The sequence below is a fragment of the Paenibacillus sp. FSL H8-0261 genome (assembly GCF_045040645.1).
GTDB lineage: Bacteria > Bacillota > Bacilli > Paenibacillales > Paenibacillaceae > Paenibacillus_AQ.
In genome coordinates this window covers 2249183-2306853 of the sequence record NZ_CP150297.1, presented here as the reverse complement: position 1 = coordinate 2306853, position 57671 = coordinate 2249183, and the positions used below count along the sequence as shown (strand labels likewise).

49 protein-coding genes, 2 tRNA genes and 1 pseudogene (2 of these 52 running past the window's edge) are annotated in these 57671 nt (G+C 44.2%); 7 read left to right on the top strand and 45 right to left on the bottom strand.

Annotation, left to right across the window (positions count from 1 at the left end; translation table 11 throughout):
• The 4 genes from MHI27_RS09835 to MHI27_RS09820 all read right to left on the bottom strand — a co-directional run.
• Nucleotides 1-2215: the 5' portion of a PAS domain S-box protein gene (locus MHI27_RS09835; RefSeq protein WP_405176154.1), read on the bottom strand. The gene continues 875 nt to the left of window position 1, outside the view; the window shows 2215 of its 3090 coding nt (coding positions 1-2215); it begins with the start codon at nt 2213-2215; its stop codon lies beyond the left edge, outside the window.
• A 221-nt stretch (nt 2216-2436) separates the two neighbouring features.
• Nucleotides 2437-2994: a DUF2812 domain-containing protein gene (locus MHI27_RS09830; RefSeq protein ID WP_339802355.1), complete on the bottom strand. Its 558-nt coding sequence runs from the start codon at nt 2992-2994 to the stop codon at nt 2437-2439.
• Entirely contained in the window at nt 2991-3320 is a 330-nt protein-coding gene (locus MHI27_RS09825; protein WP_094874645.1) for a PadR family transcriptional regulator, read from the bottom strand. Before MHI27_RS09825 ends, MHI27_RS09830 begins: the two co-directional genes overlap by 4 nt.
• Before the next feature lie 338 nt (nt 3321-3658).
• Nucleotides 3659-3742, bottom strand: a tRNA-Leu gene (locus MHI27_RS09820).
• Nucleotides 3743-4013: 271 nt separating this feature from the next.
• Between MHI27_RS09820 and MHI27_RS09815 the strand changes: the two genes are divergently transcribed.
• Entirely contained in the window at nt 4014-4775 is a 762-nt protein-coding gene (locus MHI27_RS09815; protein ID WP_405176153.1) for a class I SAM-dependent methyltransferase, read from the top strand.
• 86 nt (nt 4776-4861) lie between these two features.
• Here MHI27_RS09815 and MHI27_RS09810 read toward each other — a convergent pair whose 3' ends face one another.
• A complete protein-coding gene (locus MHI27_RS09810; RefSeq protein ID WP_405176711.1) occupies nt 4862-6085 on the bottom strand; it encodes a CynX/NimT family MFS transporter in 1224 nt (407 codons plus the stop codon).
• A gap of 268 nt (nt 6086-6353) precedes the next feature.
• On the opposite strand from MHI27_RS09810, the gene MHI27_RS09805 reads away from it, so the two are divergent.
• A complete protein-coding gene (locus MHI27_RS09805; protein ID WP_076298557.1) occupies nt 6354-8069 on the top strand; it encodes an ABC transporter ATP-binding protein in 1716 nt (571 codons plus the stop codon).
• A gap of 698 nt (nt 8070-8767) precedes the next feature.
• On the opposite strand, the gene MHI27_RS09800 is transcribed toward MHI27_RS09805, so the two are convergent.
• The 5 genes and pseudogenes from MHI27_RS09800 to MHI27_RS09780 all read right to left on the bottom strand — a co-directional run.
• Nucleotides 8768-9202, bottom strand: coding sequence for a MarR family winged helix-turn-helix transcriptional regulator (locus MHI27_RS09800; protein ID WP_405176152.1), 435 nt, complete (start codon nt 9200-9202; stop codon nt 8768-8770).
• Nucleotides 9203-9208: 6 nt separating this feature from the next.
• Nucleotides 9209-10165, bottom strand: coding sequence for a zinc-binding alcohol dehydrogenase family protein (locus tag MHI27_RS09795; RefSeq protein ID WP_339802343.1), 957 nt, complete (start codon nt 10163-10165; stop codon nt 9209-9211).
• 292 nt (nt 10166-10457) lie between these two features.
• Nucleotides 10458-10580, bottom strand: coding sequence for a hypothetical protein (locus MHI27_RS09790; protein WP_340968652.1), 123 nt, complete (start codon nt 10578-10580; stop codon nt 10458-10460).
• Between the two features lie 250 nt (nt 10581-10830).
• The gene (locus MHI27_RS09785) at nt 10831-11235 is read right to left on the bottom strand and encodes a VOC family protein (protein WP_076283207.1); all 405 of its coding nucleotides are present in this window, start codon (nt 11233-11235) and stop codon (nt 10831-10833) included.
• Between the two features lie 73 nt (nt 11236-11308).
• Nucleotides 11309-11596 (bottom strand): annotated as a pseudogene (locus MHI27_RS09780) (WYL domain-containing protein); the annotation flags it as partial.
• Nucleotides 11597-11801: 205 nt separating this feature from the next.
• On the opposite strand from MHI27_RS09780, the gene MHI27_RS09775 reads away from it, so the two are divergent.
• Nucleotides 11802-12218 (top strand): hypothetical protein, encoded by a 417-nt coding sequence (locus MHI27_RS09775; RefSeq protein ID WP_340968650.1) that lies wholly within the window; start codon nt 11802-11804, stop codon nt 12216-12218.
• Nucleotides 12219-12369: 151 nt separating this feature from the next.
• Here the strand turns inward: MHI27_RS09775 and MHI27_RS09770 are convergent, their stop codons facing one another.
• The 4 genes from MHI27_RS09770 to MHI27_RS09755 form a co-directional block, all read right to left on the bottom strand.
• Entirely contained in the window at nt 12370-13707 is a 1338-nt protein-coding gene (locus MHI27_RS09770; RefSeq protein WP_405176151.1) for a stalk domain-containing protein, read from the bottom strand.
• Nucleotide 13708: 1 nt separating this feature from the next.
• Nucleotides 13709-13876 carry a hypothetical protein gene (locus tag MHI27_RS09765; protein ID WP_179086649.1) on the bottom strand — a complete coding sequence of 56 codons (168 nt, stop codon included), beginning with the start codon at nt 13874-13876 and terminating at the stop codon, nt 13709-13711.
• A gap of 272 nt (nt 13877-14148) precedes the next feature.
• Nucleotides 14149-14409, bottom strand: a complete 261-nt coding sequence (locus MHI27_RS09760; RefSeq protein ID WP_076283210.1) for a hypothetical protein — start codon at nt 14407-14409, stop codon at nt 14149-14151.
• 114 nt (nt 14410-14523) lie between these two features.
• Entirely contained in the window at nt 14524-14847 is a 324-nt protein-coding gene (locus tag MHI27_RS09755) for a DUF2834 domain-containing protein (protein WP_056036185.1), read from the bottom strand.
• A 461-nt stretch (nt 14848-15308) separates the two neighbouring features.
• Here MHI27_RS09755 and MHI27_RS09750 point away from each other — a divergent pair.
• Both MHI27_RS09750 and MHI27_RS09745 read left to right on the top strand, forming a co-directional pair.
• A tRNA-OTHER gene (locus MHI27_RS09750) sits at nt 15309-15395 on the top strand.
• A 387-nt stretch (nt 15396-15782) separates the two neighbouring features.
• Entirely contained in the window at nt 15783-21728 is a 5946-nt protein-coding gene (locus tag MHI27_RS09745; RefSeq protein WP_405176150.1) for an endo-beta-N-acetylglucosaminidase, read from the top strand.
• 262 nt (nt 21729-21990) lie between these two features.
• Here the strand turns inward: MHI27_RS09745 and MHI27_RS09740 are convergent, their stop codons facing one another.
• The 7 genes from MHI27_RS09740 to MHI27_RS09710 all read right to left on the bottom strand — a co-directional run bounded on the left by MHI27_RS09740 (nt 21991) and on the right by MHI27_RS09710 (nt 28276).
• Nucleotides 21991-22431, bottom strand: a complete 441-nt coding sequence (locus MHI27_RS09740) for a GNAT family N-acetyltransferase (protein WP_076298564.1) — start codon at nt 22429-22431, stop codon at nt 21991-21993.
• 1503 nt (nt 22432-23934) lie between these two features.
• Complete coding sequence (locus MHI27_RS09735; RefSeq protein WP_076283214.1) at nt 23935-24375, bottom strand: hypothetical protein; 441 nt, start codon at nt 24373-24375, stop codon at nt 23935-23937.
• Nucleotides 24375-24662 (bottom strand): hypothetical protein, encoded by a 288-nt coding sequence (locus MHI27_RS09730; RefSeq protein ID WP_405176149.1) that lies wholly within the window; start codon nt 24660-24662, stop codon nt 24375-24377. Before MHI27_RS09730 ends, MHI27_RS09735 begins: the two co-directional genes overlap by 1 nt.
• Before the next feature lie 5 nt (nt 24663-24667).
• Nucleotides 24668-25093, bottom strand: coding sequence for a glucosaminidase domain-containing protein (locus MHI27_RS09725; protein WP_256721575.1), 426 nt, complete (start codon nt 25091-25093; stop codon nt 24668-24670).
• Nucleotides 25094-25476: 383 nt separating this feature from the next.
• Nucleotides 25477-25914 carry a hypothetical protein gene (locus tag MHI27_RS09720; RefSeq protein ID WP_405176148.1) on the bottom strand — a complete coding sequence of 146 codons (438 nt, stop codon included), beginning with the start codon at nt 25912-25914 and terminating at the stop codon, nt 25477-25479.
• Between the two features lie 177 nt (nt 25915-26091).
• Nucleotides 26092-27537 (bottom strand): DEAD/DEAH box helicase, encoded by a 1446-nt coding sequence (locus MHI27_RS09715; protein ID WP_405176147.1) that lies wholly within the window; start codon nt 27535-27537, stop codon nt 26092-26094.
• Between the two features lie 85 nt (nt 27538-27622).
• Nucleotides 27623-28276, bottom strand: coding sequence for an HD domain-containing protein (locus tag MHI27_RS09710; RefSeq protein WP_405176146.1), 654 nt, complete (start codon nt 28274-28276; stop codon nt 27623-27625).
• A 353-nt stretch (nt 28277-28629) separates the two neighbouring features.
• On the opposite strand from MHI27_RS09710, the gene MHI27_RS09705 reads away from it, so the two are divergent.
• The gene (locus MHI27_RS09705) at nt 28630-29910 is read left to right on the top strand and encodes a histidine--tRNA ligase (RefSeq protein ID WP_405176145.1); all 1281 of its coding nucleotides are present in this window, start codon (nt 28630-28632) and stop codon (nt 29908-29910) included.
• 150 nt (nt 29911-30060) lie between these two features.
• Here the strand turns inward: MHI27_RS09705 and MHI27_RS09700 are convergent, their stop codons facing one another.
• From MHI27_RS09700 to MHI27_RS09685, 4 genes are all read right to left on the bottom strand, one after another.
• Nucleotides 30061-32094, bottom strand: a complete 2034-nt coding sequence (locus MHI27_RS09700; protein WP_341061707.1) for a methyl-accepting chemotaxis protein — start codon at nt 32092-32094, stop codon at nt 30061-30063.
• Between the two features lie 215 nt (nt 32095-32309).
• A complete protein-coding gene (locus MHI27_RS09695) occupies nt 32310-33335 on the bottom strand; it encodes a bile acid:sodium symporter family protein (protein WP_076298572.1) in 1026 nt (341 codons plus the stop codon).
• Nucleotides 33336-33510: 175 nt separating this feature from the next.
• A complete protein-coding gene (locus tag MHI27_RS09690) occupies nt 33511-34458 on the bottom strand; it encodes a radical SAM protein (protein ID WP_341061706.1) in 948 nt (315 codons plus the stop codon).
• 270 nt (nt 34459-34728) lie between these two features.
• Complete coding sequence (locus MHI27_RS09685) at nt 34729-35148, bottom strand: hypothetical protein (RefSeq protein WP_405176144.1); 420 nt, start codon at nt 35146-35148, stop codon at nt 34729-34731.
• A gap of 129 nt (nt 35149-35277) precedes the next feature.
• Here MHI27_RS09685 and MHI27_RS09680 point away from each other — a divergent pair, with 129 nt between their 5' ends.
• On the top strand, nt 35278-35826 hold the full coding sequence (locus MHI27_RS09680) for a hypothetical protein (RefSeq protein WP_405176143.1): 549 nt from the start codon (nt 35278-35280) through the stop codon (nt 35824-35826).
• Between the two features lie 496 nt (nt 35827-36322).
• On the opposite strand, the gene MHI27_RS09675 is transcribed toward MHI27_RS09680, so the two are convergent.
• From MHI27_RS09675 to MHI27_RS09580, 20 genes are all read right to left on the bottom strand, one after another.
• Nucleotides 36323-37576, bottom strand: coding sequence for a stalk domain-containing protein (locus tag MHI27_RS09675; protein ID WP_081382750.1), 1254 nt, complete (start codon nt 37574-37576; stop codon nt 36323-36325).
• Nucleotides 37577-37737: 161 nt separating this feature from the next.
• The gene (locus MHI27_RS09670) at nt 37738-38688 is read right to left on the bottom strand and encodes a nucleoside hydrolase (RefSeq protein WP_076283227.1); all 951 of its coding nucleotides are present in this window, start codon (nt 38686-38688) and stop codon (nt 37738-37740) included.
• Between the two features lie 42 nt (nt 38689-38730).
• Nucleotides 38731-39039, bottom strand: a complete 309-nt coding sequence (locus tag MHI27_RS09665) for a hypothetical protein (protein ID WP_076283228.1) — start codon at nt 39037-39039, stop codon at nt 38731-38733.
• Between the two features lie 117 nt (nt 39040-39156).
• Nucleotides 39157-40338 (bottom strand): MalY/PatB family protein, encoded by a 1182-nt coding sequence (locus tag MHI27_RS09660; RefSeq protein WP_076298577.1) that lies wholly within the window; start codon nt 40336-40338, stop codon nt 39157-39159.
• A 126-nt stretch (nt 40339-40464) separates the two neighbouring features.
• A complete protein-coding gene (locus tag MHI27_RS09655; protein WP_405176142.1) occupies nt 40465-41535 on the bottom strand; it encodes a dihydrodipicolinate synthase family protein in 1071 nt (356 codons plus the stop codon).
• A complete protein-coding gene (locus MHI27_RS09650; RefSeq protein ID WP_042186732.1) occupies nt 41535-42551 on the bottom strand; it encodes an NAD(P)-dependent oxidoreductase in 1017 nt (338 codons plus the stop codon). Before MHI27_RS09650 ends, MHI27_RS09655 begins: the two co-directional genes overlap by 1 nt.
• Nucleotides 42552-43555: 1004 nt before the next feature.
• A complete protein-coding gene (locus MHI27_RS09645) occupies nt 43556-45325 on the bottom strand; it encodes an IlvD/Edd family dehydratase (protein WP_405176141.1) in 1770 nt (589 codons plus the stop codon).
• A 49-nt stretch (nt 45326-45374) separates the two neighbouring features.
• Nucleotides 45375-46214 (bottom strand): amidohydrolase family protein, encoded by an 840-nt coding sequence (locus tag MHI27_RS09640; RefSeq protein ID WP_405176140.1) that lies wholly within the window; start codon nt 46212-46214, stop codon nt 45375-45377.
• A 12-nt stretch (nt 46215-46226) separates the two neighbouring features.
• Nucleotides 46227-47126 (bottom strand): fumarylacetoacetate hydrolase family protein, encoded by a 900-nt coding sequence (locus MHI27_RS09635; RefSeq protein ID WP_341061700.1) that lies wholly within the window; start codon nt 47124-47126, stop codon nt 46227-46229.
• 20 nt (nt 47127-47146) lie between these two features.
• Nucleotides 47147-47917 (bottom strand): SDR family NAD(P)-dependent oxidoreductase, encoded by a 771-nt coding sequence (locus MHI27_RS09630; RefSeq protein WP_076283235.1) that lies wholly within the window; start codon nt 47915-47917, stop codon nt 47147-47149.
• Nucleotides 47918-47934: 17 nt separating this feature from the next.
• A complete protein-coding gene (locus MHI27_RS09625) occupies nt 47935-48828 on the bottom strand; it encodes an SMP-30/gluconolactonase/LRE family protein (protein ID WP_405176139.1) in 894 nt (297 codons plus the stop codon).
• Between the two features lie 21 nt (nt 48829-48849).
• A complete protein-coding gene (locus MHI27_RS09620) occupies nt 48850-49611 on the bottom strand; it encodes an SDR family NAD(P)-dependent oxidoreductase (protein ID WP_405176138.1) in 762 nt (253 codons plus the stop codon).
• A gap of 24 nt (nt 49612-49635) precedes the next feature.
• On the bottom strand, nt 49636-50292 hold the full coding sequence (locus MHI27_RS09615) for an RraA family protein (RefSeq protein WP_405176137.1): 657 nt from the start codon (nt 50290-50292) through the stop codon (nt 49636-49638).
• A 42-nt stretch (nt 50293-50334) separates the two neighbouring features.
• Entirely contained in the window at nt 50335-51339 is a 1005-nt protein-coding gene (locus MHI27_RS09610; protein WP_405176136.1) for a Gfo/Idh/MocA family protein, read from the bottom strand.
• Nucleotides 51339-52337 carry a Gfo/Idh/MocA family protein gene (locus tag MHI27_RS09605; protein ID WP_405176135.1) on the bottom strand — a complete coding sequence of 333 codons (999 nt, stop codon included), beginning with the start codon at nt 52335-52337 and terminating at the stop codon, nt 51339-51341. The genes MHI27_RS09610 and MHI27_RS09605 overlap by 1 nt, the downstream gene beginning before the upstream one ends.
• Before the next feature lie 32 nt (nt 52338-52369).
• The gene (locus MHI27_RS09600) at nt 52370-53275 is read right to left on the bottom strand and encodes a Gfo/Idh/MocA family protein (RefSeq protein ID WP_405176134.1); all 906 of its coding nucleotides are present in this window, start codon (nt 53273-53275) and stop codon (nt 52370-52372) included.
• A 47-nt stretch (nt 53276-53322) separates the two neighbouring features.
• The gene (locus MHI27_RS09595; RefSeq protein ID WP_405176133.1) at nt 53323-54390 is read right to left on the bottom strand and encodes a glycosyltransferase family 4 protein; all 1068 of its coding nucleotides are present in this window, start codon (nt 54388-54390) and stop codon (nt 53323-53325) included.
• A gap of 31 nt (nt 54391-54421) precedes the next feature.
• Nucleotides 54422-56290, bottom strand: a complete 1869-nt coding sequence (locus MHI27_RS09590; protein WP_405176132.1) for a WD40 repeat domain-containing protein — start codon at nt 56288-56290, stop codon at nt 54422-54424.
• Nucleotides 56287-57351 (bottom strand): zinc-binding alcohol dehydrogenase, encoded by a 1065-nt coding sequence (locus MHI27_RS09585; RefSeq protein WP_076283241.1) that lies wholly within the window; start codon nt 57349-57351, stop codon nt 56287-56289. The genes MHI27_RS09590 and MHI27_RS09585 overlap by 4 nt, the downstream gene beginning before the upstream one ends.
• A gap of 64 nt (nt 57352-57415) precedes the next feature.
• Nucleotides 57416-57671: the 3' end of a carbohydrate ABC transporter permease gene (locus MHI27_RS09580; protein WP_405176131.1), read on the bottom strand. It continues 623 nt past the right edge of the window; 256 of the gene's 879 nt are visible here — the last part of the coding sequence; the start codon falls outside the window, past its right edge; its stop codon occupies nt 57416-57418.

Genomic DNA, 57671 nt, shown 5'->3' with positions numbered 1-57671 from the left:
CTTTTTCTTTGACCTTCGGATAGAATAGCTCACTAACGTTCTGTATCACTTCACGCAAATCCACCATTTGCAGTTCAAGTGTCATCATGCCTGCTTCAATTTTGCTGAAATCCAGCACTTCATTCAAAATATGAAGCAATGCTTCTCCGCTACTTGTAATGATTTGTGTGTAGTAGCTCTGCTCTTCATTTAACTCTGTCCCTGAGAGCAAGTCTGCCATTCCTATAATACCGTTCATAGGCGTACGCAGCTCATGGCTCATGATCGCTAGAAACTCCGATTTCGCCCGATCCGCTTCCTCTGCAGACTCCTTCGCTCGCACAATCTCCTTCTCTTCTGTGATATCTCGGAAAACCACTACAGCCCCGATCCGCTCTTCTCCATCAAAAAGAGGAGTCATGTGATATCTGACCAAAAAGCTGGAACCATCTTGCCTCCAAAACACACCCTCTTTCTCATCAAAAGAGCGATTATTGAAGTGCGAGGGAATCAGCGTCTTCTGAATGCCCAAGAATGGCTCATTATCCAGCCAAGTCTGATGAATCGTATGGAATTTGCTGTTCAACCATTCCGTTGGATCGTATCCTAGCATAGTAATCGCCGCTGGATTGATGAACATCGTATCCCCTTCAAGATTCATACCAAATATGCCTTCAGATACCGAATTCAATATTAGAGCATGCTCGTTACTTAACTTCTCTATTTCTTCAAAATGCCGCGCCCGTTCCGCAATGTCCCGGGTTACACACACAAGCTCCCGTCCTCCAAAGGTCTCCGAGTAAATATAGCGAAGTGTTGTTTCCGTCCAAATGTACGTTCCATCTTTGCATAGAAACCGAAAGGTCACAGGCTCGAGCTTCTTCCCTTCCATACAGTTGCTAAGATAGGACACCACTTTCTCCTTGTCTTCAGGATGTATGTAATCTATACCTCTCGTTTCGTACATTTCTTCCGGTGTATAGCCGAACATCGTCTGGCAAATGGGTGATGCATACAGATAGATGAGGTCTCCGTCCGCTGTATTACGTGAAATGAAATCCATTGAATTTTCCGACAGGAGTCGGTAATTCTGCTCACTATCACGCATCTGTTCCTCCATACGATGACGTTCAGTCACATCCTGGGCAATCCCACTGATCTGTAGCACTCTTCCTTCCTCATCTTTAGTCACTTCCCAGTGTGCATCCAGAAACTTCAATTTTCCATCCGCACTTTTAATTCGAACCATAACTTCGCCATTCGTCCCATTCGCTAAAGACTGGTGAACCAGCTTTTGAAGTCTAGTAAAATCATCTGGATCAATACAGGAAAGCACTCGTTTGTAATCAAAATAGGAATGATTGCTGTCGTCCAATGAAAAGCCAAAAATGTTACGCATCTCTCTAGAAACCGTCAACCGCGTTTTCGTCGCATCCCATTCCCACGATCCCATTTTCGCAAGATATTGGGCTTGCGCCAGCATATCCTCATATTTCTTACGCTGCGTAATATCGCGGCCGATCGTTAATATCTGCTTGATTTCCCCCTGCTCATCACGTACCACCTGTGAGCTGCTCTCAATCCACAAATAATGTCCGTCCTTATGCCGGGCCCTGCGTGTATACACATCCGTATCAGAATAGAGCTTTCCGTGTTTTGTCATTTCAAGGGCATCTTCTGCGTGATAATACTCAGGTCTTTTCGTACCGATCATTTCATCTGGAGGATATCCTAGCAACAACTCCACTGAAGGAGAAACGTAGTGCAGTGTACCGTCTGGTCCGCCAAAAGAAATCATATCCGGCGTATTTTGTGTGATCAAATTATATAAATGCTGATCTTCCTGAATCTTATCTTCCGCAAGCTTTCGGTCTGTGATATCCGTAAGTTCTGAGATCAAGACAAGGGGTTCACTAGAGTTCTCCTGAAGAATCAGAAATATATGTTGAGCTACCCAGATTATCTCGCCACCCTTACATAAGAACCGTCTTTCTAACTCTATTGCGGTCCCAGGATCTGCTAAGAGATTGTTCAGGATAACGTAATGATCATCATCAGCTACATCGTCTGGATAAATAAGATCTAGATAGTGCATATTTAAAAGCTCTTCTTCAGAATAACCAAGCATACGGCAAAGTGCTGGATTAGATTGAATCAAGGTCCCTTCCTTGGGAGAGACTACAGCAACCCCTATAGAAGACCGTAAGTATAGTTGCTTAAAAAGAAATTCAGACACCTGTGCAGCCTCCTCTTTTGGTATGGGGACAAACTTTATTACAATTTCGTAATCTATTCCAGTATACCTTTTTTTCGGTAATTAAGCTTGATAGTTGAGTCCTAAATGATAGGCCGGTGAAAAGCAATGAGATTGCGCGTTATCGTCATAGACAAAAAAATAAACAACAAGTCCCGAGTAATCAGGAAAACTGCTGTTTATACATATCACAAGAATAAGGACTATTCTCTTATTAAATTCTCTTGCTGAAGCTTTTTAATTTTCTTACGGATAGGTGCGCCAGCTCTAAAAAAAACAAGTCCTAAAAGAATTAAAAGCCCGCCTAGAATAACATTTACCAAACTAATGCTGTTGGATGAAGTGAAATAATTCGTTAGCCCAATGAGAATGTTGGCTAAACCAACAATGAACTCTAACCACATGACAGAATTCCATAGTGTGTTGATTCGCTTAAAGTGTTTTATTTTGGATTCCAGATCTGTGTAAATATCAAACGCACCTTCGGATGACTTCTTTCTAAGATAAATCCAGCGAACATAGCTGCTAACACACTCTACTCCATTTTCTTCTAGAAACTTGAGGTATGCCATGCTTTCCGGATGAGTAGGCACATTATCTAAAAGCTCAATTCTATACGTATACTCATTCTTAGGCGAGTCAGTAAACACATATTTACACCAGGAGTAGCTTGAAAGGGCTAACCCTTTGGCAGACATTTCATTAAGCCACTGTTCTTCCTTCTCAAAATCCCAAAACAGCTTGCGAACCACATGTTTCATTTGGACTCACCTCCAGCTATTCTCTTCCCATTGGCAATCAGTTCTTCCAACCGGATAAGCTCCCCCTGAATCACTGTCTTCCCTAATTCAGTAATTTCGTATTCCTTTCTTCGGGAGCCTTCTTCCCCTTCTATAGCTCTTATCCAGTTTTTCTCAAGCAAGGTGTTGATAGCTCCATATAAAGTGCCCGCTCCAAGATCCACTCGACCATGACTTAAATCCTTCACATTCTGCATAATCGCGTAACCGTGCATTGCGGTGTATAAAGACAATAAAATGTAAAATACAGCTTCTGTTAAGGCTCCTCTTTCTGAGCTTTCAGGCATGATTCCATCTCCATTCTATTACTGTTAGCGATATATCGGTTACCGTAATAATATTATTACGGAAGCCGATATAATTGTCAATACAAAAATACCTATTTTTAGTAAACCTAACCGATCATAACCACGAAAAAAAGCCTACAGTACATGCCTACAGACGGTTCATGATCGCAATCCCCTCAACTTGGATCTACCCCATCTAATTAAATCTATTCCTTCCACTACGCATGGGGTGTATCGGACTTAGAAGCCACTAGAATTGGACCACCATCACTTTCTTCAGACATAAAAAATAGGCTTATACAACTGCCCAAGAGCAATTGTATAAGCCTATTTGATGATGCGGTCGAGAGGACTCGAACCTCCACGATATTGCTACCACACGGACCTGAACCGTGCGCGTCTGCCAATTCCGCCACGACCGCACATTATGTACACCAATGAAATAATCACTGTACATAAGAATATACTCTTTTTTCGGATAAATAGCAACATATTTTTGAATCGATGTACAGATAAATCTAACAACAGCGATATAAGCGATATAACATATTCAAATACCCATAGGCATAACCAATCACAGTTATTCAGTTTATATATTTCACTTATAAGAGGCTGGTATGATACAACATAATTAAAAGAATGTGCTGCATCAGAAGTATCACTGTAATTCCAAACCAGAAAGGACGAATACGTATGAACCAGCAGTGGAATACCGGAACCTATGATACTGATATGGCCTTTGTGTCTCAGTTTGGAGAGTCTTTGATTGAGCTTCTTCGCCCCCAGCCTGGCGAACAAATTGTTGATTGGGGCTGCGGAACTGGTGATTTGGCAGCAGCCATCGCTGCTAGTGGTGCCACTGTAACAGGTATTGATGCTTCAGCCGAAATGATTCAGACTGCCCATGACAAACATCCCCAGCTAAACTTCATCTTAGCAGATGGGCAAAACTATGTCGCGGAACAGCCAGTCGATGCCGTGTTCAGCAACGCTGCTCTACACTGGTTGACCGACGCGAACGGAGCAGCTGCTTCTATCACAGCTAGCCTACGAACAGGCGGACGTTTTGTTGCCGAGTTCGGTGGGCAGGGCAATATCGCTTCTATCGTTACTGAGCTTCCAAATGCTTTTACCGCTATAGGGTGTAGTGATAAGCTTCAATTACCTTGGTACTTCCCTAGCATCGGACAATATACAACACTACTAGAACAACATGGACTGACTGTTGACCTCGCCCTTTGTTTCGACCGTCCAACCCCACTAGAGGCTGGAGAGCAAGGGTTCCAGTTCTGGCTGAACACTTTTGCTAATGGAATCTTAAGTGTCCTAACACCATCTGAACGAGAAGAAGTCCTCTCTTATATGGAACAGAAACTTAGACCGACATTATTTCAGGATGGCCGCTGGGTGATGGATTATCGAAGAATCCGGGTCGTCGCTTACAAACGCGTCTAACAATGAAGGGCGTGACTTCTTCCTATGCAACAAAAAAAAGAGTGTACTGGCGCGTGTCCGCACCAATACACTCTTTTTATGACCATCTATCTTCTATCTCCCACATATCGATCGCTACCAGCACCAAGTCCGACAACCAGCAGCAATACGCTTGCACCCAGCAATAAAACAAGCGGCATCGTCCAGCTATTCGTTACATCATGAAGCCATCCGAATAATGCCGGGCCCATTGCTGCAAGCACGTAACCTACGGATTGGGCCATTCCCGACAGTTCCGCTGCTTCTTGAGTGCTTCTGGTCCGTAGACTGAAGAACATCATCACAAGTCCGAAGGCAAATCCTCCGGCAATCCCAAAACAGATCGCCCAGACAGCCATTAAAGCACTGCTTCCCAACCAAATGCCACCGATTCCGATGAAATACAAAATAGCCGTGATGATTACTAGAATACGTTGGTTCTTCATCCGACCTGCCCACAACGGCACGAAGAAAGTAAACGGCAGCTGGGCCATTTGCATTAGTGATAGTAACCAACCTGCATGGCTTGATGACATCCCTCGCTCACCAAGGAGAACAGAGAACCAAGCTATGAAGACATAATAGAGCAACGACTGTAAGCCCATAAAAATCGTTACCTTCCAAGCAAGCGAAGAACGCCACATATTTCCACTAGAGATCGACCCCTTGGCCCCAGTCCCTTGATCGAGCTTGCGCATTTGCGGAATCCAGAACAGGGTTGCTAGCGCAGCGATCATAAACCAAATCGCCAAAGTCCCTCTCCAGCCAAATCCAGCATGACTAGCTAGCGGTACACTAATACCTGAAGCGACGGCTGCACATAAATTCATTGAGACGGTGTAGACACCTGTCATTAACCCAATTTTGTGAGGAAACTTCCCTTTAATCAGACCCGGAAGCAATACATTACATACTGCAATAGAAAGCCCGAGTATCGCCGTACCTGTGAACAACAGTCCCGTTCCAGATCCCGACCGGATTAGAATCCCCATAGCAAGCATAACCATTGCAATTAATAACACATAAGCCAAGCCGAAACGGCGAGCTAGCTTTGGAGCAAACGGGGACAAAATGGCAAAAGCCAACAATGGTAGAGTAGTAATAGCTCCTGCTAAAGTGTTCGATAAGCCTAGATCATCCTGAATCATTTGTACCAGTGGACCGACGGATGTGAAAGGCGCTCTAAGTGCCGCTGCGATAAACACAATCCCCAACACTAGCAGCCAGCGATCATATTTGGTATCCGTTAAACCTCTATTCTGAATGTTTCCTTCTCGTTGCGATGCTTTCATCATGTATCCTCCTAAATTGCAACAAGCATAAACGCCTTTGACATTCCTGTAAGGACGGTGAGCGATTACGCCAGAAATATAAAAATGTTTATTACATGGCATTAAGACATATCATCCACTATTATTATAAAAGTTACAAGCCTTAAGTAATTTTATAACCCTATTATTGACAAAATCGAATGACATCTTTAGTATCCATATAATCAAGACAATTGAGAATCAATTTCATTCGATCTCCTACATATTCCTATAGAAAAGAGTGAACAGAATGCTTCGAAGGTTTTTTTCCTACTATCGTCCGTATAAAAAACTATTTATATTGGACTTCTCCTGCGCTGTTTTTGCAGGTCTTCTAGAACTAGCTTTTCCGGTAGCTGTCAATAAATTTATTGATGATTTGCTCCCGGGTCAAGATTGGCCGCTAATTCTTATTGCGTGTGTCGCGCTCCTAGCTATTTACGCCTTGAATACAGTTATGCAGTATATCGTTACATATTGGGGGCATATGCTTGGCATTAATATCGAGACCGATATGCGTAAAAAAATGTTCGATCATATCCAGAAACTGTCCTTCCGCTTTTTTGATAATAATAAAACAGGTCACCTCATCGGGCGAATCACCAACGATTTAAATGATATCGGCGAGGTGGCGCATCACGGTCCTGAGGATATATTTATCGCCATCATGACACTTGTCGGTGCTTTCCTCCTTATGGCTGATATTAATCTGAAGCTGGCCATTATTACTTTTATTATCGTTCCAATTATGGCTTGGGTGATCATCTACTTCGGACGCAACATGACTTCCACCTATCGCCAGCTTTTTGGAAATGTAGGTAGTTTCAATGCCCGTATCGAAGATAATGTCGGTGGTATCCGGGTTGTTCAATCTTTTGCCAATGAGCAGCATGAACAAGAGCTATTCGCAGTAGATAACCAAATGTTCCGTAAAACTAAGCTTCTCGCTTATAAAATCATGGCCAAAAGCTTATCCGTCAGCTATATGATGACCCGCCTCATTACGATCCTTGTGATGATCAGCGGCGCTTGGTTCTTCATCAATGGCGAGTTGCAAATCGGTGAGTTTGTGGCATTTATTCTGTTGTCCAATATCTTTTTCCGTCCGATCGAGAAGATCAATGCCGTTATCGAGAGTTATCCAAAAGGAATTGCCGGCTTTAAACGTTATCTAGAAATTATTGATACGGAGCCAGATATCAGCGATAAGCCGGATGCCGTAGAGGTAAATACTTTACACGGTGATATTACCTTCCAGAATGTCTTTTTCGGATACGACGAAGACCGTCCGGTTCTACAAAATATCAGCCTAAAAGTTAAGGCTGGCGAAACGATTGCCTTTGTTGGACCTTCTGGTGCAGGCAAAACAACTATTTGCAGCCTGCTCCCTCGTTTCTATGATGTCACAGGCGGGGCTATCACCATAGATGGCATTGATATCCGTGACATGAAGCTGGAGTCGTTACGTAAGCAGATCGGGATCGTACAGCAGGATGTGTTCCTGTTCTCGGGTACGATTCGTGAAAACATCGCCTACGGAAAGCTGGATGCGAAGCTGCCCGAAATCTGGGAAGCTGCTCGGCGTGCCCATCTGGAAGATCTCATTCAGAATCTTCCAGATGGCATGGATACGGTGATCGGCGAGCGCGGTGTGAAGCTGTCCGGTGGACAGAAGCAGCGCCTAGCGATCGCCCGCATGTTCCTGAAGAATCCACCGATCCTGATTCTGGATGAAGCTACTTCAGCACTGGATACAGAAACGGAAGCAGCGATTCAGCAATCGCTTGCGGATCTGTCCGTGGGTAGAACCACACTCGTCATCGCCCACCGATTGACGACGATAAAGAATGCCGACCGGATCATGGTCGTGAACGAAGAAGGCATCGCCGAGCAAGGCCGCCATGAAGAGTTAGTCCATGCCGGTGGCATATACAGCCGGCTGCATCAGGCACAATATAACGCTTAGGGACGTTATCTGGAGCTTCTGTAGAATAATTGATTCAGCTACTGAGATTTTCAAGAATAACAAGCCTAGTCTCCACGTTATTGGCGACTAGGCTTGTTTTTTCGTGCTTCTCATCTATTTCCAGCATGAGAGGCTGCACACGACATGAGTCGGGTCCTGTGACCTAGGTACCTACTATCATTTTTAACATCGCTGCTTCTACATTGACGTTCTTTCATGACCACGACCAAAATGTACATGCTCTAATGAGTGAAGTATCTGTGTCCCAATAATTATTATACACTCTATAAAAAAGTTCACCCGGATGTAGAATGAGCTTTTTTTAGTTTCAGGAGAGCTGAATATACGAATCTTCAAAACCCAACAAGACTTCATTACGCTGCCCCCAGCTAGCCTCTTCCCTTCCCAACTCCGAGACGTAACCGTACAGGCAATCGTCTCTTTGTACTAGACAGATACGGCCACTAGGCTTGCTGTAAACACAGGCTCCTGTGAGTTTTTCTTCAAAAAACTTGCCTCTACTTGTGATACGGTTCACCGTAACAGGGCTAACGGCGAAAAATGCGAAAGGAGCTGCCGTGGCAGCTCCTTTCTTGGTCGTAGAGAAACGTCTATTGAACTTATGAGTTTGGATGATTAAACAACACAACACAAGAGTCGCATTCGAACATGGAGAGAAAAAGTTGCAACAACAGTACTCAGTCGAACTTTTGCAACGATTCGAATAAACGCTTTAAATTATTTAATAATGCGTTTTTTTCATCCCAAGACCAATCAGCTAAAGCTTCATGCATATTGCGCTCACGGGCGAGGTTAATCATTGTATTGATTTCCTCCCCGTATTTTGTCAATTCAGACACACGAATTCGAGAGTCTGAACTTGATGGATAAGTATAAACCAACCCGGCGGCCTCTACCTTATCGATTTGCCGACTAACACTCGAATAGTTTTTCCCCATCATAGCAGCCAAATCACCAACACTAGTCGGTTGGAGATGCTCGATACCAACAAAGACGCGAAAGGCTGCTGCCTCCAAATTTACACCAGCATCAGCAATCATTTTCTTATCACGGTCTGGCCGATTGATAATGGAAACTAAATCAATTAGCGCTTTAAAAATTTCATTCTCCATTTCTTTTTATCGCACCTTTACTACTGGACGTGGTGTAAGCGGAGCATTCCAAGCCTCTTCGATATTTTCTAGAGCAAACTCTGTTGTGTCAATCTTTATCTTCCCCTCGGCGGCCATCTCAAAAACACCTTGAACAGCGGATAACATATCAGCTTTAGAAACACTCTTATCTCCACTACCTACCAGTTCAATTGTTGATGAGCGTAAAATAGATGAAGGTAAATTTATGTTTTCTTGTCCAGATGAAGTTCCAATGCTTACAAAGCGGGTTACACGATCCGTATTATTCTTAGAAAGAGCTGCCATGATGGCAAATGCGCTATCACCCCAAAGGTAATCCAATATAACATCAACACCTTCAGCAATAACTGGCATTAGGCCGTTTTCAAACATTTTTTGTCCGTAGTCAGCTGTCATATTAAATGCAATGGCCTCATCGGCTCCAAGTGAATGTAGCTTCGATTCATTGCGTCCCGTTACAATGATTTTCTTGGCCCCAAGGCCCTTAGCAATCTGAACTGCTAAGCTACCGGATGCCCCAGTGGCGCCGTTAATCAAAACCGTTTGGCCGGATTTGAAGCCAGCCCGAAATACCAATGCAGCCCATGACGACATAGCTGGGTTGGCAATAGCGGCAGCAGTGAGATCATCAATACCATCTGGTAAACGGACAACTAGCTTCTCGTTGACAACGGTTTGCTCAGCCAAACTACCATACGGTGCCGTTGGCAGTGCAAAGTAAACTCGAGACCCATCTTCCAAAGTTCCAACACCGTCAATACCAGCTACAATTGGAAAATTAACTTCTGATGAGTAGTGCTTACCCATTGAACGGAACTTGCTAACTCGACTCAAGGCTGTTGCCGAAACGTTAATTATAACTTGCCCACCTGTCGCAACAGGGGAATCAAAATGACCCATTACGGGAATGGTCCCCTTCTTCTTCACTATTGCTGCCTTCATAATTATTACACCCAGCTCTCATTCGAAATTATGTGCATCGCACAAATTATGTGCACAATGCACATTTTATTTCGAACCATTCCTTGATGAATATACTGAGGTCAAAGGGTTAGCTAAATTCGTGCTTCACCGTCGCCAATTGGACACGGTCTTTCAGCTGGACTATCCATATGCAAGGCAGGTCGGTCTTTCTGCATCCAGACTAATTAAGCAATAACTTGCCGTTACTTATGATACTGTTCACCGCGCTGTCTGTAACGGCAAATTTTAAGGCCATTCTTATGGTATGACCTTAAAAGGCGTTTACGATAAGCTCAACCATTAGCTCATCGCCGTAACGCTGCTGGCCTTCTTCGCATCTCTTTCCTCGTGTCCAAGACCGCGCTTGAAAATCGGCAAAGATCTGAAGCTGCACACCGCGGCCGTCCAGTCGTTCCCTGTTGAACTGATTATGGAGGCAAAATCATGGAAGACAATCTCGTACACAACAGGTTGACCGTCAATGGCTGGAGCAGGTGCTGCGGCAGCAGAGCAAGTCTGTCTCCGATGTGTTCTATGCCGTGAGAGGTACGCAAAATTAGTTATATTTTGACTACTATCAGGACCACATGACAAACCTATTAATTAGCTACGACCTCGACATGACCCTCATGAAGATCAGTTAATCAATGCCTGCCACTAAACCGTTTAATCGCTTCCTCGGTCACCGGCTCGAAGAGGTTTACAAGGTTGCCGTCGGGATCACGGAACAGCATAGAACGGTTTCCCCACGGCATCGTGGTCGGTTCTTTTACCCAATCATAGACAATTGGCTTCAAGCGTGCATATTCGGCTTCGACATCGTCGACGCGGAACTCGATGATGACAGTGTGATTGCTCGCTGCCACTACGGAACCAGCGCCGAATAGCTGCGCCGTTTGGGAGTGGCCGATTGCCAGGGTACATGCTGGCATAACGAGTTCGGCAAAAACAGGCGCGGGGTGCACCGCCGAAACACCCAGAACTTTTTCATAGAACTCGACGAGACGATTCACATCGTCGGTAATGATGCGTACAGAAGCAAAATTCACAAAATACCATCCTTTCTATACTCCTTTATGTTTACATACCCGATAATAAAACAACGATACTGACAGCGTTATGTCAGTAGCGTTCTGAAATTTTTCGGGCTTCCTCACGAATCTTATTCCGGAATGATTCAGGCTCCAATACGATTACACCCGCTCCCCAGCCGAGCACCCATTGCAGTAATTCATCCAGTTGGCGTACGCGTAAAACCACATCTAATCCAGCTTGATGCTCTTTCATTTCTTCAATGTAATGATAGTTGGATTCCTTCACCTTATCTGCGAGATCATGATTACATCGAAGATGAACTCGCAAGTGGCGATCATCCGGAGGGGTATACTCTCTTAAGTCAAAATGCACAGGAAGCTCGAATCGCGATTACGCCTGTTTCTTCATTTGAAACAAACGAGGGATAACGAAGCTGATTGACAAGCGGAAGGGGCTTTTCCTTTGTCAGAGAAAGCCCCGAAATTGAATCACAGGCTTACCTTCGTCATTTGATGTAATAAGCTACCCATATATTTCCGATACAATTTATATCTGAATATGAAAGGTTGGGTTGTTTTATATGACGAACGGATCAAATGAAATAAAAACACTTGATATTACACAAGTTCTTGACCTAGCTAGTAATAAACATATTATCGACGCATTTGTAACTGATGAGAACAATGAGCAAGAAGTGGTTGTAGCAATAGTTGCTAGGATACGGATTGCTGATATTAAAAACAAGCAAGGTTGGAATGCAACTGTTGTAGATGCAAAAAGAAGTCGCTTTTATGACAGTGTAGAAATTAATACAGAACCTACAAACCGCGTGGCATCAAACGCTGTAAATCTACACACATCTTCAGGAATTTTCTATGGTTCCTATAAAGGATATAATGTTAGAAAGCAACGAGACTATGTCAAGAAGAATGGTAAGAAATTGTTGGAACGATATCAACAGTTCTACTCTGAACCAGTCACCCCTAAAGATCAATAATTTGTTGTAGACAGTTGCTTAACTATCCTCGTTAAAGAGTCCTATTCAAAAATAGAGCCAGACATTCTCCCAAAGAGAATGGCCCGACTCTATATCTGTTAAGATGTGTTTCTATTACCAAAGGTTCAACTTCACCTCATGCAACCTTGTATTAGGATAGCCGATGAATCGACCATACTATATCCGTACTGAAACCAAGGGTTAGACCGTCAGCTTCGTAATATAATCCAACTTCCTCACCTGCTTGCAGCTCTACATCACCGGATAGCGTCACCGTCGCACTACTTAGTACGGTCCTTATAGTTAAAATTAACGCTATATTAACGTCCAAGATAGGCATATAACCTTTTATTAAATCAGTGCTGCCATTCTTCTTTACGGTAAAAAATGGATCAATGCCACTTCCTAAGCTTATACTAACTGGAACGTTAGTCTTATAATTAACAGTTGCATGTATAGCATACTTGCCAGTGGCCGGTGCCGTAAATATCCCTGTAGCAGGATTAAATGCAGGGCTTGCGTAATAAGGGGACGCCTCACTCCAATTCGTAAATAGCGTGCTACTAGCGATTGAGTATGTCGTACCCGTAACAGAAAATCCTTCCGAGGTAAAAGAAGTCCCCGCTGGCCCTGGATCTCCTTGTGGTCCCGCCGGTCCTGCTGGGCCTTGTGCTCCCGCTGGCCCTGGATCTCCTTGTGGTCCCGCCGGTCCTGCTGGGCCTTGTGCTCCCGCTGGCCCTGGATCTCCTTGTGATCCCGCCGGTCCTGATGGGCCTTGTGCTCCCGCTGGCCCCGGATCTCCTTGTGATCCCGCCGGTCCTGCTGGGCCTTGTGCTCCCGCTGACCCTGGACCTCCTTGTGATCCCGCCGGTCCTGCTGGGCCTTGTGCTCCCGCTGACCCTGGATCTCCTTGTGATCCCGCCGGTCCTGCTGGGCCTTGTGCTCCCGCTGGCCCAGTCGCTCCGGTATCGCCTTTATCACCCTTGACTCCATTGCCTTTAGAATTCTGCGATTCTTGGTCAACCGATGGCTGAGTACTGATGGTGATGGTTTTCATGGTGGAATTCCATACTACTTTTGCACCGAATAATTCGGCAATAAAACGTACCGGTACCATAACCCGGTTCTGAATGATCATAGCAGGTTGATCGAGCGTGACCTTCTCCTCTACATCACCGACTTTAATGCTGGCGGTCGGGTCGCCTATAATCAGCGTACCCGATGCATCTCCTTTAAAAACTGCTATTGTTTGTGTAGAACTGTTCCAGTTAAGAGACACGCCGAGCGAGTCTTCAAGGACCCTCAAAGGCATAAGCGCGGTTCCTTTATGGACAACGGGTTCGACGTCACTCGGGATTACGCTATCATTAACGATAATAGAAATCTCGGCCACTTGGCCGACCGGAGCCGCCTGAGCAACAGGGACCACAAACAACGTCATTACAAGCACAAGTACAATAGATAATTGCAGTCTTTTTATTTTTATCACTTTACTTTCCCCCATATTTAGTCAATTCGAAGTAGATACCAGCACCTAAATAATTACGAACAGCATTCAATTGTTCGGCGGTTGCAATCTGATAGGGATCACCTTCAAGTCCCGTTCCTCCAGCAAAGCTCACTGCCGCATATGCCTTACCTTCATCTGTCGCGAACAATCCGGGTATACCACTTAGCACCACTAGCTAGATCTATTATAATGGAACTAATTGTATTTAATAGTGACCGCTGTCATCAGTATTGTCACATGACAAATTAATTTAGTAGTCATTTACCGAAGCCGACAACGGAGATTGTGCGAAGATTCATACTCAAAAGCATAATAATTCGCCCTACTTATGATAAGGTTCTCCGCTCAGTCTGTACCGGCAAGCTTTCATACTAAAACAGATTATAGTGGACAACCCTTCAATTCATTTGCAGGAAGCCTTTAGCCTGGTACCGCTGGTACGTCAACTTCAACATCAGGCCCATCGTTTACGATGTACACTACTAAAGAACCATTAAGTTCTATTGTCGGACGTTTCGTTTCCCAATCTTCTAAACGCAGCTTTAATTCTGTTGATGACTCTGAAAAAAGAGTAAGGGGAGATGCCTCAATCTGAGCAAGCAAACGCCCCACGCTATCTGTTTCAATAATGAATTGAAAGGTGATCATGTGTTGGAGAACGTTTTGAAGTCTACGATCCATGCCTCTGCATCCGAGATTACATTCTTTGCTGCGTCGATGGAAGTATGACGTTCAAGAAATGCCGAACATTTTAAACTGATTCGTTTAACCATGTTTCCGTTCCCATCTTTGATGCTATTTTAGAATGTTTTTCTCCAAGTGTAATTGTCGAAGAAACAAAAACAAGGGAAGACCCAGTGAAGGACCTACCAGTAGCGTACCTGCAATCGGCAGCCATAAATATTTCATTTTCTTTCTGGTGCCTTCTAATAGAATAAATCCCATAAGCACGATCGCGGTAACTAAAACATCCATCCATGCAAAAGCTCCGATACGCGTACTGGTTATGGCTTCAAATAGGAGAGACAAATCGAGGCCGTTGCGCACGACCCAAGGGATGAATTGCGAATAGGGCAAGACGAGTCCCAAAAAAGATAATACTCCGTAAAAGTACTTCATTTATAACCCTCCATTATTTTGTAATTTGCAACTCCAAAAAGCTCGCAAAAGTCCGTTTGCTCCATCTTCGCTGCTGCGCGTGACCGCTCTTCAACCCATGTCCTTCAAGGCTCCGTTCCAAGCCCTCAGCGCGATTTTTCAAAAAAAACTTGCCCCTACTTATGGTACGGTTCACCGTGCTGTCTGTAACGGCAAGTTTTAGGGCCATTACTCTGGCAACCAGCGCAACTGACTTAGAGACGTATAAGCGAAAGAACTATTGAAAACTTTGGTCAACCCTATAGTTTTTTGACTACTTTCTATTGTTTGTACAGTAGTCTTAAAATCCACGTATTTGCTAGAATGTAACTAATGAATTTTTGAAACCGCTTTCATTTGGCGTGATGGGCAAGATGTATGTGCAATGGTTTAGTGCCTTCAGTTGCTCTCGCGAGTTCAAATCTTGTTTTGTCCTCCATTATGGGTGAAGTGGCAGAGTGGTTGATTGCAGAGGGGAATCCCTTGTGGTACGGCAGTATCACCGAGAGTTCGAATCTCTCCTTTACCCAACTTAATAAGGTAAGGTGACAGAGTGGTCTAGAGTACTTGCTTGGAACGCATCTGTGGCTGTGAAGAGCCGCTTGAGGATTCGAACCTCTCGCCCTTCACCATAGCTTACTAGTTTGGTTCAGAGACCGAATGATTTGCTTATGTACAGATATTCTAAGGTTTATTGCACTCGAAGCCCACTAGATAATATCTCATAAAGGGGTTGATACAAACACTCAGAAGGCGGTACTAGGTAAGATGTTGGGATATGAATACGTCCCACGAAGTCTAGTCATTTGCTTTGATTAGCGTATAGGATGAAGAATTAAATAGTGTCTCTCAACTCCTAATAGGAGTAAATAGCAGCACGAAATCTTCAAAAAATACACAAAGTAGGAGATAATCAGATGAAAAAACCTCTTATTAAGAAAGCGTTGAGCTGTGTTCTTGTTGGCTCCACTCTTTCTACTGTTTTGATTACAGGGCAACCAGTACAAGCTGCCTTGGGGTATTGGCCTGAACCATTGCCGATATCAAATGAGTACTATTTGCATAATGAAACATTGCAGCCTTATGGGGCAGCATTCCAAATCGACGAATTGAAAAATTGGACTCCTGATAATGACCCCGATGCCCGATATAATCGGAGTGCTGTTCCTCTGGCAAAAAGGTGGATGGGACCATCCGTCAATCCTAATGCATCACGCGATGCAAGAATAATCCCTCTTAGTGGTACAAGTGCACGTGCAAGCCAATCACCGTCACAGGGTGGCGATGGCGCTTACACATATGCAATGACAAATTTCCAATACGTTGATATCAACAATTATTGGGGAGGCTCGTCAGCTGAGGGGCCAATTGCTATACCGACACCAGAGCATATAGACTCTGCACATAGAAACGGTGTAAAGGCAACTGGAACTATTTTCATCCCTTGGGGTGACAGTGCATATGGTGGTAAGTTTATTGATCAGTTGGTGGAACAGGACGCTAAAGGTAATTTTGTTGCTGCCGATAAATTAGTTGAAATTGCTCAGTATTATGGATTTGATGGTTTTACCATTAATCAAGAATCAAGTTCAAGTCCAGAGAGCATGGCAAAACTTAAAGAGATGCTCGCATATATTCAGGAGAAGAAGCCAGATAACTTTACTATGGCTTGGTATAACGGGAAAGGTCAATTAGGTGAATCTGACGTTAAAAATTGGATGCAAGATGGGGATACACGCTTAAATAACGACTGGTGGCTTGACATGAGCTGGAGAAATATTAATGCTTCAATTAAGTCAGTCGTAGACGCTGGTAGAAGCCCTTTTGATATCCATGCGACATGGGAGAACTTCCCTTATACCGACAAAGGTGCTGATGTTACTAATCTAATTGGTCCCGATGGGAAATTAAAAACATCTCTCGGTATTCTAGGGCCTAACGCAACACTCATTAGCTCTAAGAGTATCGATGATTTTATGAACCATGAAGACCTACGTTTGTGGACAGGTCCAGCATTCGATCCTAGAGATAAAACACGTACTCTCGGTGTTTTTCCTGGATTTTCAAATCTTGTTGCAGACCAAACACCAATTATAGGAAATGAATTTGCAACAAATTTCACAGTTGGTAACGGTAAGAAATTCTATGAAGACGGTATTGTTACTGGTAAGGAAAAGGGTTGGTATAACCGTTCACTAACGGATATAACACCAACTTGGCGTTGGATTGTTGATAGTAAAGGTTCTAAGCTAGCTCCTAATTTTGATTATGAAGATGCTTGGTGGGGAGGATCATCGTTAAAGTTATCAGGTAATCTAGACGCAAATCAAGCAAATCACATAAAGCTATACAGCTCACAGTTAGAGATCACTGATAATAGTAAGATAAGCATCACATATAAAACACCTGCTTCAGATGTCGATGTGTATGTTGGTTTATGCTTTGGCGATACTTATGACGATAGTAATTTCGAATTCTACCCTGTTCCAGCTGGTACAGAGAAGAATGGTTGGACAACCTCTACTATCGACCTATCAAAACACGATAAAAAAGCAATTGCGATATCATTGAAAATAAATGCAAATGAGGATGTTAAGGACTATTCTATAAATATCGGAAGACTTGCATTTACAACAAATGAAGCTGCTCCTGCAGCAACATCTGCAATTACACTTGATGATTCAATATATGTAAATGATACAACAGCAGAAGCAAGAATATATTGGGATAAATCTGCCAATGCGTCACTATACACCATCCATCGCGTATACGCTGATGGGACAAAAGAATTCATTGGCGCAACACCAAGTGATGCTTTTTATTTAGGTAGATTTGTAAGAGACAATGAAGAAGCACAGACTACTTTCGAAATTACATCATACAGCGCTAATGGAACAGTTGGCGGGGTAAAAACATTCAATTTCAACTGGCCAGCTGTTACGGGTGGTTTCGAAGTAGCGCAAGTAGAAGGTACTAATATTGCGTTGAACGTCCCGGTCGTTGATGATGGCTCTTTTGACCCTGGGGGCAAGGTTGACAAAATTAACGATGGTGTTATTCCAAACAGTAAATGGGCTTCAGGTAAAACAATTGCATCTGCTTACTTCGACTTGGGCAAAGATATGGATATTAGCCGTTGGGTTGTTAAGCATGCTAACGTTGCCGGTGCAGGTGAGGGCGTAGATTTTAATACCGACACGTTTGATTTACAGTATGCGAAAGATGATAGACAACCTATTTTAGATCCTAATGACCCTACTAGTAAGCAGAGAGTTATAAAATTAAATTACACAAAAGTCGATGAGGTAATCGGAAACCGTCAAGACGTTACCGACCGTGTACTTGATACTCCTATTACAGCACGTTATATTAGGCTTCACGTTACAAAAAGTGATAACTGTCCTTGGCATGCAATTCGTATCTATGAATTTGAATTGTATGAGAATCCTTATGTCCCTCATTCCACAGCCTTGCTAGACCGCAATGTAACAGTGAAAAATAATGTTGGAGCAACTGATTCTGTAGTTTTAGACAATGTTGCAATGCCTATCGGATCAGGGGGAACGGTTGCAGATGATACAGGTATCGTGAAAATCTATGACAGCCTGAAGTCTGACCAACCAATTGCAGAGGTAAAAGCTACACAACCAAACAATAAATACAAGCAGCTTAATCGTGGAGTGGCTTCTTTTGAGAATTTAACATTAATTCCTGAAGGCGGCAGATTGTATTACACAACTAATGTAAATGGAGTGGTGAGCTTACGTTCTAGTATTGAATATGCGCCTGAAGTTGGAACGGAAATTAAGCTACCAACATCAATTAAGCTGGAGCATTCTTTAATGGGTAACCAAACACGTAGTAAGTACGGTGTGTTTACCTTAGAAGGATTAGATGTTGGGACTTCTATGAAGATTTATGAAGCTGCTGATTCACAATCACCTATTTTACATTCACAGCAAGTAGAAGAAGGCCAAGATTTCATTAGGCAGGCAAGAGTTCCGTTGTCCAAAGATGGTGGCACGCTGTATTATGAACTGAAACAATATGGGAAACCTAACTCAGGACGACTAGAATATACTTATGATCCTACTAATGAGCTTTATGTTGACCAAGCTTCTTTGAAGGATTTAGTCAATCGTTATAGTAATTTGCATGAAGCCAATTATGTTCCCGCTACATGGGGGCCATTCTCAATAGCTTTAAACGCTATTAAAGCAGCACTATCAACAGCAGTTACAGCGAGTGACGCAGAAGGATATAGAGCTGCATTAGAAGAATCGGCCTTAGCACTTCGTAGTATTGGAAATATTCAAAGACTTAAAGAAGTCTGTAACGAATATGAAAAAACATACACTGAAGATCAATATACAGCTGATAGCTTTAAACTCTTTAGTGATGTTTTAGAAAAAACTAAAGGTATTATCAGTGGAGTAGAATCTTCTACAATAGCTGTAACAAAGACTGAACTTGAAAAGTTAAGGTTTGATCTTGATAATGTGGTAAGTCGTTTGGTAGAGGGTGGAGACCACGTAGTTGATTCTGTAACCATAACCCCTAACGATGTGGATGGAAAGATCGGAACTACACTAACATTTAAAGCTAAAGTCGCAGGTAATGCTGGTGATACCGTTATTTGGGATGTGTACGGTAACTCAAGTCAATATACTACCATCAGTGACGGGGTACTCCGTGTTGCTGCTGACGAAGAAATTGGTGGTGTACTGACAGTTAAAGCAACTTCAACGTTTGATACAACAAAATCAGGAATAGCACAAGTGTTAGTAGTAAATGAACTACTTCCAAAAGTAATCAGTGTTACAATCCCTGACCAAGTTGACTTCGTTGAGGCTGGTAAGATTCAGCAATTCACTGCTAATGTGGCAGTAAAAAATGACGCATCAACATCCGTTACATGGGCTGTTTATGGTGCTGAAAATGTCGATACTAAAATTTTCAACGGATTGCTGATGGTTAACGAAAATGAAACAGCAGATCAGCTTACAATTAGAGCAACATCTGAAGTTGATTCGACGAAGTTTGCTGATAAAACGATTAGAGTAGTAAAAGATACAGATGAACCTTACACGATTACAGTTGGTGTTATGACTAATGGTTCAGTAACATCAGATCTATCGACAGCAAAACCAAGTCAAACTGTAAAATTGACAGTAACACCTGATGCTGGATATCAACTAAAAACAGGTTCTCTGAAAGTAAATGGCAATGTGATACTCGAAGATACATTTACAATGCCAGCTCAAGATGTAATAATTACTGCTGAATTTGAGAAGATTCCTGGAATAGAGCTTGTAAGCATTCAAGCACCGACAGCGATAACCGGATTGCCTAACGGAACTCTAAAGACAATCGCTGATCTTAAGCTACCTGCTACCGTTGTATTAGTAACTAATAACGGAAAAATGAATGCAGTTGTAGCTTGGGATGTGAATTCTGCTGATTACGATCCTTCAGTCAAGACAGAACAAACGTTTACAGTAAATGGCGAAGTAATATTGCCTTCTGACTTGGTAAATACCAATAGTATTTCATTGAAAGTAAGTATCGGAGTTACCGTATTAAAGAAACAAGTGGTTTCACCTCCAGTTGTCCAACCTCCATCAGGTGGTGGTGAAGTTACAACAAAGCCCGTTCCCGTTTATGAGACAACTGTTTCTCAAGGCAAGGTAACAACTGTAACTTCTGTGAAAACTACAGATGAAAATGGAATAGCAGTTACTACAGTACCTGGCAAACTGATTGATGATGCTATCACAACAGCTGTATCAAAAGCTGCTGATCAAGGTGTAAATACTGAAGTAGCAATTAAACTGGATGTGGACGCTCCATCAAATGCTAAAGCAGTCAAAGTTACATTATCAAATGAATCCTTGATGAAATTCACATCTAATACGGCGGTTACCTTAACAATATCTACGCCAATCGGAACAATGACATTTGGTCGAAATGCGATATCAAGCATCTCCGATCAAGCAACAGGAACTGTTACCATTACTGCTACGAAGATGGAACCATCAACATTAGATGCTGATTATCAGCACAAAGTTGGAGATAGACCCGTTGTGAATTTCGATATTACTAGCGGTGACAAGACGATATCGGAGTTTAGTGGAAACATAACAGTAACAATACCTTATGCACTTAAGTCCGATGAGAAGCCAATTGCAGTTGTAGCTTACCATATCAATACTGCTGGCCAACTTAATGTGGTGAAAAATGGTGTGTATGATGTGACAACCCAAACACTAACATTCAGTGTACCTCATTTCTCGCAATATGCTGTAGGGTACAACAATATTGAATTTACCGATGTTGCAGCCAACGCTTGGTACAATGATGCCGTAAGCTATTTAGCAGCAAGAGACATAACCAATGGATTAGGTAATGGGAACTTTGGTCCTGAAACAAAAGTTTCCCGCGCACAATCTCTGGTAATGATAATGAAAGCTTTTGGTATCAATCCAGATCAAAACTCTGAAAACAACTTCGGTGACGCTGGAAACACGTACTATACTGGGTATCTAGCAGCGGCAAAGCGGTTGGGTATAACAGATGGTGCGGGCAATAACATGTTTGCACCTGAAAAAGAAGTTACACGACAGGAAATGTTTGTATTGACATATAATACGCTTAAGAGCATTAATGCATTGCCGACCGGAACTACTCCAAATGAACTGAAAGACTTTAAAGATAGTGATACAGTATCTGCTTATGCAACTGCTGCCATGACATACTTTGTGAATAATGGAGTTATATCTGGATTAAACGGTAACCTCTTACCAGTAGATAAAGCAACCAGAGCGGAATTTGCTCAGACACTCTACAATATTATGACAAAGTAAATTGCAATGACTAACAGAATAGACTAATACAAGCTATGACAAGCACACCTAATCTTAATTGTGAAGGTGTGCTTGTTTTCGTTTGCTAGTACTTGACGCTAACGTATATACGGGGTCTCTCTCTAAAACCTTATGTAATCTCTTAATTACTAGCTTTTTCATAAATTTCGACATTACTTGTGATACGGTTCTCCGCGCTAGCTGAAACTGCAAGTTTTAGGGCCATCCCTTGCGGAATGGCCCTTTGCTAGATAGCAGCACGTTACGCCAAGTGCATAAAAATAGTCTCCATTGCCCCCCAAGGTGCCTCTTTCTCATCTACCTTCTTAAAACCATATTTTTCGTACAAATTAACATGATCACTGACAAGGTATACTTTATCGAATTCAAGTTCCTTAGCGTATGCCAAGGCAGATAAAATCAACTTTTCACTTAATCGATCGCCTCTGTACTGCTCTCCCACAAACACAAACCCGATATAAGGTGTATAGGAAACATCAGGTATGCAGTCTGTTTTTGCTAAAGTGCAATAGCCAGCAATACGATCACCATCTAATGCTGCAAAAACTCTTTCCCAGTCTGAAAAATGGAATTCTTTCATTTGTTTAGCTAAAGTAGTTCCTGCTTTCCATGAACAATTCAGCGCATACTCAGCAACGACTTGCCATAACTTATCGCTAGAATTAAGCGATTCTATTTGCATAAATACTCCCTTTCTTATAGGCAACTAGTCGCTAAATTACCTTTTTTCTTTTATTTTACTAGTCGCTCTCCGTTATCCAAACAAGCGTTCCGTTCTTATTCATAACTGTACAGTATAACACTTGATATGAACTAACATGGTAAAATATGATTATATTTAAACACAACTTCCTGTAAGCCTAAAACTGATTCAAGCAAACTTTAATACATATAGGGAGCCAGATGACTCATCCTTCTGTGAACCAAAAAAGCTCTCAACAGCCTGTTGTTTCCGACTTGCCTAATACGTAGCCAATCCCAAACCCATACCCTGCAAAGCGCCCTACCAAGCCTACTTCCAGATTTCCCGATAAAACTTGCAGTCACTTATGGTACGGTTCACCCTGATTTATCTTCACCGCGGTACATCTGTTCCAAGCTCTAAGTGAATGAACCATAACATAATTCACATCAGTTGTATGGTTGTTATTAAGCAGATTGCGGGGACCATTTATACAGCACGTTCTCTCATACACTTTCGTCCTGCATAATAACCATAAATAAATATCATACAAAGACGAGGATGCCTCTGAACCATGCGTCAGTAAAAACCATCAATGATGGCATCCCAAGTGCAAATATTAACAATAAAATCCAGTTTATATAGGAGCGTTGGAATCGTCTTTTAAGAAAACCTTCAGAAATAATATTATATAGAACCATAAGGTAGGACAATGAAGCGAAAATCAAGGAAATCAAGAAAATTTGTTCCGTTACTGTCGCGGCGCTATCAATTAAAGCGATGAGCAGTATAAGTAATAACAAAAATACAAAATTAAAGTAGGTATAAATAAAAGGAATTCCAAAAGGTGCAATCTTCGTTTTTATGTAGTATTCAACACTTGCGGCTATATTTTTATCACTCTTGAATGTTACTGGATCAACTTGTTTAAATTACAAACTATAGATTTCCTTTTCTATATCTTTATGTAATTCAAGCAACATCTCCCTTTTTAAAGACTCATTAGTTGTCTCTTTAAACTTAATGAATAATTTTAGTAAATCATAAGGAAGGAGCGAAGAGGCTTTAGATATCTTTTCAGCTACTGTAAAAAGGTCACTTTTTTCATTGAGGTATTTATATATTCCAAATTCAATGTCAGAGTAGATATCAAGAGCCTTATCTACCCGTTGTTGATTAGATTTACAAGAAAGTTGCTTCTTAGCTCCTTATACATCCAAAAAAACTAATACTGTAACTATAATTGATATTGCAGCGGGTGTTGAATCAGGAAATAAGGTTCTTAAAAACTCGATAAAATAACTCATTAAATCACTCCTTTTATTTACAATTACGCTTGATATATCATTTAGTTCCGTTGATACCATACCGACTAAAAGAGCGTATTTTAATATTCCACTATTTTATTGAAAGGTATCGACTAACAAAAAAAGCCTTCTTTCGAAGGCGGTGTAATTAAATTCTTTCTGCTATTAGGATTAAACGCTATTTCAAATTGCTACACTACGCGGAAGCGGAACTGCCCCACTTCACATCAAACAGATGATGTAGCGTAGGATATAACGGTGTATCAGCTTGACGGTCTTCCTGCAAGAGTAAGTAAAGGTCCAGCTTCGTATTATCTTCACCATTAAGTGTGCGACTGTTCATCATGCGAAGCAATAACTGATGCACGCAGTTCATTGTTGCTGGATGTTCCGGATCCGTCCAGTTGCGATTGGTTTGAAAGAAAACATCCTCGTATCTGTGTAGGATAATCCAGCACAACTCGGTCTGTTGGTCCGAATCTAATGATTCTGGGAATAACAAAGCTCGAAAAAGGGATGCATCATCCATGTTGTGGCCGGCCATAGACAACCAGGATTGAATTTCTTGGAAAGTAATCTCGAAATTGACCATGAGGTAAGTATCACTGAACTGCAGATTAACCAATTGTGTATTCATTAATAGGTCCCCTTTATATAGTCTACGTTCATCACATAAAATTCTCGTTCATTGGATGCATAAATGGTTACTCTAATTGCTTCTGGGATGTCTTTTATCTCAATGATTGGAGCTTGCGCTTCAGATGAGAGTACCACACGATCGTAATTTTCAAAATTAATTATTGGGTTTCCGGTTGTGGGATCGTTTATGGTTTCATAAACGGTATAATACTTACCGTCCATACGTTTTTCTTGATAGGTTTTAACTGCCGGCCCACCATAATATTGACTAATCCCAAAGGTCACAGTAATTAAACTACCAGCCCCACCGTCCCCACTGCCTCCTCCAACAAACCCGATATCAGTAAAGGGTTGGCCGTTGCGGGGTCAATCCCTTGATTCATATCTAGCGAAGCTAAGTTTTGTTTTCGGATAATCGATTTCAGTTTGTTGGCATACTGACTATCCGTCGCATAACCAGCTCTTTGGAGTTCGTTAGCAAACTCATAAGGATTTTCTTTGGATAATGCGAAACGATAACGGCTGTTTTTAAGTAGGAAATCCGAATGGTCAGCAAAAGATCCTGCTACGCTAGAGTAGCTCCGGAATTTTGAAGTCGTGGGCACACGTACGCCATCCACTTCTTCATGTGTTCTTGCCAAGCAATAATCACCTTTATATGATTTATTCGCTTTAATACCAAACAAATTATAATTGCATACTGCGTTTTTTCCTATGGATTCGTGGGAATGAAATTTAGGGAAATCCTCCCCAATTTCATCGATATTACGGTCCTGATTTCAACAATTAGGGAATTTCTCCCTTTAAATTCACCTAATTAGCTCATAACAGCGGATTTCAGGCGATTTATAGGGAGGTTTTCCCTATAAATCAAACAAAAACACAATCTAAACACTCGCTCAAGCACAAACTATTTTCATCTACACCCAATTCGATAATTACTCCTCCCAAAACTAAGTTTCTTTACGATAGAGCCTCACCGTTTCCTTCAGGGTATCAAACGACCAACCTCATCCATCCCTTAGCATAATTAGAAACTTTTCCATGGTTGTGATGGACGAAAAGAGAATCTCGTATTTCCATTCTTTATGTACAGATGTTAATCAATTACTGGTTTTTCCTTCGAAAATATCATTATCAACATTAAAAATATTAAAATTAGTTGGATACCCAAGTAACTAACAGGAAATAGATAAATAAGCTCTATCTGAGGAATATCAAATTCAACGAAACCAGGATTTGCAGATTTTTTCCCTTGATATTCTTTTAAGTAAAATAGAATTCTCATGCTAGGTAAAGTACTGATAACTAACCATGCAATATTGTACCTTAGCTTCCTCGTCTTTAAAGCCCTCATGCAAGAAATATATGTAAGAAATATTGGTACTGAATACATTAAGAACATCTGGTTTACTATTTCTTCATCCCAATCTTCAGTTTTCAGCTTCAAAAAATAGATAGTTATAAAATGCAAAAATACAACAATTAGAACTTGCAGAATCGCTTTAATCCTAATGTTCTTAAATTCACTTTTCACTATACCACCTCTTTATTTAGTAACAGTTCTGAATACCGATAGATTAATCCTCTATTTTCAATCTGTAAAAAACAAATAAAAAAGGAGCCGCGTAAAGAACACGACTCCCTCTTAATTAAACCGCATCAATAGCGGCACTTATGAATGGTGATTAGCGATAAACTGCTGTTCACGTACTTATTTCTTCGCAATATGCACTTTAAGCTGCTTGCCCTTCACCGTCGTCTCTCTCATCGCTTGCAGTACCATTGCACCTTTACCGTTCAAAATATCCACGTAGGTCACATTGTCCTGAATCGAGATAATACCGATATCTTCTGCAGATATACCCTCAAGCTTTGCGATTGTGCCGACAAAGTCCACGGCTCTTAGCTTCTTTTTCTTGCCGCCGTTGAAGTACAACTTCATGATCTCTTTGTTCAAGCTTTCGCTTTTGTCCTTCTTGCGGACAGGCTGCTTGTTAATTTTCTGCTCGAACGCTTCCTTCGCGTAAGCAACGGCATCATCCGAAGGAGCTTTCATGTTCGGGATGCTAAAGCCAATATAGCCTTCAATGTCCTTCACCCACTTTTGCTCATTTGGAGTGACAAAAGTGATCGCTTTGCCTGTCTTACCTGCACGAGCAGTTCTGCCTGTACGGTGCACGTAGCTTTCTTTTTCCAGTGGAATATCGTAATTAATCACGTGAGTGATGTTCTCGATATCAATGCCTCTTGCCGCTACATCGGTAGCGATTAGATAACGGAATTGCCCTCTTTTAAAAGCATTCATGACCTCAAAACGCTCGTCCTGCTCCATTCCCCCGTGGATCTTATCACAGGGATATTCCAAATCAGCCAGCCCTCTAAATACCGCATTCACCTGTTCTTGTGTACGGCAAAAGATAATGCAGCTATCCGGATTCTCCACCGTAATAATATCGCTCAGTAGCGAGAACTTAGCAGCTTGTCTCACTTCGATCAACGCATGTTCAATTGTAGCGGTTGTAATTCCACTTGCTTGAATCTCAATTCCCGTTGGATCGCTCATATATTTCCGGCACAAATTCTTAATCACTTCCGGTAATGTAGCGGAGAAAACACAAGTCACTCGTTCTTTTGGCAGCTGCTTAATGATCTTTTCGATCTGTTCAATGAACCCCATGCTCAGCATTTCGTCTGCTTCATCGATGATCAAATACTTGATCCGATTTAGCGGAAGCGTACCTCTTTCAATATGGTCGAACACACGTCCAGGCGTACCTACGACAACATGTGTTTTTTGAGTAAGCTCAATTTTTTGTGGAGCAAAAGGCTGCTTACCGAAAAGAGCCACGGCCTTAACCCGTTTAAATCGTCCAATGTTGGTGATATCCTCTTTCACTTGCATGGCAAGCTCCCGAGTAGGCGTTAGAATCAAAGCCTGCGGCTTATTCTCCACCCAATCCACCAAATCACAGACGGGGATTCCGTAAGCTGCCGTCTTTCCGCTACCCGTTTGCGATTTAACGATCAGATCCTTTTGCTGAAGAGCTACAGGGATCACTTTGCTTTGAACTTCTGTTGGTGTCTCATATTTCAGGACATCCAGTGCTTTAATAATGTCTTCGTTTAACTCATAATCTCTAAATTGCAATTCACTCATCGTTCAACCTCTTCTATGCCGATTGTTCTGGTTAAAGCGGAAACTCCGCGATCCTTCATCTTATGCATACTTATCATTATAACAGCTATTGGCTCCCTTGATTCCATTCCTTATAGAACTGGTCCAGATAATTAAGCATAAAATCATGCCGTTCTTCTGCTAACTTGCGTCCATAGGTTGTATTCATCAAGAATTTTAATTTTAATAACTTCTCATAAAAATGATTGATAGCCGTTCCTTTGCTGTAATCCCTGTACTCCTTTTGAAGCGATTCATCTCTTGGAGACACTTCTGGATCATAAGCTGGACGACCTTTCGCCCCTGAGAAAATAAAGGTTCTGGCAATGCCAATCGCACCAAGCGCATCAAGTCGATCGGCATCTTGAACCACTTGGCCTTCAAGCGTCTGCATCGGTTCTCCCCCGCCACCACTAAAGGACATCGTCTCAATAATCATCATAATATGATTAATTTGTTGCTCATCTGTAAGGTTTGAAGAAAGCCAAGTACGTACTTTAAGCAAACCTTCTTCTTTAGACGGATTAAGCTTCTCGTCAGCAACATCATGCAGCAAGGCGGCCATCGTGCAAACAAATATATCTGCGCTCTCGCTCTTGGCAATTTCAGCGGCGGTGTTGCGCACTCTATCGGAATGCCACCAGTCATGACCCGTAGTATCTTGTCCAAGTTGCTCTTTAACAAAATCTTCGGTCCGAGCTATAATTAAAGATTCATTCATCGTAGAAAAACTCCCTTTCCTTAAGGAATATCGAAGCCCTATTATAGCTGATAACTTGTCCATTCGCCCACAAGAAATCGAACCAAATATAAATTCTTGCTTGCACGACTCCAAATGATCGGCTATAATCGGCAGTAATCAAAATTTCGAAGGGAATTGGTTCTGATGAATACAAATACAATCATGCTGAATCAACTTCATTATTATCACAAACAGCGTTAGCACTCCTGAATTTTTTCAGGGAGGCTAACGCTACTCGCGTTGGCCTCCCTGCGGCATAGATCACGCGCAGGACCAAGAGGTCCTGCGCGTTTTTTTATTTTCTAAACTATGCCAATTCAAAGGAGCTACTAATGATGCAAAACATTAAAGGAACTTATGATTACTTCGGTCAAGAGCAAGCGCTCAGAAAGAACATTCAAAATACGCTGCAGGACTTGTTCGAGCTCTATGATTTTGAATCGATGGATACGACATTATTAAATGAATTGGAGTTATTAACCTCAAAATATGCAGGCGGGGACGAAATTCTCAAGGAAATGTACCAACTCACGGATCAGGGCAACCGCAAATTAGGGTTGCGTTATGATCTGACGATTCCTTTTGCCAAAGTGATCGCTTTAAATCCAGGGATAGAGTTCCCCTTCAAGCGGTATGAGATCGGAAAAGTGTTCCGAGATGGACCCGTAAAACGTGGGCGTCTGCGTGAATTCCTGCAATGTGATGTCGATGTGGTAGGCATTTCCGGCCCTGAGGCTGAAGCTGAGCTAATGCAACTGGCTACCGAAGCGTTCCGCAAGCTGGACATTCCTATCATCCTAAAATGGAACAATCGACGTTTTCTCGGTGAGATTCTAGAGTCCATTGGCGTACCTGCGGAAGACCAACTATCCGTTATGCTTACCCTTGATAAACTTGAGAAAATCAACATTAGTGGAGTGGAGAACGAGTTCATTAGCAAGGGGCTAGAACGTGCAACCATCGCAGCGATTCTAGCGCTTATCGAAATGGACAATCCAAGCTTTGAGCAGTTATGCGACAAATACAATCTCACAACACAACCGGGTGCGTCAGAGGTTCTCATCCTACAAAATCTAATCCAAGACATTGGACTACAGGAGACTTGCCGCTTCGATCCTTTCTTATCCCGAGGGCTTTCATTCTACACAGGAACAGTTTACGAGATCTTTGATGCATCTGGTTCCTTTGCCTCAAGCTTGGGTGGCGGAGGCAGATATGACGCGATTATCGGACAGCTAGTTGGCAGAGAGGATATTCAATATCCTACGGTGGGGTTGTCTTTTGGTATGGAGTCAATCATGGCGCTCCTAGCAGAACGACCTATCCAAGAAAATAGAGCAGCAAATGTTATGGTTATTCCCATTGGTGAGACACTACCACAAGCTTTAATTGCAGCAGCCGAGCTGCGTGCCTGTTCTATAAGAACCACTCTCGTATCCGGTAAAAGAAAATTAAAAAAGCAGCTCGCCACAGCTTCATCCAAAAACATCCGTTACGTTATACTGATCGGCGAAAGCGAATCAAGTGTTGATAAGGTACGTTTGAAAGATATGGTGGAACAAACAGAGATTATCGTTCCGCTGGATGAAGCTATTTACCTCATCACTGGCTAAGCTGGTGTTCGCTTATAAAGATTCACATAAAAGAAGACCCCGCCGACGGCCGGCGGGGCAAAGTTTATATTTAAGGGAGGTTATATATGTACTATAACCTTGCAAGCTTAATATTTTATGAATGACGGATAAAGATTCCCTTAATCCTTCTTAGATTTTAAACCGATCTACCAGCCCTTGTAGCTCCTTGGCACTTTGGGTATTCTCGTCAGCCACCGTAACTTCATGGAATGTCTTCTCAACGATATCAGCCGTCTTCACCGCAATATCCTGAATCCCAATAGCCCCCTCATTTACTGTAGCAGCCACTTCATTGACCGCTATAGAAATACTAGATACAGCCATACTTAGATGATCGGCCGCAGTCTCAAATTGATTCATCAGCAAATTCACTGTAGTAGCATCTCTGTTATATTGCTGACTTACCTCCGTTAACCGCTCATAGTCTCCAAGAACATTCTGGTCAATAAAAGCTAGTAACGCCTCTGAATTTTCCTTCATTAGTTCAACAGAAGCATATACACCTGAAACGACCCCTTGAATCCCAGCCGCAGTCTCTGACGATTTCTCAGCCAACTTGCGGATTTCACCAGCTACAACAGCAAATCCTCTACCTGCCTCACCTGCTCTAGCCGCTTCGATCGCTGCATTCAAAGCAAGCAGATTGGTCTGACTAGTAATCGATAGAATCGTATCCGCCAGTACATTAATCTCTGAGATCGCATTCGACTGTTCAATTGCTTTTTCCATATCGATACGAACAGATTCATACACTCGCTTCGCATTATCCGTAGACTCTATCGCCTCATCTTGTAACACCATCGCCCGCTCACTGATCTGCTTGGAAACTTCAGCGCCTTCCTTCACATTACTGGAGATCTCGGACACATTAATATCAATTTCAGTTATCGCTGCCGTCATCTCTTGTGTTGAAGCTGCTGTCTCCTCCATCCCTGCCGATAGCTGCTGTGTTGTTGCCGAATTATCATGAGCATTCTCCCGTACATCTATAGACAGCTTTTCAAGAGTCTCCGCATTATCAAGCACCTTGGTCGAGATCGTGATTAGACTACCCGCCATATCACGAAGAATAACCCGTGTTCGGAGCATCGCTATGGCTATCGTACCTGTTTCATCTTTGTTTTTCGTCAGATACTCGTACTGGGAGTCATACGTCAAATTCAGCTCTGCCGTTCTATTTATCAACTCTGTCAGTTTAGCAATCGGTGAAGAGATTTTTTGGGCAAAATATAAAGCAATCAACAATGCAATAATCAAACTTCCTGCACCCAGAAACAGATTAAAGCTTCTCATCTCATTCACAGGTTTTACAATCTCATCTAAATTTGCGGTTATCCCAAGCAACCAGTGGGTCTCAGGCATAACGGTATAGGCTGATTTTTTATCCACATCATTATATGTATAGCTAAGCAGGCTATCTTCTACTTTTTCACCAGATTTCACACGCTTCACCACAGCCATGATCTGATCATTGGCAACAGGTTGTCCTACTTGCTTCTTATCCGGATGGTACAGTGTATTCCCATTCTCATCGAGAAGATAAGCATACGAAGTCGTTGTATTTACTACTTTTGCATCTGCTAAATACTTAATCATACTATCTGCGGAAACCGCTGAAGCTACATATCCAATCATCTTCCCGTTACTCTTAACCGGATGTACAAATCCTACCACATAAGCCCCAGTAGATTTCGATTTCAGCGTTTCGCTAATGACCGGCGCCGCAGTCTCCATTACTTTCTTCGTATAATTTCTATCACTGAAATCCGTACCTATAAGCTTAATATCACTGTCAGCCACAGCGATGCCATTCATATCACTGACAAAAGCATGTTCGAGGTTCCCAGCATCCTTCACAATTCCCTGAAGGCTGATATTTACCTCATTCTGTAGCTTACTCCCCTTGGCGACGCCACCATTCCCTGCTTGGAGTAATAATTCGACAATTTCCGACCTTCCTGCAATAAGTTCAATACTTCTCTGCTCCTTCGAAATCATAGCCGATATGGTCTGAGCTTTATTCGTATTGACCTGCTTCATAGAATTCTCAGTAAGGCTCACAATGGCCTGAGTTGACCTTAAATATGTAAAAACCCCCATTACTGCAATACATAATAGGGTCACACCTATCATCATAAGTGATAGTTTAAGACGAATCTTCATTTTCCCTCATCCTTCCGACTACTGTTCATTAGAGAACAATGCAATTGTAAATAATACAACTACTATCGGATATGATGATAAATTAGTGAATATTGACGAAGCGAAAATACGGAAAATATCAAAAAATGTCGAATTTTTGCATATAAATGCAGAAAAAACTAGTTCTACTAGTTCGGTCATCTTCTTTTTACTAGTTATTAAGACCTGTTTTATTTCTAAGATGAAATAGGCGGTTCTGACTGGGATGCTGAGGAAACTTGCGTAATTGCACCATCTGTTAAAGGGTGTTTAGTTCTGCTACGTAAAAACAGACCAGACATTGCAGCGAGAATTTGCTGGAATAACATTCCTGAAATCACAGGGAGTGCAACAGCCGGAGGAAAATATTTTACTGCGAGCACAGCTCCCGCGCTTAAATTACGCATGCCGGAATTAAATTGTACGGCCACAGAATCTTCGTAGCTAAAGCGGAAACGGCGCGATACCAATGCTCCGATTACATATCCGAGAACTACGGTTACGAAGGTTACGCCAATAATAATCGCTAATTTACTATCCGGGTGTTTCAGATAACGGGCAATGCTAGCACCATTAATAGAAACAACCATGAACAACCCAACCTTTACAAATGGGGAAAGCGGAGGTCCACATACCGTATTCACCTTGCCTTTTGTCCATTGATTCAGAAGCATCCCGACTACCGAAGGAATGACAACCATCCATAGGAGTCCTTTCATCATTTCCCCAAGCTGAATCTCCACACTCGCTCCCATGAGCAAATACAAGGTACCCGGAACGACAATCGGTGACAAGAGCGTATCGATTAGAATAAGTGCCAAAGTTAGTGCAATGTTCCCGCCGTATATGGATACCCACACCACGCTAACGACACCCGTTGGGATCGCAAACAACAGTACAAATCCTGTCACTGTGTAAGGATCTCCCGGAAAAACAGCACTTGCAACGAGCCAGCCAATGAGCGGCATCACGATATGAAGAATAATCATCAACACGATCAACTTCTGTGGTTTCAGCAGTACGCCCAGCAGATCTTTGAGATTGGATTTCAAGCTTCCGATCAATGTCATAAAAGCGAATATCCATGGGACGAGACCTGTGAATGGTAGCAGTCTGCTTTCATTAAGCACACCAACCACGATGGCAGTAGGTGTTAATAGTGGCATGATTTTTTCGAGAACAACATTGGATTTGATGAGTCCATTTCTTATATTCGTAAGCATGTGTCGCATACCTTATGTATGGATGTCATACATTCCTTATCCGCAAATTTAAGTTATAGCAGTCTCTATAAGCTTACAGAAATCATACAGGACTTTCCATTAATCTACTACACAAAAAAGGAACCAATTCATTAAATTGGCTCCATGTCGTAATTTTATAGCAATGCTTAACGATTTAAACCCCTTGCGGAAACAATGCGTCCAGTGCTGGGCATGGCAGTTTATCCAGGAACTGAGCCAAAGGCGCTGGCATGTTACTATATAAGTCCTTCAGTGAGGTTCCCTGATAAATGTTGCCAATAATAACGGGATGACATAATTCAGAGATCAGGATGTCTCCATTGCCATGTAGATGAAGCTGTTTCTTGCCCTCTATGCAGTGTGGAAAATAAACGCCCGGTTGCTCCTCGAACCCAAGCGCATCCATAAACCGGTCCATGCAAGTGAAATACAGGGTCGTATCCTCTTTCTTCATAGCGATCAGTTCACTCACAGCATTCTTTAATTGTTCACGGGCAGCTATAGACTTCCAACCCGTATGATCCATGATAATACTGTTCTGAATCTCATGTGTTCTGACACCCATCGCATATACGTGATCACTAATTTCCTTCATATTATCCTGAGTTTCGCTGAACAACAGCGTTTCCAGCACCGTATCTACACTAGTTGCCGCGAACATAGTAATGTTCTCTCTAATTTTCTCGTAGATGCTTGGATGAATATTATAATAACGAGAGAATGCGTCCGCTGTAGTAAAATTGAAGGAAATATGTATCGTCGTTAATCCTGCCGCGACCAATTGATCAATCCGTTCAGCATTTAAAAGACTGCCGTTTGAATTCAGCTGTGTCTGAATCCCTCTGGATGAGCAGTAGTTTACAATCTCCACACAGTCATCGAACTTTAATGTGACCTCGCCACCTGACAAGCGTACTCTTTTCAGACCAGGAAGCTCTTCAAGAATTCGGATAACCTCTTTAGCCTTGATGCTTTGTCCATCATTTCTATTATACGCACAACAATAATCGCAGCGAAAATTACAGTTCGAGGTAACTCCTATTTCTAAGCCTTCCAGCTCATAAGTAAGCGGTTTGTCTAGTTCCAATGCTTTATATCTCATTCTCTAAAGTCCTCCTGAAAAATAATGATTTGATTCAAGGGTTCAATCTTAGAGATTATAAAGGTTTATGGCTTAGGTTAATGTGAGGTATATAACAGTCGAAGTGTGTTTAAGAAATCCACGTCATCAGCTTTCGGACGTAACTCCGGGAATGTTTGGACTTCCGGAGACAGCCTATGCTTACAAAGTGAGCTTTCCTACGGAAAGCTTTCAGGCGGCCGCTATCGCTCCTACAGCTCCAAACTTCCCTTCGTCACTACTCAGCTGATCTCATTTTTCGTAATGCTTTCCTTCTTCGAAAGAGTTGCCACCTGATGGTACCCAAACGCTCTGGTGAATTTTCTTCTCATTTACGACTGAATAAATATAAATCCAACCTTCTTCGTTTTTAAATCTAACTTGTAAATGATAAGGATTATATTGTCTACCTGCTTGTCGACTAATTTCCCATTCTTGATTAGGGTACTTCTCCTCCAAATAGTGATTGAGCTGTTCTGTTTTTCGGGATACTTGATAATCAATCCAGTAAGGGCGAATAGCGAAGGATAATAGCAAAAGTACAGTTATTGAAGATACTATAATTAAACCAGCCTTCCTAAGCTTACGGGGTAAAAACAAGGCTACTCCAAATATAATGAGGACAAAAGCAACCGAAAATATGATTTCTATTGCAGTAATTGGATGCAACATAACCCTCCTCTGAATCAGGCTTCTTTCGAATTCCATGACCCATTTACTGGTCTGAACCATTAATTTCCAGTATAATGCTTTATTGTAAGCAAACACAACTCATGCAGAACGCTTGAAAGGAGCCAAAAGATGAGGAAAATCATCCTAAATTCACTCATTATACTAATATTCATATTTGTTACAGGCTGTACACCTAATGCCGATACGGTTGATACACCGCTGTACTCAGGGAAAAGCTTATTTATAGGTGTTGTTGGAGAGGTGCCTAAAATAAGAGAAGAACATGTGCACTTCACAAGTATTTCTTTTGAGGAGTTAGAAGATTATTCAAAGCTCTCCTCCCAATATGATGCTGTAGTTATTACGAAAGAGCATCTGAAAGAAGCGGACGACAACAAGTATGTTAAAGTATACACAAATGCAGGTGTTCCTTTCTTCTTTATTGGAGCTACGAAATCATTTATGCCGTTTGTTCTTGAAGACGTATCGTATGAGCACTATTCTTTAATAAATTTTAATAATGATATGTATGTCACAGGCTATTTCCATAATGGTGAAAAATTTAGATCTTGGGAATACGGGCTTTACAACGGCAAAGTAAATGAACCCAACATTAAAAATGTATACTCAGTGATGTTCACTACTATCGAGTCCATCAAGAATGGTACGTATGAATAGGCATATCCCCCTTCGCCGTCCCTATAAGCGCGGTGAATGCTTACGTGAGGAAGAGAAAGATCATTTATGCCGTGAAGCCTATAAATTCCGATCCATTTTAGATTTCATATCCCGAACTCCCCCACCTCCTGCACCCAGTCAATGAAATAATGATGGGAGATGGCAAAGGAGATATATAGGGATAAACTCCCTATATTCAGGATGATTTCTTCACAATTACCCAGTTATGCGGAATTTCTCCCTCTAATACGGGGGATTTTCTAAAAACCGACGATATCCGCTGAAATTATAGGGAGAAATTCCCTATATGCCACCTGTTCATCCCTAAAATACAGAATTTATAGGGAGGATTTCCCTATATTTTAATAGATCTACTCCATACTAGCTTTATATGAGAAAGATAAGGATAATTTATTGCGCAAGCATATAAATTTTTCCTAAAAAAAGGGCTGCCAAATGGCAGCCCTTTTCTTTTGATAACGTATCATAATCCCGCCTACAACTCCACAGACTTGCCCATCTCATTCCAGACAGGCTGTCCAATCAAGCCCACACGCCAAATTGCAATCCCTTTAAGACCATAACGTTTAGCAAGTCCAACCTTGGAATTTACTGATGTTTCATTCTCACTGTATACGGAAATACCGAGAATCAGCTTATCCTTACTCACTTGCTGAAGTGCAAGCCGGATGCCTTCATCAACTAAACTCATCGGCTCTGGAATTTTTTTCTCTTGCAAATAATCATAAGCCATAATGACCAAATCGTCTGCGAGGCTTCCCAGCGTCTTGTAATCATAACCTTTATAAGAGCTGTTTAATGGATGAAGAATAACCGTGAGCTTAAGACCTGCTGCATGTGCTTTTTGAGACAAATTCTTCACAAAAGCATTGTAATCGGCTTGCACCTTTGCTTTATCTCCCGTTAGACCCAGTCCTTCGAGATCCAGCGTGATGCCTTGGAATCCCTTTTGTGTAGCCAGTTCAATGATTCCTGTAATCGTCTGCTCTTGAAGCACTTTATCTTCCAGATTCTTCGTGAGCTCCGCTGCAGTGTCACCAGAAAAGACCATCAGATAAGGCGCTGTGCCACCTGCTGCTGCATTCGAGATAATAGACTCTGGGGTTACATCCCCAGCTGCTTGAGGCCATCTAAAGTCAGTGCCTGTCGTGGTGAATTGTCCACTTTTATCAATCCCGCTCCACCCAAAAGCTACAGCATCAAAGCTAGGAAGTAACGAAATTTCACTGTATGAGCTAAGCGCATAAAAGCCCAGCTTATACATATCCGTCTTTGGTGAAGTGATCGATACCGTTTTGGTTGCTTGATCCCAAGCTACGCCCGCACCAAACTGCTGGCCGAAAAAGCTGAGTGGAATCATCGTGTTATTACGGATCGTTTGCGGGGCAACCCCTAGCTTCACAACTTCGCCGTTTACGCCTGCATTTTTACTACCAAGGGTCAACGTTACCACTTTAGTACCCGCTGTATCCGTCTTGGTCGCGGTAATTTTCTTAAGCGCTTGATTCCACTCTACGTTGATCCCCAGCGCTTCTGATATCGCCCGGAATGGAACCATCGTCGTTCCGTTCATCACAACAGGCTCTACTGGAAACGGCAGTGCATAACCATCCAGCACAATACTAACTCCACCTGCGGGTGCTGCTTGTGTAGTGTTTTGGAATAATGCCGTGGTGCCGCCTAGCGAAATCGCCAGACATAAAACCAATTTGCCAATCCGTTTGTTCATGACTGTTAAGTCTCCCATCTTCCATAATATGAAGTGTAATCTCTTAAACTCTTTATATGTCTTCTACCATTTTACCAAAGATTATCCAATTGTAAAATTAATAGATTGTCATTTATGAGTTTCGAAATTATTATTTTTCATATTAGTAGAGGTCGACAAAATTACATAAACACGCTCAAAAAGGTTCCCACTGCTCGTTCAACATCTACATCCACAGCAACTTGTATGGGTTTACCCACTTTTGGCAGAGCCCGCAAATCCGCTACGACCATTCCCGATGTAAACTCACCTTTGTGCTCCACACGAACATTCATTTCTTTATAGGTTACTAGATCTGGTTGCAGCGCAACCATAAGCGCGAGCGGATCATGCAGCGGTGCACTGTTAATCAAAAAGTTCGCTTCACGATAGAAATTAAAATAATGAGTGAGCGATTGTTCCATAAACGAAATGATCTCTTTATTCTCTTCACGTCCAAAACGGTTTAATAAATCGATATGCTCTTGGGTAATCCGCGTCTTAAGCGTAACGTCTAAACCCACCATCATTACGGGAAGTCCAGATGTAAATACATGATCTGCAGCTTCAGGGTCTCCAGCAATATTCGCTTCTGCAACCGGTGTTCTATTGCCGGGATTGAAGATCGTACCGCCCATCACCACTACTTTTTTCAAAGTATTCTTAATACCAGGATCCATATCAAGCGCCATCGAAAGGTTGGTTAGATGTGCCAGTGTAACTAATACAATTTCTCCGGGATTCTCATTAGCCATCCGGACAATAAACTCTGATGCAGTTTCGCTAATGGGACGCTGGCTGGATGGAGCAATTTCCACATTACCAATACCGTTCTCACCATGCACATGAGTGGCGTAGCCTGAGTGCTCACGAACAAGTGCCTTGGATGCTCCGATAGCTACAGGAATCTCATAACCAGGCTTAGCAAGCTCAATCAGTCGCAGTGAATTGTCCGCCGCCTTGTCGACATCAATATTCCCAAAAACGGTTGTAATTCCTTCTACAATTACATTTGGAGCACGTAAGGCATACAGAATCGCCAGTGCGTCATCAATACCTGTGTCTGCATCAATAATAATTCGTGTTTTGCTCATTTATGTTCTCTCCCACCCTGCAATGTCGTATGGATTATCATATCACGGCCTACCAGTACGCTCAATTTTATTCATTTGCTGTTCTTTAAAAGTATGAATAAAGCTTTCAGGATCACACTCTACCAAATAAGTATATACACCCTTACTCGTGTACAGATAGAACATCCCCTCTGAACCTCCCATTGAGCGATAGGACATATCTAAAATATCTTTTATTGGAAATTCACGATGACGAGTCACGACTCTATCTTTGTACAAATACATTAAGCGATTGCATGTAATACTTCGTTGTTCTCCATCCTTAATTTCTCGCTGTATCTTATAATACGGAAGCTGAGCTACCCATTTCATTTGAAGTCCTCCTGCTTGACGTAATGGACTCCATTTTATTATTCTTTTTACCTTTTTGCAAAATAAAGAAGCTCGACGATCCCCTTAGAAGGAATCATCAAGCTTCAGGAACACCTTTTATTTCGCAGTATAAGCTACAGCTGCTCGGCAAAAGCGTTCCAGCGCTTCAACTAGAATAGATCTAGGACAAGCTAGATTGATCCGCAGATGACCTTGTCCCTCAGTTCCAAAGACAGAGCCTTCATTAAAAGCAACTTTAGCCTCTTTGTACATCAGCTGTTTAAGTCCATCTATATCCAGATTCAGACCGCGGCAGTCAACCCATAGCAGGTATGTGCCTTGCGGATGCATCACTTGGACCTGCGGCAAATGCTCCGACAGATAGCTAATCGCATAGTCCACATTGCCTGACACGTACTCTAAAAGCTCATCCAACCATTCTTCACCATCATTATAGGCAGCTTCTACTGCACCTTGGGCGAAGTAGCTAGCCATATGTAAACTCAAGGCTTTCATTTTTCGATCAAATTTAAGCTTCAATTCCGGATTGGAAGACACGATAAAAGAAGATTGTAACCCCGGTAGATTGAAGGTTTTGGTCGCGGCAAGTGTGGTCAGTGTAATATTCGCAATTTCCTCAGATAAGGATGCAAAAGGGATATGCTCATAACCTGGAAGCGCCAAATCACAATGAATCTCATCAGAGATTACGGTCACTCCATAACGCAGACAGAGCTCACCAAGCTTCAGCAGCTCTTCTCTTTCCCATACTCTACCACCCGGATTATGCGGACTGCATAGAAGCAGCAGCTTGGCTCCACCTTGCATCAGCCCTTCCAATTGCTCATAATCCATCTCGAAGCGTCCATTACGAATAACAAGCGGATTCTTGGCGACCTTGCGATCATTCATTTGGATGACGTCATAGAAGGGATAATAGACTGGCGACTGTAAAATAACCTCGTCCCCTGGCTCGGTAAACAGCTCTACAGCAAAACTTAAGGAGGTTACGATTCCGGGAGAATCCGAAATCCATTCCGGTTTAATTTCCCAATCATGCCGTCTTCTGAACCACGACGTGATAGCTTCTTTATAAGAGTCACTAGGTACACTGTATCCGTAAACCCCTTGTTCTGCGCGGCGCAGAATCGCTTCCTTCACTGCAGGAGGACTTTCAAAATCCATGTCTGCCACCCAAAGTGGCATAATATCCTTCTCACCAAACAACTTCTCGGACTGGTCCCACTTGTAAGAACGTGTATTACGGCGGTCAATTACGCGATCGAAATCATACTTCAATTAAAGTCACCTCATCCTTATAAACTTGTCCCTTATTGTATCATGAGGCGGAGGATATCGCACTCTGGATAAGAAAGAACGCACTTGTCGAAAGTGCGCCCTCCTTAACTCTTATACAGCTACGTGTTATTGCAGCCAATCTTCCAAATGCGATGCCACAAATCCATCATCCACTAGATGGGGATAGTCTCTGCGCACTCTGTTGATTTCCTCCACTTGCCCCGGGGATAATCGTTCCTCCGGATTTAGACACCATAAGCCTTCAAGCAATCCTTGATGGCGAAGCACTTCATGAATACCCGGGATACAGCCATGAAAATGATGCGCGGGATCAAATATCGCCGCATTGCTATCCGTCACTTCAGCCCCAAGCGTCAACCAATTGGATGCCAACGAGGGTTCACTTCTGACCTTTTTAATCTCATTAAGCAGCTGTACTGCTTTGCTCGTCCAGACTGCCCAGTGACCGAGTAGGCCGCCGACTATTTTTTTCTCAACGGGCTTGCCGTTCACCTTAAATCGGAAGGTCGTGAGCAGATCGCTGATAATATTATCATCATTTCCTGTATAAAGGGCAATTTCTTCGCGGCGGCTGGATTCAAGTACGGCTCTGACTACATCCAGTGTTTGATAACGATTGAACGGTGCCATTTTGATGGCGATTACGCCTTCTATTTCAGCAAATGCCTTCCAAAAATCAAAACTTAAAATCCGTCCTCCCACCGACGGCTGAAGGTAGAAACCAAACACCGGAATCACATCTGCCACTCTGCGTGTTCGTTCTAGCAGTTCTTCCTCACTCAAGGTTTGCAGGCCTCCCATGCTAAGCAGTCCCGCTTCATACCCAAAGCTTGCGGCAAGGCGCGCTTCAAGAACAGCCTGCTCCGTCCCACCGCAAATACCCGCTACTTTCATGAATGGCCGATTTAGCTGGGCAAGCTCCACCTCTTCCGCAGCTAGACGTAACACAGGTTCCAGCAGCCCTACTTCTGGATCCCTGATCTCGAATTGAGTGGAATGCACGGCAACCGCGACTCCACCCGCCCCAGAAGCAACATAATATCGGGTAAGTGCCCGTTGACGCCGCTCATCCAGCTTGCGCTCTTTAGTTAAGGCGAGAGGATGTGCGGGAATAGCCAACCCATCATGAAGCGCGGCATGTAATTCCGAAGTCAAAGGTACTCTTGTCAGTGTCATTAATATTTGCCCTCCCGCTCCTGAAAATGCGTGGGTTTATTCCAGGTTTCTCCGCCTTGCCCTACCCAATCGCCAATCCAGTCGATCATTTCGGCCAGCGATACCCGCGGATAGCCAAAGGTGGCAGCGGCTTTCGCTGCATTACTTAGCAGTGCAGTAGGTGCTTCTGCACCTGTAAAGATCGGCTCAATGCCTAACTTACGGCCGAATTCATTCGCAGCCCAGCGCAGGGACAATGTCTCAGGCCCAGTAATGTTCATGACATTAGGCGGCGAACTGCAACGTAGCAGTGCTCGCAATGCGATTTCATTCGCATCCCCTTGCCAGATCACATTGGCATGACCCATTGTGATATCAATGGGAAGTCCCTCCCTGACCGATCGAGCAAGCTCCAATAACACACCATACCGCAGATCAATGGCGTAATTCAGCCGATAAATGAACATCGGCGTTCCATTTTTATGAGAGAAATGTTCAAATATACGCTCCCGGCCCAGACAGGATTGCCCATACTCCCCGTTCGCGTTCGGAGAAGTTCTTTCCGTTGCGCCTCCTTGGCTGACCGGAGTAAAAGGGTAAACGTTGCCTGTCGAGAATACAACCATTCGTGAATTACGGAAACGTTCCGCAACGCGGCCCGGCAGATAGGCATTCATCATCCAAGTGAAATGCTCATTCCCGGTCGTGCCGAATTTATTCCCGGCCATATAGAGAATATTTTGGGTTTCAGGGAGTGCCTGCAGCGCCTTATCGTCAGACAAATCGGCGGAGATAATCTCGACCCCGGCCTCTTCAAGCTCTCGTCTCAGCTCCTTATTCGAGAAGCGGGATACGCCGATAACCTTCTTGTTTAGCCCCGCTTGGCGAATTGCATTCACCGCTAGCCTTGCGAGACTGGGTCCCATCTTGCCCCCCACGCCTAGTAGCATAATATCTCCATCGAGCTGGCTAAGTTCCTCAATCAGTGCTGCCGATGGACTTGCCAAGCGCTCCTCCAACTCTTGAACGGTTCGCATCATTGAACTCTCCTCTCCATTGACTCAAGTTTGTTGCTTTTACCACAAATGACCTCAAAGCTTGGTGTAATCGGACACGATGCTAGTTGTAATTGGGAACCAGGCTAGCTGAGATTAGAAACTAGCTTGTTGTGATCGGAAACCAAGCTAACTACAATCGAAAGCTAACTAGCTACATTCACAAACCAGCTTGCTACAATCGAAAACTAACTCCCTGATTGCAGAATGTGCAATAGAATTTCCAAATTCATCGCTAAAAAATGAATCTATTGCACTTCATACATCAGATTCCCGCTATAAGCTCGTTTAGTGGTGATTATCTGAAATTTCATTGCACAAAATGCAATAGAATCAAAGTCCAGCCTCTCTAGAGCGGAATCTATTGCATAAAATGCAATCACTCAAAGCAAAGCAATCATCACATTCAAATCATTCAAATCATTCAAAGCAATAAACCAAATTCAGTCCAGCCTATCCAGTTCAGTCAAACAATCTAGTAAACTCATACTAACTTTTGTCTTAGTGTAGCTTAGGCGCTTACCTTGTAATCCGACGCTTGGTCTCATTCTCTTCCAACACCTACAGCCCTAAGCGCCTCGCGGAAATATCCAACTCAATTTCGTCGCCATCCTGCACAAGGGTCGCAATTCCTCCGATAGCCACTTCCGGAGCCGCAAATACGTACGATTCGTGCGCTATTTGCGACATGCGCGATACTTACGATTCGTGCAATGCGTGCGATACGTACAATTCGTACAATTCGTACAATTCGTGCGATATAAGTGTATTTCGTACACTTATATCAACTCCTGTTCCCGTAGATGACAATTTAGTTGTACTATCTGCAATTAAAAATCCAAAATGAGCCTACAAACAGCGATTTGATAAGATTTAACTGTATGAAGTGCAGTTAAAGTCCACATGAGACGATTACGATATACTGTAGTTGTATAAAGTGCAGCTATTTTATCTTCACAAGCATTTGATTATTTCAGTCTCGGCTATTATTTCGAGTGCACCGATTCCCTCTCGCTCAGCAACTCTTCTCTAAGCTCAACAGGGAGAAGAAAGTCAAAGTCACAACCGAGGTTCGCTTGAAGCACACGCTCATGAAACAGCAAGCCATACCCTCTGTCGTAGTGCGGCTTGGGCGCTTGCCATGAGACCCTACGTCGTGCCAATTCTTCATCCGACACCTTCAGCTCCAAGCGCCTCGCGGAAATATCCAGCTCAATTTCGTCGCCATCCTGCACAAGCGCCAGCGTACCACCAACAGCAGCTTCCGGCGCCGCATGTACAATTAATGCGCCATAGGAAGTACCGCTAATCCGCGCGTCAGAGATGCGGACCATGTCGCGTATGCCCTGCTTCAGCAGCTTTTGTGGAATCGGGATTTGCCCGATCTCCGGCATCGCTGGAGCACCCTTCGGGCCTGCGTTTTTAAGCACTAGCACACTGTTCTCATCCACGACCAGATCAGGATCATCGATCCGCTTATTTAGATCGGCCGGGCTCTCGAACACTACTGCGCGTCCGATATGCTTTTTGAGATGAACGGATACAGCGGTCTGCTTGATCAGCGCCCCATCCGGCGCCAGATTCCCACGCAATACGGCAATCCCACCTTGGCTGTCCAGCGGCTCCTCCAAGGTACGAATCACATCTCTGTCCAGCGTTACTGCCTGAACCAGATTTTCTGCAACCGTTCTGCCCGTTACAGTCAAGCAATCCCCATGCAGCAGCGGCTCCAGCTCCTTCATCAGTGCGGGTACACCACCTGCCTCGAAATACTCCTCCATTTGATATTTGCCCGAAGGACGCAGGTTCAAAATAAACGGGGTCTGACTACTGATCCGGTCAAATGTCTCTAAAGGCAGCTTCATCCCCAGCCGCTGGGAGATCGCTATAAGATGGATGATAGCGTTCGTCGATCCGCCGCTCGCCATCGTAACTGTGATCGCATTCTCTATCGCCGCCGCAGTCATGATGTCGCGGGGACGAATGCCCTGGCGAACCAGCTCTACGATCTGCTTGCCCGTTCGCTCAGACATATGCCTGCGTCTGCTGTCCGGCGCGGGAATAGCCGCACAGCCCGGTAACGCCATGCCGATTGCTTCGGCGATCGAGGCCATCGTGCTTGCTGTGCCCATCACCATGCAGTGACCATCACTACGGCAAATTGCATTCTCTGCAACAGCCAGCTCTTCGTCACTTATATTTCCGGCTTTATGCTCCAGCGTAAAGCCATAACAATCCGTGCACGCTCCAAGGCTACGCCCGCCCAATCGGCCATTTAGCATAGGGCCACCTGTCAATACAATGGCTGGAATATTGGCGCTAGCGGCTGCCATCAGCTGAGCGGGTACCGTTTTATCGCAACCCCCAAGCAGCACTACCCCGTCAATGGGATGCCCCTTCATCATTTCTTCCGTATCCATCGCCATCAAATTACGCAGCAGCATCGTTGTAGGCTTCACATAAGGCTCACCAATCGAAATCGTCGGGAATTCCATCGGCACTCCCCCTGCCTGCCAAACACCACGCTTCACATAATCCACCAATTCATTAAAATGGGAATGGCATTTATTCAGCTCACTAAACGTGTTGCAAATGCCGATCACTGGCTTGCGGAGATCTTCTTCGGTGTACCCCATAGACTTCGTGAAGGAACGATGGATAAATCCCCATAGATCTTTTTCATGAAAATAAGCCTCGCTCTTCAACTGACCGCCTGATTCAGCCATACGCTCCTCGCTGTCCCTGCACTCCGCCATGACCCCATCTCCTTTTAACAACCTCGCTTATAGACCAAGCATAAATGTTTCAGATAAAACCAAGAATTTCCGGTGTTAGACGATGTATTACGTCCTCGATATATTTTTGCGGTATTTGTGGCAGCTTCGTTCCCTCCGCCAGATCATTGATATGGTACAGAGCATCTAGCATCTTCTGTGTCCCAAAGAACGGATAATCCGACCCAAACAATATTTTATCTTGCACTCCGTATTCCATCGCAGATACCAGTGCATTGTAGAATTGCCAAGGTCTACTTCCTAACGCTGAAATGTCCATATACAGATTAGGATGCTTGCGCACCAATGAAATACATTCATCAATCCAGGGATGACCCATATGCGCTACAATCATCTTTAGCTTCGGAAAAGTACGGGCAATCGGGTCCAGCATCGCCGGCCTTGATGCATCCAGATAACCCTCCGGTACAAAAGAGGTTCCTTGATGCCAAAGAATAGGTACATCTAGCTGTTCTGCTTTGGCATAGAGGGCATAATGCCTGGGATCATCAGGATAAAAATTCTGATAGATAGGCGCAAGCTTCAGCCCTTTTAATCCCATCTCACGGATCGCAGTCTCAAATTCAGCAACACAATCCAGATGATTGGGATCTACACTTGCAAAACCGAATAATCGATCCGGATCCGTGCGACAGTAATCTGCGACATAAGCATTCGGCACAACCAGTCCCGTTGCATGCGCTGCCATGGCCAATACGATAGCACCAGAGAATCCTTCCAAATTACTACGATGTTGCTCGGGGGTTGCTTCGATATTCATATCCGGTCCCCAAGCCCGTTTGATCGCCTCATCCGTAGGTCCCGAAACCATTCCCGGTCCAAACAAATGGGTATGACAATCGAAGATCATCCCTACTCCCTCCTATTCGCTAACCATCGTATTTGTAATGGCACCAAGCTTCTCAATCTGCACCGTGACCACATCACCAGCTTGCAAATAGACCTGATCCTCTGGAGGGTAACCCATCACTACGCCTTCTGGTGTTCCAGTCAGGATAATATCCCCCGGCGAAAGCGTCATACACTGGGATACATAGCTGACAATCTGCTTGCAATTAAAAATCATGTCCGAAGTGTTGGAGTTCTGACGCAGTTCACCATTCACCGTGCACTGAATATCGAGCTGATTGGGATCGCCTACTTCATCCGCAGTGACTAAGTAAGGCCCAATGGGTGAAAATTTATCGCAAGACTTTCCCGCTAGCCATTGACTCGTCCGCATCTGTAAATCTCGCGCCGACAAATCATTAGCCGTACAATACCCGAAGACATAATCCAGTGCATCTTCCTCCGTCACATATTTCGCGGTTCGTCCGATGACGATGCCAAGCTCTGCCTCATAGTCCACCTTCTGGCTGTTCCTCGGAAGCGGAACTTCTGAGCCATGTCCAGTTAGTGTATTGTTAAATTTATTGAACAAGATGGGATATTCCGGAATGGCCATCCCAGTCTCTTCCGCATGCCGGCGATAATTAAGGCCAATACAGATGATTTTTCCAGGATCAGTAACACAGGGACCGAATGCTAATTCATCTTCCTGCTTCAGCCAGGATGGATTCACTTCTCCTTCAGGCAGCTCATTCACAAAAATCCTCAGTTGGTTAAGTGCATCCTCCCCACCATCAAGCAATTGCTTAACCGTTACTGGAACCTCCGTCCGAGTGGATAATGCAGTCTGTGCCGCCTCAATATCCACCACACCATGGTCGGTTAGAACGCCCATATGATCATCTTCTTTTTGCAAAAAGGTAACTAGCCTCATCTATAAAACTCTCCTTCACTTTATGCATTTTTTCCGAAGACAAGGCCACCATCCACATATAGCGGCGAACCCATTACAAACCCGGACTCATCGGAAGCTAGAAATAGTGCAGCTCGTGCCACATCCTCAGGTTTGCCAAGCTCACCGCTAAGCTGTCTACGCTTAATGGCCGCAACCGAAGCCTCTGGATCCAGAGAAGTCTTCAAATAACCTTCTACAAACGGAGTCATAATCGTACCTGGTAGCAGCGCATTTACACGAATGCCGTAAGGTGCATAATCAACCTGCATTGCTTTAGTTAAAGATAGAACAGCTCCCTTAGAAGCACTGTAGGAAGCTCGCTCTGCGACTCCGATTTCGGCGATGCCAGAGGACATATTAATGATAGAACCCTTCTTGGTCTTCATCATATAAGGGAGGACAGCCTTGCAGGTTAAGAACACACCCGTCACATTAACCCGCATGACCCTCTCCCATACTTCCTCGGAAACCTCATGTACCGCACCCACGCCACTGATTCCTGCATTATTAAAGAGCACATCGATACGTCCAAAAGTATTAAAGACTTGATCAGCCATCACGGTAGTACTGCTAGCATCGGTTACATCACAGGGTATGAACATCGCATTTCCACCCGTCGCCTCTATTTCAGTGACAGCGGCTTTTCCTGAATCCTCTTGGACATCGGCAATGATTACTGTCGCTCCTTCTGAAGCGAATAAAGCAGCCGTGCTTTTTCCAATTCCCGAGCCAGCTCCGGTTATTATGATGATCTTATCTTTGAGTCGCATCGCTTTGCCTCCTCTTCCTACTCCTTAGCTTGAAAGTTTCCCGGCAACAAGCCAGTCACCCCGGGCTTAGCCATAAACAAACCGCCTGCAAACGGATAATCACGTAACTCTTTCTCGTGCATCCCTATCCTTGCAGTTGTAATGTAGAGTTCCGTTAGATCACTGCCTCCAAAAGTACACGAGGTCACCAGTGGTGCTGGAACTCGAATGAGTCCAAGCTGCTCACCCGTCTCCGGGTTCCATCGTGATACACAGCCACCGCCCCAGTGGGCGACCCAAAGCATGCCTTCACTATCTATTGTCATTCCGTCCGGATAGCCAGTTGTTGTAGGAATTCGGAACGCTAATCTTCGGTTACTTATCCTTCCAGACTTTTCCTCGTAATCAAATACATCCACCTGCCTGGTCGGCGTATCAATGTAATACATCTTGCTCCGGGAATAGTCCCAAGCCATTCCGTTCGAGCAACCGATGCCGGATAACAATTGGTGTGTGAAACCATCAGGCTCCACGACGTAGAAACCTCCGGAATCCGGCGCATCATTGTTCAAGCTTATCGTTCCCACCCACAGTCGGCCTTGTCGATCGCATTTGGCATCATTTAATCGGTTTAGTGGTAGCTCTGCTTCTATCGAAGTCAATAAGACAGGAGAATTCTCAGCTTGAGAGAGATAGACCCCATCCTCCATGGCCAATGCAAGTCCTCCCGCAGTGGTTGGAATCACTGCGCTGATCATCCGGTCGAAGGAGCGGACTACTTCATTACCTGTGATCCGGTTGTATATTCTAAGCTTCCTTCTCGTAACATCCACCCAGTACAACTGTTTGGATTCGGCATCCCAATGCGGCCCTTCACCAAGCTCAGCCTGAGCATCAATCATCAATTCTGCCTGAATTCCTGTAATTTCCAAAACGTTCACTCCTTCTTCTATTTACAGCTCACTACCATTAGCCAAATGTCCACCATCCACACGAATGGTTTCTCCCGTTACATAGGAGGCTTCATCAGAAGCCAGAAAAAGAAATACATTGGCAGCTTCCCTTATCGTTGCCGCCCGCTTCATCGGTGTATGCTCCGAATAAGCCGGGAGCTTCGAAGCTTCGCGCAGCTTGCGGTCGAGAGGTGTATCCACGAATCCCGGTGCTACTGCGTTTACCCGGATCCCATAAGCCGCCAGCTCCACTGCCATCGATTCGGTTAGCAGTATAACAGCAGCCTTAGAAGCATTGTAATGCGCGAGCTCCGAGCTTGCTGATAGACCATTTTTGGAACTCATATTTATAATGGCGCCTCCGCCACCCTGAGAAATCATTTGTCTCGCTGCAAGCTGACCTATTAAATAAACCGCCCTTACGTTGATATCAAATACTGCATTCCAATGCTCAACCGAGATGTCAAGAAAGTGTTCACGAAAGGCGATTCCGGCATTGTTCACTACAATATCTATCCCACTGAACCTTTCAAAGGCTCGGGCAACAGATTGTTCTAACTGTGAGACATCTCGAAGATCACATATCTCTACTGCAGCTTTTTCACCATAATCCTTCAAGGTTTCAAGTGCAATAAGAAGCTCACCCTCACTTCGGTCCAGCAACACCACCTGAGCGCCTTCTTCCAGAAATCGATGGGCGATTCCCAGTCCAATTCCTCTTGCTGCACCTGTGATTAGCGCTCTTTTGCCAGCCAGCCTCATGTATATCACTCCCTCGAATCTTGTTCAGAGCACCCCGTATTTATCGTAGACCTGCCGCAAGGTATATCCTTCGAGCAGTTCATCCCGTGTATGATTCTCGCGAGTCACCTTATCCATGGCTAATTGGAACACTTCATCGATGATGGCGCCCGGAATCACAACGATACCATCACGATCACCAAAGATTACATCTCCGGGATGGACCATTACGCCACCGCATAGCACCGGAATGTCATAGTCGATAACAATTCCACGCCCTTGAGAATCAACAGGTTTGGTCCCGGTAGCAAAGACAGGAAAACCAAGCTCCAGAATTTTAGCAGTATCACGGATTAGTCCATCTACAATGGCTCCGCGGCCACCTCTCATTTTGGAAGCCGTAGACAATAGCTCTCCCCACAGTCCGTTCTGCCGCGATTCATTCGTACAGCCAATGACAATCTCACCAGGCTTAACGCTGTCCACCGCCTCAATCTCCTTCGTGTACGGATCTTCCGGCAAATAATGAATATCCACAGACAGAATGGTCTTTGCTCTTCCGGCGACGACCCAGGTAGGATCTATCGGGTTAATATTTTCACGCATCACCTGATTACGATAGCCCAATTGATCCAACGTATCAGAGATTACCGCAGAGTAGAGCTTTTCACACATACTATCGAACAATTCCTGATCCTTCATAGGCGATTCCATCCTCCTCAAAGTTTTGTGCTTGCAGCATCCTCATTTATTTAAACGCACCGGTTGGCCTGCATGAGCAGATTGATAAGCGGTAAGTGCAACCTCTGTGGATCGGAGCCCATCTATTCCCGAAATCGGTACCTCCACCCCTTCTAGAAGCGCCTGTACAAAAGCCTTCAGCATCAGTTCATTCATGTCATCTCCCCAGAAGGACCAGTTCCCTTTGCCAGATGCTCTTCCGTATACATTGTTTTTTTGATTAAAAGCATCTATGGAGATGACACCTTTAGTTCCAATGATTTCCAGGGTCACATCCCCCCATGTGGGGAAGCCGGGATTGCGTGACCAGCTAGGATCCAGCACTCCGAACACACCATTTTCAAAAGTTACATGCACCATTCCAGCATCATCGATCGTCCGCTTGCGCTCTGAATCAAATAAGGTATCCGCATAGGCATACACCTGTTCTACAGAAGAACCGGAGAACCAGTTCATCAGATCCATCACATGCACAGTGTGATCTAGAACTGCACCGCCTCCCGATAGGGCTTCATCAGAGAACCATCTAGGTCCCGGAAAAGAACCTCTGTTAGTTCCTTTAAAGGCGATAATTTCACCAATATCGCCGCGATCTAGTGATTCCTTAGCCCGCACAACCGGAGTGAGGAAGCGGCAAGGAAAGGCTGTCATAAGCTGTACTCCCTCTTCAGAGCAGACCGAAATCATGCGTTGCATTTCTTCTACTGACAGACCTAGCGGCTTCTCGCACAGTACATGCTTGCCCGCTCGGGCTGAAGCGATGGTTAGCTCAGCATGATAGACATTTTCCGAGCAAATAATTACGGCATCTATATTCGCATCTTCCAGAAGTTCCTTGTAGTTAGCATAATAGGGAATCGAATGACGTTCTGCGAGCGCCTGTGTGCGCTCCGGCACCTCATCAGCAATTCCACTGACCGTCACTTCAGACATGTGCAGTAAACTTGCCAAATAGTCAAAAGCATGCGCATGCGCGAAACTGATCATGCCAATATTCAAACGGCTCATTAAATATCCCCCTTCACTTCAAGCTTCACCGGTTGATGGGTCATTGCCGATTGCTGAGCGGCTTCAGCCCAGCGTACAGCTTCCAGCGCATCCTGCGCAGTGACTATCGGTTCTTCCCCACTTGTTAGACAGCTTAGAAAATGCTCCAGTTCCAAATAATACGGATCCTTCAGCAACACACTCGAAGGCGTCTCCACAAATCCCGATGTAGAGCCCGTCGTTATCGACTTGTTAATATGCAGACTTTCGCCATCCCCGGTCCCGCCCGAGATGATTCCTTCCGCATCCGCATATTCAAAAGAGGAGTGGAACGACCCTGGATACCCCCAAAATGCTTCAAGCTGTGCAATGGTTCCATTCTTGAACCGGAAAGTGGCTGAAGCATAATTTATGTCTTCCGACTGGTGCTGGAACGCATATACTTCACAGGCTTCACCAAAAGCCCCACGAATGTAGTCAATGTCGTGAATCATTAAATCCATAATGACGCCACCGCTAAGGAGTGGATCTCGAAACCACGCTTGCACGTTTCCGGGATGTGAACCCGCTCGTTTAGCATGGTATATTCCGCCTTGAACACTACCAAGCTGCGTTATTCCCTCCGCAAGCTGTCTGTAAGAAGGAAAGAAACGAACGACATGGCCCACAAACAAACGTACACCGCGCTCGTTGCAGTAACGAATTGCTTCTTCCGCTTCTTGCGAAGTGAGTGCGAGCGGCTTCTCACAGATCACATGTGCACCATGGTCAGCCGCAATCCGTACCAGTTCTACATGCAAATAAGTCGGCACAGCAATACTGACCACCTCTGGCTTTACCTGCTCGAGCATTTCTTGTACAGATGTAAAATAGCTAACGCCCACTAAAGTTCCTAGCACCTCAGCGGCTTTTTCAACGATGTCACATACGGCGACAAGCTCAGCTTCGGGCATGGACTTGTAGCGATCCGCATGAACAGTCCCCATGCCACCGCATCCAATCACTGCTGTCCTAATCAATACACTACACTCCTTTCAGATTGTGCTTTCCTTTACAGACGAACATCAGCACCGCTTACCCGGCTTTCGTTGGCCGCTTCGATGAAGCGAATCAACTCTAGTGTTAGGGAAGATCGTACTGGTGGACAGTCCCCTCGCGCCATAGCTATAAATTTCTTCAGTAATTGCTGATGTCCTGCGTTGTAATTTGCTCCGAGCGCGTTAATTCCGTTACTCCCCCGTTGACGGTGCAATACGATATAGAAATCAGAGCCGCCTGTACAGTTTCCGCGGATCGTCCCGATTCGCCCGTCCTTCCACTGGCCGACTACCCATTCTTGCGCATCGTTACTGACGGCACGTACCGAATGGCAACCTTCTCCAAGAGCGGCATATAACATCTCAGCAGCGTGTATACCATACCAGAATAACCCCGGTTGTGTCGGCTGAAGATCGAGTGGTCCAGTGCAATCCGCACCTAGAATAGCACCTGCACTTTCATCCTCTAAGAGGGCTGCCAGCGGTCCACCGAAACGTAGCATAGAGCTGGAGAAAAATGGCGTTCCATACCTCTCCGCCAATTCCACAATCACCTTCGCATCTTCAGAAGAAACCGCTAACGGCTTGTCAATGAATACCGGCTTTCCGTAAGGAGCCAGCACCGCAAATTGTTCCTTGTGCACTCTCCCATCTACAGAAGTCAATAGAATCGCATGTGATCTCTCCGCAACTTCTTCTATAGAATCGAGCAATTCAACCCCATATCGCTCCTGCAATTCACTGCTAATCGGTCTCACACGTGAATAGCTTAGCTCGAAATCAAGAGAACCCCCCGGATAACCGCAGTGTAACCTGCCACCCGGAATATATAGCGGATGAGATTCATCATTTAGCAGCGCCGCGAAAATCCTGCTATGCGAAGTGTCCATTCCTACCATACCGATCTGCAGCTCTTCCATTTCAACAACACCTCTTATTCGGTTGAAAGCCCCATGGAGTGATCCACTTATTTAAGAATTAAACGTTCTTCCCTGAAACGTTCAAGTAGTTCCATGTATTCTTTTCCTACTTGTTCGATGCTGTAAGTAGTTCTAGCTTTCTGTTCTCCCAATGACTTCAAACCTTCCCTCAGACTATTCTGCTCCAGCAGTGCGCTCAATCTGTCCACACACTCCTCTTCATTGCCTGATTCGTATAGGGAAACACTTAACGGACCATCCAATAATTCCGGCAACGCCCCTACACTCGGAACCACTACCGGACACCTGCAGGCCATCGCCTCCAGTACGGTCATCCCAAAAGATTCATTGGTCGTGGTACTAATATATAACCCACCATTCTGCGCAACCGATGAATAGTAGCGATGCATCTCATCGTAATCCACTTTGGGAATCCACTTGAAATACTTAATCCCCTGCTGTTCCACCTTTACCATCAGCTGTTTCTTGATCTCGTCGGGAGCAGTATATCCCCCAACAAGCATAAATTGCAGCTCTGGTATCTTGGCATTCAGCTTTCCAGCAATGTTCAAATAGGACGACCAGTTCTTGTGATCATCCAGTTTACCCACCCACAAAATAGTGGCAGGCTCCTGCTCAATACCCGCTTCATATCGGAACAAATCGGTATCCAGGCAATTATTAATATGATAAGCACCCGCTATGCCGATACCGTCCAAATAATCCTTCATGTAAGCGGAGGGAGTGATCACATAGTGAAAAGGCAAACTATCTTTCGTTGCGGCCAACTTCTGCAGGGGTTCGGAATAGGTGGTATGTACCTCATGAATAATAACCTTTCCCTCTTGTACAGGCCCAAGTGCTTCATACAGCTCGTAAGTATCAATAGTAATAATGACATCGAAATCATAGACTTCCATGTAGCTCTTAATCTCTTCAACCGTCCCCAGAATTCGGACATGCTCATAACCTTCAAAAGCGCTCGCCCCGCCGTAATCCTCTAGAAAAGCAAAATGCACTTCCGAGTGGTGCCGCAAAAATTTAAGTCTATTTGCAAGTTGAGTGGTTACCCCACCTAGAATACAGAATTTATAAAAATATAAGATTCTCATCATTCCTCACCCTTCGCCAAGGATAGTGCAGACCTTACTTGTGCATCCGATACAATGCTGTAGTTCTTGCAAAAAATAGATCACCCTCACGGTCCATTGCCAGCAGCCGCGCATCGTCATCCAACACCTCAAGCTCCTCACTCCGCATATTAAACTTGAACAAGCGATTCATCGACACGCCGTACAACATGCCTTCCTTGTAGAGCAATTCATTGCCGCTACGCCAAAAATGAGTCACATCATTCCAGTCCATGGAGAACAAAGAGTAAGTCTTTACAGTAAGCTTAAGCTGTGGATCGAACCGAAATAACTTACCTGCCGTCAAACCCCAAAGATGCCCTGCATCATCTAGAACCAAAGCAGAAATAGCCCTTTCCCCTTGCACCGGTACTCCTTCCCATACTTTGCAGCGCTTCTCTAGATCCCAAATCATTAGAGAGGCATCCGCACGCTGAGGAGCAATCCCAAGTCCACCCCAGACGGACCCTCCAGCAAACAATAGCTGATCTCTACAGGTCAAGGACACCACACTCTGCAGCGGCAAAAGATTTCTAAATACCTCACGCGCACCGCTCGCAGGATTGTACAGTGTCAACGCTCCTCCATGCCGACCATAGGAAGGAACCGTTCCAATTGCCAGTTCTTCTCCTGCCCAAGCCCAAGCAAAAGGGCGGTCCTGCTCCTCTTCCTGTAAGGAAAATAGCAGCTCTGGATTCTCTCCCGGCTTCCAATCTTCATTCGGGTCATATTTGAAAATATTCGCTCGCGGATATACACCTAGATAAAGACAATCGCTCCCAGCAAGCATACCTTCCGTCTGACCAATGCCCCGATATGAAATGATCTCGTCGGCTGCCTTATCGAATCTGGACAGCCCACCTGCGAAATACCCTCCGATGTAGAGAGCATCATCAGGTCCGTAGGTCATGGACTGCAAATGGACCGATTGACCTTGCAGACCGAAGTCCATCACCATATGTCGATCCGTCGTTGGATCGTAAATCCAGCAACTCCCGTCCCTGTATACACCGGTTAAACAGCGCTTTTTCCTATTTAGAGCATGGTTATTCAGCCAGCCATAATCACCTGCCGGCTCCGGCATTGCTAGCGAAGTAACGAACAGACTTCCAGTTCGGATATCATAACGCTGCAAATAGTCATCTTTAATGAAGTACACATTTCCCAGCTCATCCGGAGGCGAAACACTAAGGCCACTCACATAATCCAAAGTGTCGCCCCATTCCTGCAGTTCCAGATCATAAATATACAACCGTGCAGAAGGTGTGATTCGAGCAAAAAGCTTGCCCTGAACGATGTTCAAGTCATAAACCAGTTGCTCGCCTTTACATTCATCTGGTAGCCTGATTTCCGAGCGTTCTCCCGTCTCCGTATCTAGTACAACAATATGCGGGGTTTGTGTACCAACTCCCACATAGAGCTTACCGTTCCACGCTTCCATAGAACGCGCATACTGTTCTCCAGCTACCATAGCACCGTAATCCCTAAACACTCCTGTCACTGGGTCATACTGGAACACTTTCCCCCCAGGATAACATCCCCCATAGATCCTGCCTTGCGCATCTGCTGCCAACCGCCACGTATAGAATTCACCGGGAATCATCTCACCCAGGTTCTCCACACCATTCTCATGAGTGTACCTGTACAAAATGCCACTTCCCCCGATATACACTCCGCTGGTTGTTAAGACTACACCCCAGCAATGATCCGAGCCTTCCAGCGCATAACGTTCCACTGCTTGTTCACCGCTCGGGTCTAGAACAAATAAGATACAAGGACTTCCGGAAGAAACAGCGTAGATCCGGTCTGCCCCTTGCCATGTTCCATAAGCTGAGGCCCAAACCGCCAGACCGTTCAGTGGTTCACCGATCCGCAGCGCCTTCATCTGCTCCCGCCTTCTTTCGTCAGCTGTTCCTTCACCTTCGTTTCACATCCAGAGACTGCTGCAGGATAAGCTAAGACCGCTCCCAACAGATCCACGGGGTCCTCTGCATAACGCCGAAAGGCTTCTTCACAGCGTTCGACCGGGAATATCGCGCTAATCAACGGCTTCACCTGAATGTCCCCTTCAGAGATTAACCGAATATATTCAGCCATATTACGACCTTCCGTCCATCGCACGTAGCCGTAAGGATAGTCGATCCCCTTCCGCTCATAGATAGGATCATATCGTCCGGGACCTCCGGCTCTAGAAATCAGCACTTGGGCTTCCTTACCGAACATCAGATCACGAGAGAAATCAGGCTTAACATCTCCAACCAACAGTACCTTGCCGCGATCCCGTACCCACTCTAGCGCTTGATCAATAAGGTCTCCGGTTTTACCGCCGGCGCATACAATGACTGCATCTGCTCCCATGCCCTCCGTCAGGTTAGCAAGATGTTCCTTAACCTTCTCCGGGCTAGTAGCAATATGTCTAATTCCAAGGCGCTCAGCCATCTCACAGCGCTCTGTAAGCAAATCATAGACGATCACCCGGCATCCTGCCGCCTTAGCAATCTGAGCAATCAACTGCCCAAGAATTCCGGCACCGATCAGCACAAGTGTCTCCCCAAACTGCGGTGCAACCTGCCTTACTGCATGTACTGCAATGGCTCCAAGTCCTACTGTTGACGCTTCCTCCGAACTAACATGGTCAGGAATGGGCACCATCAGATGCTGAGGCATTAGCAGCCATTCTGCATGCTTTGCATAAGGTCCGCCGTAACAAGCTACACGAAGACCCTCTGGCCAGTGTTCCATTCCTTTCCCACGTGTTCGGATTACACCCGCTGCACTGTATCCAAGTACAATTTGTTGCGTACGGTGCAGGCCATTCATCATTATTTCCGTTCCGGGGCTAATCGCCGAATATTCAGTCTGGACTAGTACAAATCCATCTTCAATGACTGGTGTTAGAACATCCGACATGCGAATCTGTCCTTCCTGAGATATTACCGCCTTCATATGTCTTCTCCTCCCGACTGCTTCAGAAACGATTCCGTCACATGCAGCATCTTCTCTATGGCTGTTACTCCTTCAACGCACCGATCATTACGCCTTTTACAAAATATTTCTGCAAAAATGGATAGATCATTAGAATGGGAACGGTAGCAATGATAATCGTAGCGAATTTAATAGATTCACTAATACGAAACACCTCATCTTGGGTAACGCCGGCCAGCATATTTTGCGCAGAGGATTGAATCAGGATTTCCCTCAATATCAATTGAAGCGGGAACAAATTCCGATCCTGTAAATAAATCATGGCCGAGAACCAACTGTTC

Excerpts from the sequence above, each read along its gene's own strand:
- MHI27_RS09830 (WP_339802355.1), bottom strand. The coding sequence starts at position 2,994 with ATGAAACATGTGGTTCGCAAGCTGTTTTGGGATTTTGAGAAGGAAGAA.
- MHI27_RS09825 (WP_094874645.1), bottom strand. The coding sequence starts at position 3,320 with ATGCCTGAAAGCTCAGAAAGAGGAGCCTTAACAGAAGCTGTATTTTAC.
- MHI27_RS09815 (WP_405176153.1), top strand. The coding sequence starts at position 4,014 with ATGAACCAGCAGTGGAATACCGGAACCTATGATACTGATATGGCCTTT.
- MHI27_RS09810 (WP_405176711.1), bottom strand. The coding sequence starts at position 6,085 with ATGAAAGCATCGCAACGAGAAGGAAACATTCAGAATAGAGGTTTAACG.
- MHI27_RS09805 (WP_076298557.1), top strand. The coding sequence starts at position 6,354 with ATGCTTCGAAGGTTTTTTTCCTACTATCGTCCGTATAAAAAACTATTT.
- MHI27_RS09800 (WP_405176152.1), bottom strand. The coding sequence starts at position 9,202 with ATGGAGAATGAAATTTTTAAAGCGCTAATTGATTTAGTTTCCATTATC.
- MHI27_RS09795 (WP_339802343.1), bottom strand. The coding sequence starts at position 10,165 with ATGAAGGCAGCAATAGTGAAGAAGAAGGGGACCATTCCCGTAATGGGT.
- MHI27_RS09775 (WP_340968650.1), top strand. The coding sequence starts at position 11,802 with ATGACGAACGGATCAAATGAAATAAAAACACTTGATATTACACAAGTT.
- MHI27_RS09760 (WP_076283210.1), bottom strand. The coding sequence starts at position 14,409 with ATGGATCGTAGACTTCAAAACGTTCTCCAACACATGATCACCTTTCAA.
- MHI27_RS09755 (WP_056036185.1), bottom strand. The coding sequence starts at position 14,847 with ATGAAGTACTTTTACGGAGTATTATCTTTTTTGGGACTCGTCTTGCCC.
- MHI27_RS09745 (WP_405176150.1), top strand. The coding sequence starts at position 15,783 with ATGAAAAAACCTCTTATTAAGAAAGCGTTGAGCTGTGTTCTTGTTGGC.
- MHI27_RS09740 (WP_076298564.1), bottom strand. The coding sequence starts at position 22,431 with ATGCAAATAGAATCGCTTAATTCTAGCGATAAGTTATGGCAAGTCGTT.
- MHI27_RS09735 (WP_076283214.1), bottom strand. The coding sequence starts at position 24,375 with ATGAATACACAATTGGTTAATCTGCAGTTCAGTGATACTTACCTCATG.
- MHI27_RS09715 (WP_405176147.1), bottom strand. The coding sequence starts at position 27,537 with ATGAGTGAATTGCAATTTAGAGATTATGAGTTAAACGAAGACATTATT.
- MHI27_RS09710 (WP_405176146.1), bottom strand. The coding sequence starts at position 28,276 with ATGAATGAATCTTTAATTATAGCTCGGACCGAAGATTTTGTTAAAGAG.
- MHI27_RS09705 (WP_405176145.1), top strand. The coding sequence starts at position 28,630 with ATGATGCAAAACATTAAAGGAACTTATGATTACTTCGGTCAAGAGCAA.
- MHI27_RS09700 (WP_341061707.1), bottom strand. The coding sequence starts at position 32,094 with ATGAAGATTCGTCTTAAACTATCACTTATGATGATAGGTGTGACCCTA.
- MHI27_RS09695 (WP_076298572.1), bottom strand. The coding sequence starts at position 33,335 with ATGCTTACGAATATAAGAAATGGACTCATCAAATCCAATGTTGTTCTC.
- MHI27_RS09690 (WP_341061706.1), bottom strand. The coding sequence starts at position 34,458 with ATGAGATATAAAGCATTGGAACTAGACAAACCGCTTACTTATGAGCTG.
- MHI27_RS09685 (WP_405176144.1), bottom strand. The coding sequence starts at position 35,148 with ATGTTGCATCCAATTACTGCAATAGAAATCATATTTTCGGTTGCTTTT.
- MHI27_RS09680 (WP_405176143.1), top strand. The coding sequence starts at position 35,278 with ATGAGGAAAATCATCCTAAATTCACTCATTATACTAATATTCATATTT.
- MHI27_RS09675 (WP_081382750.1), bottom strand. The coding sequence starts at position 37,576 with ATGAACAAACGGATTGGCAAATTGGTTTTATGTCTGGCGATTTCGCTA.
- MHI27_RS09670 (WP_076283227.1), bottom strand. The coding sequence starts at position 38,688 with ATGAGCAAAACACGAATTATTATTGATGCAGACACAGGTATTGATGAC.
- MHI27_RS09665 (WP_076283228.1), bottom strand. The coding sequence starts at position 39,039 with ATGAAATGGGTAGCTCAGCTTCCGTATTATAAGATACAGCGAGAAATT.
- MHI27_RS09655 (WP_405176142.1), bottom strand. The coding sequence starts at position 41,535 with ATGACACTGACAAGAGTACCTTTGACTTCGGAATTACATGCCGCGCTT.
- MHI27_RS09650 (WP_042186732.1), bottom strand. The coding sequence starts at position 42,551 with ATGCGAACCGTTCAAGAGTTGGAGGAGCGCTTGGCAAGTCCATCGGCA.
- MHI27_RS09645 (WP_405176141.1), bottom strand. The coding sequence starts at position 45,325 with ATGGCGGAGTGCAGGGACAGCGAGGAGCGTATGGCTGAATCAGGCGGT.
- MHI27_RS09640 (WP_405176140.1), bottom strand. The coding sequence starts at position 46,214 with ATGATCTTCGATTGTCATACCCATTTGTTTGGACCGGGAATGGTTTCG.
- MHI27_RS09635 (WP_341061700.1), bottom strand. The coding sequence starts at position 47,126 with ATGAGGCTAGTTACCTTTTTGCAAAAAGAAGATGATCATATGGGCGTT.
- MHI27_RS09630 (WP_076283235.1), bottom strand. The coding sequence starts at position 47,917 with ATGCGACTCAAAGATAAGATCATCATAATAACCGGAGCTGGCTCGGGA.
- MHI27_RS09620 (WP_405176138.1), bottom strand. The coding sequence starts at position 49,611 with ATGAGGCTGGCTGGCAAAAGAGCGCTAATCACAGGTGCAGCAAGAGGA.
- MHI27_RS09615 (WP_405176137.1), bottom strand. The coding sequence starts at position 50,292 with ATGAAGGATCAGGAATTGTTCGATAGTATGTGTGAAAAGCTCTACTCT.
- MHI27_RS09610 (WP_405176136.1), bottom strand. The coding sequence starts at position 51,339 with ATGAGCCGTTTGAATATTGGCATGATCAGTTTCGCGCATGCGCATGCT.
- MHI27_RS09600 (WP_405176134.1), bottom strand. The coding sequence starts at position 53,275 with ATGGAAGAGCTGCAGATCGGTATGGTAGGAATGGACACTTCGCATAGC.
- MHI27_RS09595 (WP_405176133.1), bottom strand. The coding sequence starts at position 54,390 with ATGATGAGAATCTTATATTTTTATAAATTCTGTATTCTAGGTGGGGTA.
- MHI27_RS09590 (WP_405176132.1), bottom strand. The coding sequence starts at position 56,290 with ATGAAGGCGCTGCGGATCGGTGAACCACTGAACGGTCTGGCGGTTTGG.
- MHI27_RS09585 (WP_076283241.1), bottom strand. The coding sequence starts at position 57,351 with ATGAAGGCGGTAATATCTCAGGAAGGACAGATTCGCATGTCGGATGTT.